The following is a 57,671-nucleotide window of genomic DNA, read 5'->3' as shown; positions in this document are numbered from 1 at the left end:
CCTATGAGGTCACCAACCCGGAAGGCTGCAAAAAGTCGGATGTGATGAACGTGCGGTTGATCTGCGACCAGGGGAACGTGTTCCTTCCCAACGGTTTTTCGCCGAACAACGACGGGATGAATGATATCTTTTTCCCCCGCGGGAAGGGGGTCCGGAGCATCAACTCGTTCCGGGTGTACAGCCGGTCGGGGCAGGAAGTATTCAACCGGGCGGATATCAAAATGAATGACCCGGCGGCGGGCTGGAACGGGATGCAGGGAGGCAGGATTATGGCGCCGGATGTATACATTTGGCTGCTGGACGCGGTTTGCGATACCGGCGAGCGGTTTACTTTAAAAGGAAATGTAACCTTATTACGATGAACATGAAAAAGCTGCAAAGCATGAAGAAATATTGGTTAAGCGGAGTACTCGCACTGATCGGGTTGCCGTTGTGCGCGCAGGACATTCATCTATCCCAGTTCATGGAAACGCCCATTCTCCGAAACCCCGCGCTCATCGGACTTTTCAAGGGCGACGTACGCTTCCAGGCGGTCTACCGAAACCAATGGAACAGCGTCACGATCCCGTACCAGACCGGTACGGTGAGTGGGGAGATGAAATTTCCGGTGGGCAATTACAACGACCACGTGACGGCGGGTATCCAGGCGTCGTTCGACCGGGCGGGCGCGTCCAATTTGCAGTCTGTCCAGTTTTTGCCGGCGCTCAATTACCATAAATCGCTGAGTGAGGACAAGAGCAGTTTTTTGTCGGTGGGATTTATGGGAGGATATGTGCAGCGGCAGTTCAACCCCGCGCACTTGACGTTCAACAACCAATATACGGGCGGGCGATTCGATCCGGCGGCGCCTACGGGCGAGGAAGGCCGGCTGGCGAAGATCGGTTACGGGTATTGGGATGCGGGTGTGGGGATGAGTTACAACGGCGTACTGGGTGAGGCAACGAATTATTTCATCGGGGCGGCATATTACCATTTCAACAAGCCGAAAGTTTCGTTTTTCAACGATGACAAGGTGACGCTGGAGGCGAAGATGAGTTTCAATATGGGGATAACGGTGCCGGTGTCGGAAAGGGTGCGGGTGATCGCGCATTACAATCAGGTGCACCAGGGGGCGTATTCGGAGTTTATCGGCGGGGCGTTTGTGGGGTATGGGTTGATGGATGAGGGGCTGGAATCGGACAGGGGGATGTACGGGGGCTTGTTTTACCGGTGGAACGACGCCATAGTGCCGATGTTTCGCCTCGATATGGGGGCCTGGGAAATTGGGGTGAGTTACGATGTAAATGTGAGCCGGTTAACGACGGCGAGCCGGGCGATGGGAGGCTTCGAAGTGTCTATGGTTTTCAAGAGTTTCTTAAATCGCTGGAATTCAACGCTTAATAGCGTAACCTGCCCGAGTTTCTGACGCGGCAACGGGCGGCGCGGGAAAAAATTGTTAAAAACGTTAAAATTTGTGAAAAAAGCGGGGATAAATTGCACAAGTTGGCAGACCGTTTGTTATCTTTATATAGCAACCAAACCTTCGATATTTGGGAAATATTTAAAAAAATTTATATCTTTGGGTACTATGTTAAAAACCTTTACGCTCATCCTATTTACTTTGTTGTGCGCCTCGACCCTTCCGGCCTGGTCCCAAAGCAAATCATCCCTGCCGTCCGGTTCCGGACCAGAGGGTGAGAATGCAAATAAGGTGGTGAAGGCGTACCCCAATCCCGCTACGACGAAGATATATTTCGAAATTCAGCGTAATAACGACAGGGTTTACGAAATTATTGTATACAATTTCCTGGGCAAGAAGGTGGATCACCTGAAGAATCTTGCCAACCGCACGGCGCTCCCGCTGGACAATTACTACAGCGGCCTTTACATCTTCCAGCTGCGTGAAAAGGACGGTACGCTGGTGGAATCGGGTAAGTTCAACGTCGTCAAATAAAATTAAGCGTAGGAATTTTCAAGATAAAAAAAGGCCGGTAGTGCATGATGCGCTGCCGGCCTTTTTGCATTGCTTCGAAACTATAATTTCACCTTTAAGAGCGCGTGTTTTTACATAAGTAACTCATTCCTAAAACCACCACGGATGACCAATATTTAACGAATATTTGTTAAATTCGTGCATGTCTTCACCGGTCACAAATAAAAGAGTAATTGTAGTGTTTTGGAAAAACAGGGCTGAGCAAACGTTTGAGGTCTTTTCTAATCTGAAGATCTTCTGCCTGAGCTATCCGGAATACAACTACAATACGCTCAATAATTACTTAAGCAAGGGGAAAGTCCCATTTGAAAACAAGGAAGTGCGGGTGGAGCGGAAAAATGTTTTGGGCCAACCGAAACAAGCTGCCTCACCGGTTCCTGCCGGCCGTATGATAGTACCGGTTGCCCGGAAAGTTGCCCTCAGCGAGGCAGATGATACTACCCGTGACTGGGAATACTGGCTGAACCAGTCCCCATCCCAAAGGCTGAAAGCTGTAACCTTCATCATCGCACAATCCCTTGGTAAAAATCCCCGTCTGGACAAAACTGTTGTAAGCAGAAAAACGTTGAAACCATGATTTTGGCGAAAGATTTTGAAGATTTTGTAACCCTGCTCAATAAGCACAAGGTAGACTACATGGTGGTAGGCGGTTATGCCCTCGCATTTCATGGTAAACCCCGCCATACCGGAGATTTGGATATCTGGATCAACGTTTCTCCGACGAATGCCGGAAGAATGCTCAAGGTAATTGCTGATTTCGGCATGGCCGCTCTTGGCTTTGAAAAAGAAGATTTTTTGAAAGAAGGGTACACTAATCAAATTGGCCAACCTCCGCTGCGGATTGACATTCTCAACAGCATCGATGGTGTAGCGTTCTCAGCAGCGAAGAAAAACCGGCAACAGATAAGGCTTGACGACGGTCTGGAATTATCCTTTATAGGGCTGCAAGACCTGCTAAAAAACAAACAGGCTACCGGGCGGAGCCAGGATCTTGCCGATATCAAAGAGATCAAAAAGATCCTGCCTAAAAACCAATCAGGCAAGGGTCGCTCCTTAAAACCGTAAAAATCTACCGGAAGCCGCTACCGCTTTATGGCAGTTTGCATTGTTTTTCAGGACATGATAATGCATACTAACGGTATACTTACTAAGGGTTTACTGAAGGTATACTTAGGGGTTACTGTATATCAAAGGTATATAGCGGAATACTTCCAGGCACCTTTATATACTGATTATCAATGAAGTACCCTTTCCTTTACCCTTCTTTACCCCTGGTTTATATACATTCCCCCTGCTTTTGAGGCTAAAAAAAGACCACGGATGGCTCCGCGGTCTTTTTTAAAAGTATGCTTGTCCGGGTGGCGGTGCCTATTGCACTTCCACGATGAGAAACTTCAGGTAAGTGGTGTTTTCGATGTTCCAGAGGATGGGGTGGTCCTGCGCCTGGGTCTGGAAAGTGACCTGCCGGAGCTTTTTACGCGCATCCTTCGCCGCCATATCGATGGTTTCCAGGAACATGGAGGGGTCCACCAGGTTGGTGCAGCTGGCTGTCACGAGGAAGCCCCCGGGCTTGAGCAGCTTCATACCGCGCAGGTTGATCTCCTTGTAACCGGTAATGGCTTTCTGGATGTTTTCGCGGCTCTTGGTAAAGGCCGGCGGATCGAGGATAACCACGTCGAACTTGCGCTCTTCGCGGGTCCATTGCTTCAGCTGGTCGAAAGCGTTCACCGCCTGGAATTTGCAAATATCCTGCAGCCCGTTCAGCTCCGCGTTCCGGCGGGCCGTATTCACGGCGTGCTCGGAAATGTCCAGCCCCAACACGCTTTTCGCACCATAGTACCCGGCGTGGCAGGAGAAAGTGCCGGTATAACAGAATGCTTCCAGGACATCGGCCCCTTTTACAATATGCTGGATGGCGCGGCGGTTATCCTGCTGGTCGAGGAAATAACCGGTTTTTTGTCCGCCGACAATATCCACATGGAACTTAAGGCCGTTTTCGTTGATGATGATATTGGTATCGAAGGGCTCGCTGAGGAAACCTTTCTTTTGCTCCAGGCCCTCCAGTTCGCGGACGGGTACGTCGTTGCGCTCATAGATGCCTTTGGGCTTGAAGATATCGTTGAGGGCGTCCACGATGGCGGGCTTCCAGCGGTCGATGCCCAGGGCCATGGTCTGGATGACGAAGTAATCGTTGAATTTGTCGATGATGAGGGCCGGCATTTCGTCGGCTTCGCCGAAGATAAGGCGGCAGTTTTCCACGTATCCGAGCTTTTTACGGTATTCCCAGGCTTTGCGGAGGCGGTTATGGAAAAAGCCTTCGTTGATGGTTTCGTTGCGGTCGCGGGTGAGCAGGCGCACGAGGATCTGGGATTGGGGATTGATGTAGCCCCTGCCCACGAAAATGCCGTTGTGCGTGAACACATCCACGATATCCCCGGCATTCACTTCCCCTTCGATGTGGCCCACTTCGTTGCCGAAAACCCAGGGATGCCCTGTGAGTACGCGGTTTGCTATCTTTTTCTTCAGAAATACCTTGGTCATTGCTTGTTATTGGAGCGCAAAGGTACAAAATGCAGGGAATCCTTCGTTTCCCTGCCAAATTGTCCCGCAAACCCGGCTTGGCAAAGTTCTTGACGAGGGGTACATGCAGACAATTTGTACGATTATGACAGAAAAAGATAAAGAAATGCAGGCAAATGGGCAGGAAAATCCGAATATGGACATCAATTCCGATGAAAACCAAAGCGGTTCCACTCATTTGAACGACGCCCTGCCGGAAGCCGACGAAGCGGATAAACTGCGCGGAGAACTCGACGAATTACGCAGAAAATACCTGCTGCTGAACGCAGATTTCGATAATTTCAGGAAAAGAAACGCCAAAGAGCGCATCGAACTGATCAATACTGCCAACAAAGAAGTCATCGTTGCCCTCCTTGATGTGCTCGACGATTCCGAAAGAGCGACCAAACAACTGGAAACTTCCGGCGAATCCGGCGCCGCCGCTGAAGGCGTAATGCTGGTATTCAACAAATTCCAAAACATCCTGCAATCCAAAGGCCTCAAAGCCATGGAATCCCTGCACGAGGAATTTAACCCGGACCTCCATGAAGCCGTTACCGAGATCCCCGCTCCTACCGAAGATCTGAAAGGAAAAGTGATCGACGTATTGCAAAAAGGGTACTATCTCAACGACAAAATCATCCGTCACGCCCGCGTGGTGGTGGGTAAATGACGTTGTGACAGCAAGCATGCCCGTCTATAGAATTTTCATAGCCTGTTCCACCGGAATGGGCTTTTCAAGTGTATAAACATGTCCACCAAAAGAGATTTTTACGAAATATTAGGGGTTTCCAAAACCGCGTCCCAGGATGAAATCAAAAAAGCTTACCGCAAGGTGGCGATGCAGTTCCATCCCGACCGTAACCCCGGCAATAAGGAAGCGGAAGAGAAATTCAAGGAAGCGGCGGAAGCATATGAAGTGCTCAGCGACCCGGACAAACGCGCGCAATACGACCGCTTCGGACATGCCGGCATGGGCAACCGCGGCGGCTACGGCGGCAGCGGCCATATGAATATGGACGATATCTTCTCCAACTTCGGAGATATTTTCGGAGAAGACATCTTCGGCAGCTTCTTCGGTGGCGGCGGCCAGCGAGGCGGCGGTGGCGGAAGGCGGCAGCGGGGCACCCGCGGCAGCAACCTCCGCGTAAAGATCAAACTCAACTTCGAAGAGATCGCCAAAGGCTCCAATAAGAAAATCAAAGTAAAGAAATACGTAACCTGCAATACCTGCACCGGCCTCGGAGCGAAAGACAAAAACGCCTTCCAGTCCTGCACCACCTGCCACGGTTCCGGCCAGGTCCGTAAAGTGACCCAAACCTTCCTCGGGCAGATGCAAACCGTTACCACCTGCCCCACCTGCAACGGCGAAGGACAGATCATCACCAATAAATGCACCTCCTGCAAAGGCGAAGGGCGTCAGTACGGCGAAGAAACCGTATCGATCGATATCCCAGCCGGCGTAATGGAAGGCATGCAGCTTTCCATGAGCGGGAAAGGCAACGCCGGCGAACGCGGCGGCGCCCCCGGAGATTTGCTCATCCTCGTGGAAGAAGAACCGCATCCGGAACTGCAGCGCGACGGTCTCAACGTTGCCTTCGATCTGCACATCTCCTTTCCTGATGCCGCCTTCGGCATCCAGCTCGAAGTACCCACTATTGATGGGAAAGCCAAGATCAAGGTGCCGCCGGGCACGCAAAGCGGGAAAATCTTCCGGCTGAAAGGCAAAGGATTCCCTTCCGTCAACAGCTACGAAAAAGGCGATCAGCTCATCCAGGTGAATGTTTGGACACCCCAGACGCTGACCGCGGAAGAGAAATCCATGCTGGAAAAAATGCAGGATTCCGGCAACTTCAAACCCAACCCCGAAAAATCCGAAAAAGGATTCTTCGAGAAGGTGAAGGATATTTTCAGCTGATCCTTTTCATCGACCATATTAGCAACAGCCGGAACGAACACCGTTCTGGCTGTTGCTTTTTAGCCCCGGGCTGGCGCATCCGGCGGGAAAATCGCATATTTGCACACGATTATGTCCGATAAGTACCAGATGTTCGAAAACCGGCTGGCTAAAGTGTACAAGCATCTCGCCAAGACCGCCAGGCGGCAGGGAATCTCCTGCTTCCGCCTCTACGACCGCGACCTGCCGGAATTCCCCCTCATTATCGAGCTGTATGAAGACAAGGTATCTGTCGCCGAATACCTCAGCTCCCACGGAATGGACGACGACGCATACGATGATTGGCTGGAGCGCAGCGTGCAGCGTGTGGGCAACGTCCTGAACGCGCCCCGGGAAGATATCTTCCTGCGCACACGACAGCGGAAAACTGACCGGCAGAGCCAGTACGAAAAAATCAGTATCGAGAAAGCCGAAATCGTGGCGAAGGAAGACGGGCTCAACTTCAAAGTGAACCTGTCCGATTACCTCGACACCGGCCTTTTCCTCGACCACCGCATTACGCGGCATATGGTACGGGAAGAATCGAAAGACAAGCACGTGCTCAACCTCTTCTGCTATACCGGTTCTTTTTCCGTGTATGCCGCCGCGGGCGGGGCGGCTTCCGTCACTTCCGCGGATCTTTCCAAAACCTATCTCAAATGGGCCGAAGACAATATGGAGCTGAACGGTATCTATGATCCCGCCAAGCACCATTACGTGCATGCCGACGTTTTACAATACCTCGATGATCTGAAGATCAATACGTTCGACCTGGTGATAATGGATCCGCCAACGTTCTCCAACAGCAAGCGGATGAAAGATTTCCTCGACATACAGCGCGACCACGTGACGCTGATCAATAAGGTGCTGATGGCGATGAAGAAAGACGGCGTGCTGTATTTCAGCAATAACCTCCGCCGCTTCGAGCTGGATGAGCCGGCGATTGAAGCATCTTCCATCAAAAACATCACCGCACAAACCATCCCGTTCGATTTCCAGGGGAAGCTGCAACGGCATTGCTTCCGCATCATCAAATAAGATCCTATGCTCACGGCGTTTGTACTCGTTTACCTGCTCATCACCATCCTCATCGGCCGTTGGGCGGCGCGGAAGGTTAAGAGCGCCGGCGACTTCATCGTAGCGGGGCGCAGCCTGCCGTTAGGCATCAGCACTTGTGTGATCTTCGCGACCTGGTTCGGTTCGGAAACGATGCTGGGGGCTACGAGCGAGTTTGCGCAGCATGGTTTGATCGGTGTGATAGAAGATCCGTTCGGGGCGTCGTTGTGCCTGTTGCTGGTGGGATTGTTTTACGCGCGGAAGCTGTACCGCCAGAACGTGCTCACTTTCTGCGACTATTTCAGGGTACGGTTTGGCAGGAAGGCGGAAATCGTGTCCGCATTACTCATGATCCCCTCCTACTTCGGCTGGATCGCAGCGCAGATCGTAGCCATGGGAATCGTGATCAATACCGTGATGGGCATTTCCGTTGAAACTGCCATGATCACCAGCGGGATGATCGTCATGGGCTATACTTACATGGGCGGGATGTGGTCGGTTTCGGTTACTGATTTCATCCAGACCATCATGATCATCGTGGGCATTCTCGTCATTACCTACATCGTGGTGGATGCGGCGGGAGGCATCTCGACAGTTGTGGATCGCGCTCCTGCGGGCACTTTCCGCTTCTTCCCCGACCGCGACTGGAACAGCTGGCTGCACTATATGGCGGCATGGTTCACGATTGGGCTAGGCTCCATTCCGCAGCAGGATGTTTTTCAAAGACTGATGAGTTCCAAAAGTGAGCGGGTAGCGCAATACAGCTCCTACCTCGGCGCACTGATGTACCTGGTGATCGGCTCCCTGCCGCTGCTGATCGTACTCTGCGCCCAACAGCTTTACCCGGATCTCGGCGCCGCCGATACTTCCACCATCCTGCCCGATATGGTAATGCAGCACGGCAACCTCTTCATCCAAATCCTCTTTTTCGGCGCGCTGCTTTCCGCCATCATGAGCACGACCAGTGGCGCCATCCTTGCGCCGGCCACCGTGCTGGGCGAGAATCTCGTTAAACCATTCTTCCGCAGTATCAGCGATAAAAAGTTCCTGCTTATCATCCGGCTTTCTGTAGTGGCGGTATCCGCCATCGCTATTGCCATGGCCTTTGCTTCGCAGGATATTTACCAACTGGTGGCTACTTCTTCCGTACTGAGCCTTGTGTCTTTATTCGTACCGCTCACGGCGGGATTGTACTGGAAACGCGCTAACGAAATGGGCGCCAACCTCTCGATCGTGCTGGGAACGGCAGGATATATTTACGCGGAATGGATGGAAACAACGACGCCGCCGCTGTTTGTGGGATTGTTGTGGAGCATCGCCGGAATGCTCATCGGTGCCTTTTCATGGAGATCAAAACCTTCCGAAGGTCCGGCGGTACCATAACCTTACTTCAGCCACTCCGTATTCTTTTTCAGCTGCTTAATCAGTTTTAAAAACTCCCTGCGATACCCCCGGGATCGGGGCCCAATGCGTGTTTCGCGATGCGTGTGACCATATCGGTATTACCTTTTCCGGCGTATTGGGATTTGCGCAGCAGCATGCCGAACAGCCCCACCGAAGCGGCAAACCTGCAATCATCTGAAGACTCATGGAAGCGGGTGACTTTTATATTCATCGTTTCTTCGAGGCGGTATGTTTGCGGATCACCGTCGGGCCGGTAAGTGAGCGATACCGTGGCGAGGGCTCCCCCAGGATCAGGATGCACAGGTGTGATCTCGTACATCGCCACTACGCAATGCCCCGAGCCCACGATCCCGCCGGTCACTTTCAGGCTATCGAAATTATCATCCTTGAGAATTTTATTTTCATACCCCAGCAAGCGATAAGCCTTCACGCGCCTCGGGTCGAAAGTCACCTGGGCATGCACGTCGCGCGCGATGGTGAACAGCGTGGAACCGAACTCCCGGGCAAAAACTTTATTGGCTTCCTCCAGGTCGTCGATATACGCGAAGTTCCCGTTGCCTTTGCTGGCAAGGGTTTCCAGTTTCGAATCCTTGTAATCCTTCATCCCGAAGCCGAGGCAGGTCAGCAAAACGCCGCCTTCTTTCTGCATGGCGATCAGGTCTTCCATATCCTGGTCGCTGGTTTGGCCTACGTTGAAGTCGCCGTCGGTGGCCATGATCACCCGGTTATTGCCGCCTCGGATGAAGTTTTCCATAGCGATTTTATAAGCCATTTTGATAGCGGCTTCTCCCCCGGTAGCGCCGCCGGCGCTCAGGTAATCGATAGATTGAAGGATCTTTTCCTTTTGATTACCGGGCGTGCAGGGGAGCACCAGTCCAGGCGTACCCGCATAAGCAACGATGGCTACTTTATCCCGCGGCCGGAGATTGTTCACCAGCACCCGGAAGGCAGCCTGGAGCAAAGGAAGTTTATTGGGCGTGCCCATACTGCCGGAGCAGTCGATCAGGAACACGAGATTGCTGGCCGGGAGGCTGTCGGTCTCGATCCGCTTTGCCCGCACCGCTACCTGGAACAGGTTATGCCGCGGCTCCCAGGGGCAGTCGGTGTAATGACTGTACATGGCGAAGAGGGAATCTTGTCGCGGCAAAGGGTAGCTGTAATGGAAATAGTTCAGCATTTCTTCGATGCGGACGGCATCCACGGGCACGGGTTGTTTCAGCCGGGCGAAGCGGCGCATATTGCTATAGGCAGCGCGGTCCACGTCCAGGGCAAAGTCGGACACAGGCTTTTTACCGGCATCCACGAATTTATTTTCGTAGAGGCGGCCATACGTTTCGTCATAAAAGTTGGTGATCGCGACGCCGAGGTTGCTGTAATTGGGATTGGTGCTGTGGGCATAGCGCGCACGGGCTTTTGCCTGGGCAATATCGTTGCTGGCATCGGGAATTTTCTTCAGGGGGCTCAATTCGATGAGCATGCGGTCATGCTGAAGCGGCACAAATTTACGTGCGTATCCGGGATGGTAGAATACCAGGTGGGTGCTGCTGCCGGAAACTTCCAATCTGAATAAACCGTATTGATTCGTCTGTACGGAAACAGTATCCGGCCATGCGGTGACCCTCACGCCTTTGACCGGGTCGTGCCGGAGGCTATCCTGCACCGCACCGGTCACCACTTTTCGCTGTTGCGCCACTCCGCTCATGCTCCAGCTTGCGCAAAGAAACAACATGAGGAGTTTATACATCGAAATATTTTACATACACCGATATATAAATTTACGCAATTCTTTGATCCGGCGGCCGCAACGGCTGAAAATTACTCGGCCAGCTGGTAGATTTCGGGGAGATTACGGCCCAGGCCATCGTAATCGAGGCCGTAACCGAGCAGAAATTTGTTGGGAACGGAAAAACCGAGGTAGTCGATATGGACGGGATGCGTCATGGCTTCCGGCTTGGTGAGCAGCGAAACCACCATGAGTTTTTCGGGCTGCTGGTGCTCCAGCTGGGGAAGGAACTGGCTGAGCGTCTTCCCGGTATCCACGATATCTTCGAGGATCACTACAGTGCGGCCGTAGAGGTCCTCGTCGAGCCCGATGGCGGTAATGACGTTGCCGGTTGACTTGGTGCCTTTGTAGGAAGCAAGTTTGATAAAGGAGATTTCCGCCTCGATGGTCAGGTGTTTGAAGATATCGGCGGCGAACATGAACGATCCGTTGAGGATGGCGATAAAAAGTGGTTTTTTCCCTTCGAGGTCGAGGCTGATCTGTTGCGCCATTTCCCGGATGCGCGCCTGCAGTTTCTCCTCAGCGATATAAGGGACGAACTTTTTATCATGTACCTGGATCATTGTATGTAAGCGGTTTAGCGGTTATTTTTTCACGACCAGTTGCTGGCCGATTTTGATGCCGTTGTCCTGCAGGTTGTTCCATTCCTGGAGTTGCGAGACGGTGCAGCCGTAGCGGCGGGAAATGCCGTACAAAGTTTCCTTTTCGCCAACGGTGTGGTATTGTTCGCGGCCGGAGGTTTGCGCGCCTGCTTTTTTGAGGTCTTCGATCATGCCGGGGGGCAGCGACTGGGAAGTTTTCTCTGGAGCGGGCGGCGGGGTGGCCGGTCTGTTTTCGGCTACAGGCGCCTGCGCGGAGGCTTTCTCGATTTCCTTTTTGATGTCCCGGATGATTTCGCGGGGCTTCAGGTCTTCGTGCTCATCCACAATCGCGACGGAATTGCTGCCGAGGCGGGGCTTCGCGGAAGCATAGCCATCCAGCGCGATGCGTTCCCCTGCCGCGGGTTGTTCGCCTTCCTCGAGTTTGTTGCGGCGGCGTAACCAGCGGAGCTGCACGCCTTCGGCCTGGGAAATGTCGTGCAGGGATTCGCCGGGGGCCACGATATGGAAATCGTTACTGCCGCGCTTGCTTTTGCCCTGGAGGAAGATGACCATGTCCTTTTCCAGGGGCGCGTCTGCCGGGAGGTCATTGTATTTGAGTAAAGAACTGAGGCGGATATCATTCGCGCTCGCAACCTGGATGAGCGCCGTTCCTTTTTTAACATAGATGGCTTTGCGATTGTTGATGCGGAACACGCCTGATTCCGGGTACTTTTTGACGGGTGCCGCGGTGGCTACCACGGGGCGGGTAGTTTTCGGCTGCTGCGCGGGGGCGTAGGAACCGGGGTCTCCGGCAAATACGTCTTTCGCCCGGATATCGCCTTTGCCCATGGCGATGTCGGTGTATTGCTGAAGCTGGTAAGTTTCGATGAGTTGTATGAGTTGCTGCGGATAGGTGCGGCTGGTGGCGTAACCTGCCGTCTTCAACCCGTATGCCCATGCCTTGTAATCGTTCGGGTTAAGGTCGAACAGGAATTTGTAGCGGGGATTGTTGCGGAGGAATTCGGAGTGGTCTTTCCAGGATTCTTGCGGAGATCCGTATTTGCGGAAACACTCGCCCCGTTCGTCGTCGTCATACGCTACGGAAGGGCCCGTCCAGTTATTCTTGCATTTAATACCGAAGTGGTTGTGGCTGTTCTGCACCAGCCAGCTGTTGCCGGACTGCGTTTCCAGGATCCCCTGCGCGAGCTTGATGGCGGCCGGCACGCCGGAACGGCGCATCTCTTCTATCGCGATGATTTTGTACGTGTCGATGTACTGTTGGGTGCTGATGTTCTGTGCGGCGCTTCGTATGGCTCCGCCAAGCAGCAAACAGATTGCCAGGCAGTATGACTTCACTTGCATTATATATTGAATTTAATGGGTCTTGTTATTTTTTGCGGATGAGCTGTACGCCATCGCGCAGGGTAAGCAGCAGGGTTTCTGCGCGCTCGTCGGCCAGTGCCTTTTCCACGAAGCGGATCATGGCTTTGGCATTGTTGCTCTGTTCGGTTTCGGGCAGTACTACTTCACCGTGATACAATACGTTGTCGGCCAGCATAAACCCTCCGGGCCGCAGCTTCTCCCACACCATATCGAAGTACATTCCATAACCGGCCTTGTCCGCATCTATGAAAACCAGGTCGAAAATCTCATCCAGTTGCGGGATGATCTCCGCCGCTTTTCCGATATGCTGGGAGATTTTCTGGGTAAGACCGGCTTCTGCGATATAACGCGCCGCCATGTCTTCCAGCTCTTCATTCACATCGATGGTATGCAGCATACCGTCTTCCGCGAGCCCCTGCGCCAGGCAAATGGCTGAATACCCGGTGTAAGTCCCGATTTCAAGGATACGGCGCGGCCGCATCATGTGGCTGACCATCGACAAAAAAACACCTTGCACGTGCCCGCTCAGCATATGCGGCTGATCCACTTTCAGGTAGGTTTCCCTGTGGAGGCGATACAGCAGATCGGCTTCACGTGTGGTGTACTTCTCTGCAAACGCCTGTATATCCCCGGGTATTACCTCCATGCCGTATTTTTTTGCAAACCTAAGCAATTATCAAGTAAATGCGATATATGTGAAGGACTGAAAATAAATCGAGCCTGATAGTAATACCAGGCTCTTTACCCATGTTAACCATTAATAGACACAACTTTTGACCATATATAATTCGTTCAATGGTCCTCAATAGGCTGTGGCTTTATAAATATATATGCAATTTCAAAATCAATCATGAATATTATTCATGTGTATATAACATAAAAATAATCTAAAAATTGGGCCGGAGTTTGTTGGAAGCGTAGAACACGCGGAAGTATTCCACCACTTCGTCTGCCGTGTCGAACACCTTCAGGAGGTTGAGGTCTTCGGGGTGGATATTGCTTTCTTTTTTCATCATCGTGGTGTCGATCCATTCGAGCAAACCGCTCCAATATTCTTTGCCGACGAGCACCAAGGGGGTTTCCGTCATCTTCTTCGTTTGGATGAGGGTAGCTACTTCGAAGAATTCATCCATCGTGCCGAATCCGCCAGGCATCATCACGAAGCCCTGGGAATATTTCGTGAACATGACTTTGCGCACGAAGAAGTAATCGAAGTTGAGGCTTTTATCGCGGTCGAGATAAGGGTTGGCGTATTGTTCGTGCGGCAGGGTGATGTTGAGGCCTACGCTGGTACCGTCGGCCAGTTGCGCGCCTTTGTTGGCAGCTTCCATAATGCCGGGACCGCCGCCGGAGATGATGCCGAAGCCTTCTTCCGCGAGGCGCTTCGCAATTTCACAAGCCAGTTCATAATACAGGTTGCCGGAACGGGTACGGGCGGAACCGAATATCGAAATACAGGGACCAATCTTGGCGAGGGCTTCAAATCCTTCCACGAATTCGGCCATAATCTTGAAAATCTGCCAGCTGGAATGCGCTTTCGTTTCCGTCCAGTCGCGCATTTTCAAATTCTTTAACGAATCATTCATCTGCTATGCGTTTTGGTATTGTAATCTACATTTTTTACTGCAATGCGGGCAGGGCGTCCGCCTTCTTCCGGGAAAACAACCACAAACCTATATACGTAAACAAACCGTTTACGATCAGCAACTCGTTGCCGAATTTATACCCGCCGAGCCATTCCGCAGAATACTGTTTCAGGAAGAAGCAAAGCAGCGGCGCGATGAGGCACACGATGAGGGAGCCATAATCGAGAATGGGCCGCTTGTTCAGAATCCCGAAGGCGAAAAGCCCCAACATCGGCCCGTAGGTGATCGTGGCGAGGAACAGCACGGAATCGATGATCGCGTCGTTGTTGAATTCCCTGAACAATAAGATCGTGAGTAATAACGCCACCGCGCACCCGATATGGATCATGTTCTTGATCCGCTTGCGGCGCGCGTCGATCCCGTCAGTCGGGTAACCGAGAATATCGATATAAAATGAAGTCGTGAGCGTGGTCAGCACACTATCTGCACTGGAGAACGTGGCCGCCGTCAGCCCCACGATAAAAATCACGGAAGCGAAAGTGCCCAGGTGCTGCAAGGCCAGCAAGGGAAATACCTGGTCGGTAGCCGGCGCGCCTTTCGCCGTCAGCGGCATCGGGATGTTGTTGGCGTGCAGGTATTGGTACAACAGGATCCCCAGGCTGAGGAAAAACACGTTCACCACGAGCTGCATGATGCTGAAGGAATAAATATTCTTCTGCGCTTCCTTCAGGCTGCGGCAGCTGAGGTTTTTCTGCATCATGTTCTGATCGAGCCCGGTCATCGTTACCGCGATCATCATCCCGCCGAAAAATTCTTTAGGAAAGAAATTGCTCGCCTTCCAATCCCAGAAAAACGTGCGGGAATGCGGGCTGCTCACTACGTTGCTCACCAGGTCGCCCAGCCCCCAGTTGAGATCGCGGCAGATTACAAAGATGGTGAGCACCACGGCCAGGAGCAGGAAGGTGGATTGCATCGCGTCGGTCCACACCAGGGTTTTAATCCCACCGCGATAGGTATACACCAGCATCAGCAGGATCATGATCGACACGGATAAAGCGAATGGTATGTTGTAATAGTCGAAGACGAACAGCTGTAACACGCCGGCCACGAGGAACAGGCGCGCCGCAGCGCCTACCAGCCTCGACAGGATGAAGAACATCGCGCCCGTTTTCTGCGTCACCGGCCCGAAGCGTTGCTGCAGGTAAGTGTAAATGGACGTGAGGTTGCGGTTATAATACAGGGGCAGCAGCACCGTGGCAATCACCACGTAGCCGAGGATATACCCAAGGATCGTTTGCAGGTAAGAAAAAGAAGCGACTTCCACTTTGCCCGGAACGGAGATGAAAGTAACACCGGAAAGCGAATCGCTGATCATCCCGATGGCGACGAGATACCACACGGAATTACGGTTGCCGATGAAATACGACTGCTCGTCCACCTTTCGGGTGGTGAAGTAAGAAACCATCAGGAGCAGGATAAAATAGCTGGCAATAAAAAGGACGAAAAGCCCTGGCGATATTGGCGACATCAGGATGCAGATATGTTTTAAACAACTAAAAATAGGGATTTCAGGGTTAAAATCGCACAAAAAAAGGACCGGCTGAAGAGCAGGTCCTTGTTGCTTATCACAAATACGGGAAATCATTCCACGGCGGTCACGTCGCGCGCGAGGCCGAATGAGAGCGTCATGCCGGCTCCTCCGAGCCCGTTGACGATGGTGACGCCGGGCTCCGGGTGCAGTACGAGATCGTGTTCGCCGTTGGTGAGTTTCGGGTATATGCCATGCCAGCGCTCCTGGATATCCAGGGTGGGCGCGTGGAGGAAAGTGTTGATGAACTGAAGGATGAGGCGGGAAATGTGCTCCTTGTCGAAGGGGTCTACCTCCCAGCCGTATTCATGGGAATCGCCGAGTGAAAGCTCCCCTGCTCCGTTTTGTGTTACCATAAGATGGATGCCGTATTTCACGTATTCCGGCAATGTGGCTTCCACGCGCTGCTTCACGGCCGCCAGGCCCGGACAATGCGCGAAAGACGGATAATGCAGCATCGACATGCCCGTAACCAGCGCCGGGCCCAGCTTCCAGCCATCGGGTTGGGGAACGGTGCGGAGCATCTGGAGCTTGCACCGCGTGAGGGGCGCTGAAGCGAAAACTGCGGGATACAGCGTTTCAAAATCATAGCCGCTGCACACGTACACGCGGTCCACTTTCCAATTTTCGTCTTTTGTTTCGATGTGCGGCAGCTGGATACCGTTGACGGGCGTATTGTACCGGAACGTAACGCCATGGGCACTTTCGAGCCATGCAGCCAGGCGGGCGCCGGCTTCGCGGGGGTTAACCGTCATTTCGAGCGGACTGTACAAAGCGGCTTTGAGCCCTTCCGGCCGGAAGGCCCCGCTGCGGGCACGTGCGGCTAGAGGGGTCAGCAGTTCGCATTGGATACCGGTGCTTTGGGCGAATTCTTCCATGACGCCGGCTTCGTCGGCATGATATGCCAGCAGCATGGAACCGTTTTCTTCCAAAGTGAGCCCCGACGCCTTCGCTACGTGTTGCCATATGGAACGGCCGTACAGCGCGCGGTCGTAGATGTGCCCCTGCCTTTGCCCCAGCGTCCAGAAGAGGCCGAAATTGCGGAACGAAGCGCCCAGGGCGCGGGGATTGCGTTCAAAAACCACCACCTTCTTACCTTTCAGGGCAAGATGATATGCGGTGGCCAGGCCAACGATGCCTGCGCCGATTACTGCGGTATCTGCTTGCTGGTACATGCAACAAATATAGCAGTATTTGTAAATAAAAGTTTAGTAATAATTAACTCTTAACGGAGATTTTAAAAGCCGAAGTTCCCACCGACGGAAAATACAGGGCGGTTGCGGTAAGGGGAGTTTTCGTCCTGCAATACATCGTAGAGCAGCATGATCACCAGTGCGGAGTTGCCGCCGATGGGTTGGGCGTAGCCACCGCCGAGCAGGAGGCTGGGCGCGCCGTAACGTTCTTTAAAGGATTGCCGCGGATCTGAGTAAATCTGTTTTTTGTAGCTGATGGAATTATATTCCGGTTGGGCATGTACGAACAACATTTCGAGCGGGTAATACCGGCCCCAGATACCACCACCGAGAATGGTGTAATTATTTTTTACTTCGTAGCTTCCCTCCCGGTATTTCTCCCAGGTGAATTGTGCATTGATGCTGATGCCCGCCGCGGCTTTCGGGCTGAAGCGATAACCAATCATCGGCGACACGTTCACCAGCGAATAGTTCCCGAACGCGAATCCGAAGTTCCCTCCCACCATCAGTTTCGACGGGTCGAAACCGCGTGCCGTATCCACCCGGTAGGGCGATTGGGCCATTACCGCCTGCATGGAAAGCAGGAATACCGCAGCTATCAGGCAAATCCTTTTCATGTGCTCCAATTTTTTGCAAGGCTAATTTATCTGTTTTTTCCCGTCGGCCGTTCAACATGAACGAATTCTTTATCAAAATGACGGGCAGAGCGTATATCGTTTGGCGTGGGAGAAGCTCCGGTTGGGATACAGCCCAACGTATAACAGGCTAAGTTCGTAGGCGCCCTGGCGTTTGTTGGCCGCTGAAAGCGCGCTGGTAGTAACGTCGTAGTTGAACATCAGCCTGAAATTGGATACCTGGTACCCTACCAGCAACGCCGCCGCATCCTTCAGCCGGTAATAGGCGCCGCCGAAAAGTTGCTGGGTACCGTCGCCGGATAGATTATATGCCGCATAAGCGCCCAGCATCGTTTCGCTGACGTTGGCCTGGCGGGAATAATATGCGCCGGGATTAAGGATCACCTTGTCACTCATTTTCAGGCTGGCGTTGAGGAAGCCGATATAGCGGCGGTCGATTTTATTGTTGCCGTCGTAGAAAGACTCGCGGGGCGTGTTAATGTGATGTACCGAAAAGCCGCCGTTCACATATACGAGCTCGTTGGGGAAGAACGCATAATTCATCCCTACCTGCAGGTCGAGGTAACCTACGGATGCGGAAGTAAACGGTTCTCCCGAAAACATCTGCGAATCGAAAAAATTACCATTCCATTGCGAGCCGAACGTGAGCTTGCTCAGATCCACCCGCTTATCGGCATACCCGACGTTGAAGCCCGCAGAAAGCAGGCTGCTCTGGCCGAGGAGCTGGTGGTAAGCCACGGACCCGTATGCCTTGGTGCTCGTCAGGTTGCCGCTGCCCGCTACGTCGCGCATGATCATACCGCCCACGCCCACCCAGCCGTAAGTAAGCCGGTCGCGCAGGAGCTGGAAATCACCGAATGCCGACATGGTCTTGTACGGCACGGGGATCGTGGCCCATTGGTTGCGGTAATTAATACCGATCCGGTAGTTGCCGTCCGGAATAAATCCGGTATTAGCCGGGTTGGTAGACAAGGGTGAATTGAAGAACTGCGAAAAATGCAAATCTTGCGCGGCCGCCGGGAAGGCTGCCGCGAGGCAACAAACGAGGAAAATATAGTGCGCTGCTTTTCTCATAACCCGCTTATCTTAACAATGTTACGTTTCCTGTTTTGGTGATTTTGTTCCCGTCCGTAAACTCAACGTTCAACACAAAGGCATACGCGTCCATTGGCTGCACGGTGCCGTTGAAACGGCCGTCCCATCCCAGACGCTGGTCGTTCGACTGGAACATCAGCTGGCCCCAGCGGTTGAACACCTTCATATCATACCGCACGATACCGAAACCTTTGATCTCCCACTTGTCGTTGATGCCGTCGCCGTTCGGGGAGAAAGCGGTAGGTACATCGTACAGGGGATTCACAATTGCCTGGACCTCCTGGCAAACGGTGTCTTCACATCCATACTCGGTGTAGGCCGTGAGGCAAACTTCGTATATGCCGGACCGGAGGTACTGGTGCGTGGGGTTCGGTTCGTAGGAAATATTTCCATCGCCGAAGTCCCAACGGTAGCGTACCGCGTCCACAGATTGGTTGGTGAAGGTAGTGGGCGTGTTTTCCACTGCCTTGGTAGGCAGGTAAGTATATGCCGCGGTAGGACCGGGCATGATCGTTATCCAGCGCTGCACGGTGTCGCGAAGGTTGCAGGTGTTGGGGTCGTAGGCCCGCAGGGTCACCAGGTAACGGTTGGGCTGCGTAAACGTATGCGTCGGGTAGATATCCCTGGAAATGGGGCTTCCATCCCCGAAATCCCATTCAAACTCCGTACCGCCCGCAGAAATATTATCGAATTGCACGGTGAAGGGAGCGCAGGCGCTGTCTGGCGACGCAAAGGCCGCTACCACATTCGCGGCTACACGCAACTGGATAGCATACTCATCCGGCGCATTGCAATAATTCGTATCCACGAGCCGCAGCCGTACGGTATACAAACCTTCCGACGCATACCTGTGCGTCTGGTTGGCCATACCTGCCCGCACCAGCGGCGAATTGTCCCCGAAATCCCAGACAAAGGAAGTATCTGTAAACGGTTTACCTGCCGGCCAGGTGGACCTGTTCGTAAACTCGTATTCCAACGCGGTACAAGGTGGTTGCCGCTGTTCCGTGAAAGAAACCGTAGCCTCGTCGTTCCGCACACGGATGGGCATGAAAGCCGTATCATAGACATTGCAACTGGCAGGGTCATATTTCACGAGCCGCACATTGTAATCTCCCACATTGGGATAGTCGTGAGTTACGGTGGGGCTCGTCCCCCTTACTTCCGGCGATCCGTCCCCGAAGTTCCATATCCATTCGACGGCTGTTACGTTGGTGGTATCGAGGAAGGTGATATTTGCCGGCGTGCAATAGTTCCGCCTTCTTTCCTGCGTTGTAAAACCAGCGCGGACGCCGTCGAGGTTGAAGGCGATCTTCAGGGCACCGAAGTTGCAGACGTCCGTCATCCCTGTATAATAAGAACCTGCCGTCGTAGGAAACCTTACACGGGGCGGGCGCAACTGGCAGGATGCGCAAATCCCCTGGTAAATCACCCCGTTACGGTCGAAGCGGCTCGTCCCGCCATCTACGTGTTCCAACAACCCTGACCCTCCAAAGTATGTTCCATATAATATGCCCAGCGCGTCCCGCTTCATGACAAAAAAGTAAAAATCACTTCCGTCTGTCCGCGACTGCCGCGCATCCGGCGTTATCGGCAATCCGCGTGTACTGGCGTTGGCATGGAATTGATGGTTCAGCTCACCGCCCCATCCAGACACATACACGTTCTGGCACCGGTCCACCAGGAACGCCACCGGCGATATGCTGGGTGCAGAACTCGCCGTTCCGAATGTTGTGGAATATATGAAAGCCGACAAGTTGGGCCGCAATTTGGCGATGAACTGCCTGGAGTTATCATTGTAAAAAGTAGGCGTCCCCGCCGGTTGCCGGATCGGCCAGTTGCCCTCGGTGGTGCCCATCACGTATACATCACCCAGCCTGTCCAGCTGAATGCCATACACCTGGTCGGCCCGGCCGTTGTCGGAACCAAGGAACGTTGAATTCAAGACGTTACTGCCATCGGCCGACAATTGTGCAATAAAACCGTCGCACTGCCCGCCTCGGTAAGCGTTGTACACGCCACTTCCCCGCATCGGGAAATTGCTGCTTGCGGTTCCACCGGCCACATAAATGGAGTTGCCGCCATTCAGCGCCAATACATAAGCCGCATCCGCCTGGTTGCCGCCGAGGTAGGTAGACCAGATGATATCACTGCAATTGGGATTGATCTTGATGACCACGCCGTCCTGGGCGCCGCCAAATGTACGTTGGAACGCGCCCGCGGTTGTCGGGAAGTCGGCAGACTGGGTACAACCAGCCACGTAAATATTCCCGGCGCCGTCAAGCACAACTTCGCTGCGGGCATCGTCGCCGTAGTTGCGCAGCAGCTGGTAGATGGGGCCGGTTTTCTCCGTCCGCATGTTGGCGCCGTCCAATCCGGTTCCGCCGATGCGCAGGCAGCCGATGATGTCCGTTGCGTTGGCATTGATCTTGGCTACCACAATATCGTGACTGTCTCCGCCGCCGGGCCCGATAGTTTTATCCGAAGGAAAGTCGGAAGAGTTGGTCCGCCCGGAAATAACGAGGTTGCCGGCGCCATCCACGAACAGGGAATGCGGCTGGTCGTCGGCGGCTCCGCCGATATAGGTGCTGTATAATAACCTGCTGCCGGTTGCATTGAATTTCACGATCGCCATATCACAATCCCCGCCCCTGAAGGCACTCTGGATCGCGCCCGTAGTTGTCGGGAATCCGGGCGCACGCGCGATGCCGCCGCCATAGAAGTTACCGGCATCGTCATACGTGGCCGTGTATCCCCAGTTGTCGGCGCGCGAACCGGTCAGCGTGGCAAATACCACTACCGGATCGATCACCAGCGGATAGGCGTTGTCGTATCTCCCGGAAACCTTGAAGCTGAGCGTATTACCTTTCAGCTGGTATTGCACGTTCACTTTCTTACGCTGGTTGTCGATGAACTGGTAGGCAAACGGCATCAGTTCCACGATTTCACCCACGGAAGTCTGGATATGGAGGTTCCCTTTCTTCAAGCTCATCGACTGTGCGCCGGAATATTCCATCCGGATGGCATCGGGGTTGCCGCCGGGGCGGACGATGAAATCGTATTTCATCTGGCCGCTTTCGGAATACACCTGCATATCGGTGTTCGGGTAAAGATTTTCGTAGAGGACGGAAGTGTAGGCCGAAATCCCTGATTTCCAGCGGGAGCGGTCTTTCCCCCTGAAATAGCTGATATTTTCCCGGGAAGGTTTGGAAGCGGTGATGACGGGGTTGGGATTGGCCTGCAGGAAACTCACCTCGTAGGCGTGCCCCCTCACCTGACCGGGAACATATCCGCCGCCGTTACCGCCGCCACCTGGGGAATCGTCTCCGGGAACCGGGGAACTGATGGCCCGGGTCTGGTTCTTCTTCTTATCGATGTGGATGATCGGAGGCTTCCCGCCGCCGGTAATATCTTTCGGAACCCCGTGCTGGTTGTCCAGCACTTGTTTCATATCTCCCGGATGAAGGAAAAGCATCCGGATGGCGTTCTTTTTCAGGTATATGTTGACACCACCCAGATTGGCCCGGAACTCGAAGGGGTCTGCCCACTGCCCTTTGTTTTCCACAAATTCAATCGCGGCGCTGATACTGCCATGGTCATGAGCGGCTTCCTGCGACTGTGCCTTCCCGGTGATCAACACCAGTAATACGATCTGCAGCAGACTGAATATTCCGATAGGGCGAGTAGATTTCAAGACGGTATAACTTTTTTAGATGGTTCCAGTAAATCTGGTATACTTAATAAACGGACGGGAGCAGTAAAATGTTACGGTCCGGGATTTGGTTGGCGACCGGCAGCGGACGGTTCACAATAAGGTATCAGGCGCGGGCTCAACATGCAAAACAAACCATCCCTGCCGGTCATTCCATCATGAACAACGTAAAAGCCGTCAGGATATTTTACTCCAGGCGGATTTTGACCGTTGGGTGGCGAGAAAATCGTGCAGCGGCTGGTTTTCGGGGAGGGCCAGATCGGGGTCGTCAGTCAGGATCTTTTCGGCGACTTCGCGGGCGGCGGCCAGCATGGCGCGGTCCTGGACGATATCGGCCAGTTTGAGATCGAGGAGCCCGCTTTGCCGGGTGCCTTCAATGTCACCAGGCCCTCTCAGCTCCATGTCCTTCTCCGAAATAACGAACCCGTCGTTCGTTTGTACCATCACTTTCACCCGCTCCTGCGAATCCTTGCCGATCTTGTTGCCTGTCATCAGGATGCAGTAACTCTGTTCCGCCCCGCGCCCCACGCGCCCCCGCAGCTGGTGCAGCTGCGACAGCCCGAAGCGCTCCGTGCTTTCGATCACCATCACCGAGGCATTGGGCACGTTCACCCCAACTTCGATTACCGTGGTAGCCACCATGATCTGGGTATCGCCGGTCACAAATCGGTGCATATTGGCTTCCTTTTTGTCTTGCGGCTGCTTGCCATGGACCATGCTGATCCAATATTTCGGTTCAGGGAAAAAGGCCTTCACTTCCTCATACCCTTTCGTGAGGTTCTCGAAATCCAGGCTGGCGGATTCCTCGATCAGCGGGTACACGATGTACGCCTGCCTTCCTTTCCGGATTTCTTCCTTGATAAAACCCATCACCTGGGGCCGTTGATATTCCGTTCTGTGCACGGTAGTGATGGGCTTTCGGCCGGGCGGCATCTCGTCGATCACCGACACGTCGAGGTCGCCGTAAACAGTCATGGCGAGCGTTCTCGGGATAGGCGTGGCCGTCATCACGAGGATATGCGGCGGGGTATCGCTTTTTTCCCATAGCCTTGCCCGTTGCGCCACGCCGAAGCGGTGCTGCTCGTCCACGATGGCCATGCCGAGGCGCTGGAAAACGACTTCCTTTTCCAGCAGGGCATGCGTACCGATTAGGATGTGGATATCGCCTGCCGCGGCGGCGGCGAGAATTTCCTTGCGGGCTTTGCCTTTCACGTTGCCGGTAAGCAGGGCCACGTTGACGGGCAGATCTTTCAATAGTTCGGAAATGCCTTTGAAGTGTTGCTGCGCGAGGATTTCGGTGGGCGCCATGAGGCAGCCCTGGAAGCCGTTGTCGATCGCGATGAGCAGCGAAAGCAATGCCACCATGGTTTTACCGCTGCCCACATCGCCTTGCACGAGGCGGTTCATCTGGCGGCCGGTGGTGGTATCCTTCCGGATTTCTTTCAGCACGCGTTTTTGCGCGCCGGTGAGGGGGAAGGGCAGATGATCGTTGTAGAAAGTATTGAAAACGTCGCCCACGGCGTTGAACACATATCCCTGCGAATTCTTGTGGCGGCGTAGTTTGATGCGGCAGATGCGGATCTGGGCAATGAAAAGTTCCTCGAATTTCAGGCGGCGCTGGGCTTGCTTCGCTTCTTCTTCCGATGCGGGCAGGTGAATTTTGAAATAGGCCTGGGACCGGGGCATCAACCGGTATTGCTGCAGCACCTGCGCGGGAATATTCTCCCGGATTTCCGCCAGGGAGAGCTGTTCCAGCAGGTTGCGGCTCAGTTTGCCGATGGCTTTGGCCGTGAGCCCGCGGGTTTTGAGTTTTTCCGTGGTGTAGTAAACGGGTTCCAGCGTTTGCTTGCCTTCCGCCGTTTCTTCCGTCACCAGTTCCATGTCAGGGTGGGAGATTTGCAGCTTGCCGTTGAACTGCGACATGCGGCCGTACACGAGGTACTGGACGTTTTCGCGGAGTGATTTCTCCATCCATTGCCAGCCCTGGAACCATACCAGCTCCAGCCGGGAGGTTTCGTCCTGGAAAGTGGCCACCAGGCGTTTGGCGCGCTTCTCCCCCACTACTTCCATATGCACGATGCGGCCACGGATCTGGACGAATTCTTCCATGCCGCTCAGGTGCCGGATTTTGTCGATCCGGGTGCGGTCGATATACCGGAAAGGGAAATATTCGAGCAGGTCGCGGAAAGTGTGGAGATTGATTTCCTTGCGCAACAGTTCGCCTTTCTGCGGGCCTACGCCCTTCAGGTATTCGATCGGATTGTTCAATATGGAAGCGATATAACTCACGCTGCGGATTGGAGATACGAAGTACGGCAATTTAGGGAGAAAAGGCAAGCGGCGGGCGTCATGAAAAAGCCCGGAAGCGGTGGCTTCCGGGCTTGAATCTTATGATGAAACCAGGCCGGATTATTCGGCGGTTGCGTCTACTTTACCTTCTACAAATTCTTTCATCCATTCAGTGGTCACGGATTTCGGGCGCTCGAGGGAGAGGCCGAGGGCGCGGTCCCAGCAGAGGGAAGCCAGTACGCCGAGTGCGCGGGAAACGCCGAAGAGGACGGTGTAGAATTCGTATTCTTTCAGGCCGTAGTGCAGGAGCAGCGCGCCGGAGTGCGCGTCCACGTTGGGCCAGGGGTTTTTAACTTTACCGAGGTCGCCCAGGATGCCGGGAACCGTTTCGTATACGCGCCAAACGATCTGTACCAGTTCGTCGCTGGCCAGGTGTTTCTTCGCGAATTCCTCCTGCGCGGTAAAGCGGGGATCGGTTTTGCGGAGAACGGCGTGACCGTAGCCCGGCACTACCTTACCTTCCGCAAGGGTTTTGCGAACGAAAGCGTCGATCTGCTCTTTGGTCGGAACACCGCCGCCGAGCTCTTCTTTCATGTCGAGGATCCATTTGATCACTTCCTGGTTGGCCAGGCCGTGGAGCGGACCGGCAAGACCGTTCATGCCGGCTGCGAACGACAGGTACGCGTCGCTGAGGGCGGAGCCTACGAGGTGCGTAGTATGGGCGCTCACGTTACCACCTTCGTGGTCGGCGTGGATCACCATATATAAACGCATCAGTTCCTTGAAGCCTTCGTCTTCATAACCCAGCATATGGGCGAAGTTGGCCGCCCAGTCGAGCATACCGTTGGGCTGGATGTGCTGGTCGTTTTTATATTTACGGCGGTAGATATATGCCGCAACACGGGGGAGGCGGGCGATGAGGTTCAGGGTATCCTCATACATATAGCTCCAGTAATCTTTTTTGTTCATCCCTTCGGCATACGCTTTGGCAAACACGGATTCGGTCTGCAGCGCCATTACACCTACGGTGAGCATGGTCATGGGGTGCGTATGGATGGGGAGAGCGTTGATGGCGTCAAACACGTGGTTGGGTACGTGCGAACGGCGGCCCAGAACACTGGAGAGATTTTGAACGTCCGCTTCGGTCGGCAGTTCGCCGATCAGCATGAGGTAAAACAACCCTTCCGGCAGGGGCTCTGCGCCTCCGGGGGCTTTGGGGAGATGCTCGCGCAACTCGGGAATGGAATATCCGCGGAAACGGATACCTTCATTTGCATCCAGCAGGGATGTTTCTGTAACCAGCCCTGTAATGCCACGCATGCCTTGATAAGCCTGGGCTACCGTAACATCGCCTACCTTTTTTGTTCCATGATTCTTGAGCAGGTCCTTAACCTCGGCGCCCAGTTCATCTGCCTTTGCCTTGAATTTCTCTTTTATATAACTCATTTTCCCACAATGATTTAGAAAAATTAACGTAATCGATCAATGAACAAAAGTAATGATTAATAAATTAAATCCCGCCCTTTTAAGACAGATTTAACGGAGAAATTCAACTTTTGGCTGAAAATGGTCAACCGCGTTACTTGGGCGCCCTTAAGTAGAGATAAAAGGCCAGTCCGGCGAAAACAAAGTTGGGAATCCATGCCGCCAGCAGGGGGTCTAAATCGGCCTTCGTGGCAAAAACAGTGGAGAACTGCATGAAAAGGATATACGTTGCGCTGATCACAATCCCGATCGCCAGGTGCAAACCGCTTCCTCCCCTCACCTTCTTGCTGGAGATAATGGCGCCGATCAGCACCAGGATCACCACGGCCACGGCGGCCGACGTTCTGCGGTATTCCTCTACATAATATACGCTCAGGCCTTCCGCCCCGCGTAATTCTTCCTTGGCCAGGTATTCCCGCAGTTCGGGGGTGGTCATCCCCTCCTGCCGGTTCCGGATCTCGATCAGCTCAGAAGGATCGAGCGCCAGCTTCAGCGCCGTATCCGGCCGGGTGGCGAAAACTTCCTTCATCCCGTCGATCCGCCGCTCGGACACGCCTTCCAGCTTCCACTTTTTGGTAGCGGTATCGTACGTGACGCGGTCGGCCCGGAGAATGTACTCCAGGTTTTGCCCTTCGATCCGGTTGAGGATGAAATTGGAACCGTTTTTATAATTGGGATCGTAATACCCGAAAGTGATATAAGTGGAGGTATCGATGCGCATGGATTTGTCTTCCAGCGCTTTCTGATCTTTCTGGTCTTTTACGTATTTCGTTTCAAAAGTGGTGCGGATGCGGTTGGCCTTCGGCACAATCCACTGGTTGGCCACCCAAAGGATGGCGCCAAACCCGATGGCCCCTACCCAGTAAGGCCGCAGGAACCGCCGGAAGCTCACGCCGGCGCTGAGGATGGCCACGATCTCCGTGCGGTAGGCCATTTTGGAGGTGAAGAAGATCACCGAAATAAAGATGAACAACGGGAACAGCAGTGCCGCAATGTGCGGGATAAAGCCGATGTAATAGTTCATGAAAACGAAGCCCAGGGAAAGGTTATGTTCCAGGAAGTCGTCGATCTTCTCCGTGATGTCGATCACCACGGAAATGACCAGCAGCACCATGAGCGAGTAAATAAAGGTACCGATGAACTTACGTAATATATACCAGTCGATCTTCTTCATAAAGTTTGTTCGGAACGGCGTGGCCGTCAGGTTGCAAAGCTAACATTCCCGCTGGAATGCGGATGCAATTTATCGTATGACGATGAATTTTAACATACCATTACAGGCGCGTCTGCAACTGCGGCACCATCCGGCGTTTCCATTCCCCGTAAGTGCCGGCCAGGATCTCCTTGCGGGCGGTTTTCACGAGGTCGAGGTAGAACGCCAGGTTGTGGATGCTGGCCAGCGTGAGGGCGAGGAATTCCCCGGCCACGAAAAGGTGGCGCAGGTAGGCCCGTGTGTAGTTTTGGCTGGCGAAACAGGGCGTTTGGGCGTCGATGGGCGAAAAGTCGTCGGCCCATTTTTTATTCTTGATGTTCACGACGCCGTCCCAGGTAAACAACATGCCGTTGCGGCCGTTGCGGGTGGGCATTACGCAGTCGAACATATCGATACCGAGCTCGATGTTATTGAGGATATTCCAGGGCGTGCCTACGCCCATGAGATAGCGGGGTTTTTCGGCGGGGAGGATTTCGGTGACGATGCCGCACATCTCGTACATTTCGTTTTCGGGCTCGCCCACGCTGAGGCCCCCGATGGCGTTGCCGGCGCAATTGCGGCTGGCGATGGCTTCGGCGGAGGCGCGGCGGAGGTCTTTGTAAGTGCTGCCCTGCACGATGGGAAAGAGCGTTTGCGCATGCCCGTACACGGGATCGGTTTCGGCGAGGCGGCGGATGCAGCGGTCGAGCCACCGGTGGGTGAGCTCCATGCTTTTTTTGGCGTAGGCATATTCGCTGGGGTACGGAGGGCATTCGTCGAAGGCCATAATAATATCGGCCCCGATGTTCCGCTGGATATCCATGACGTTTTCGGGGGTGAAGAGGTGGCGGGAGCCGTCTATATGACTTTGGAAGACAACACCTTCCTCTTTGATTTTGCGGTTGGCGGCGAGGGAGAAGACCTGGTATCCGCCGGAGTCGGTGAGGATGGGGCGCTCCCAGCCGTTAAAGCGGTGGAGGCCGCCGGCTTTGCGGAGGACATCCATTCCCGGGCGGAGGTAGAGATGATAGGTGTTGCCGAGGATGATCTGCGCGTTGATATCGCTGCGGAGCTGTTCCTGGGTAACGGCTTTCACGGAGCCGACGGTGCCCACGGGCATGAAGATGGGCGTTTCGATGGCGCCGTGGTCCGTGGTGATGACCCCGGCTCTTGCGCCTGAGGGGTCTGTGGTGATCAGTTTGAAATCCAAATCCTCGCTGTTTTTTTTCAGTGGGCAAAGGTATTGAAATTCCCGGGGACGATTAACAGGCATTTAACTAATATTATTAGCATTTATTTAGAAATTCGAAATAATGATTCGTTTTTAAAAATTAATGCGTATTTTTTTAGATGGTGGTGATCAGCAGGAAGGCACTCACAGACTTTACAAAAAGACATCCAGCTTCGAGCGATGCATTTTTGAATTGGTTCCGGAAAGCGAGTGAATCTGACTGGAGCCATTTTCAAGATGTAAAGCGGACATTCGATTCGGTGGATTATGTTGGGAATGATTCGTATGTTTTCAATATTAAAGGCAATCAATTCAGGTTGATTGCCAGGATTATCTTTCCGGTCAGGACAGCGTTTATCCGCTGGGTCGGCACCCACGCAGCTTACAACAAACTGGATATGAATTTATTATAATCACCAGTAATTGATATTTCAATTTAACAACATATTATTTTTTCATGTTAGCAAAGCCCGCTATGTCCAGAAAGGTAGAAAAGCAAAAATTACCCACTGAAAATGCGTACGAAAAGCTCATGCAGGAGATTGAGCTGCTGATGAAAAAAGGCAGCGAGTCGTTAACCGCAAAAGATATCGATACGCTGCAGGATATGGTGAATATTGTGCAGGAGTACGAAGCCCATTACTTCACTCTCCCAAAGCCGGAAACCCTTGCAGGTATGCTCAATTTGAAAATGTTTGAAATGAACCTCACACAAAAAGAAATGGCGGCTTTCCTGGGGTTATCCCCTTCCAAATTTTCTCTTATCCTCAATAATAAGCGGGAACCTGACGTACAGTTTCTGAAGGCTATTTACCGCAAATTGCAGATCGATCCGAAATTTATCCTCGATAGTCTTTAAGACGACCCTGTTAAATATTTTTTTCCACACCTTTATATAGTCAAATAAAAACTTATATTTTTGCCCCTTATGTCAGATAATCTGGGCTTAATTTTCTTCTATACTTTCGCCGCGATAGCGGGCATACAGGTCTTATACTACCTGATTTTCTTTTCCCGCGTCGCCTTTTACCGGCGGAAGTTCGACCTCGGCGAGCCTCCGGGCGGCGATATGTCGGTCATCATCTGCGCCAAAAACGAAGAAAGGAGCCTTCCCATGAACCTCCCCACCGTTCTCCAGCAGCGTTACCACATCCATAACGCACCATCCTACGAAGTGATCGTCGTGAACGACAATTCGGAAGACGATTCCAAATATTACCTCGCCTCCATCGAAAACGGTTATCCACATTACCGCCACATCGAAATCAAACAGGCCGCCAAATTCATCCCCGGGAAAAAATACCCGCTTTCCATCGGTATTAAAGGCGCCAAATTCGACACGGTTGTGCTGACCGACGCCGATTGCAAACCCGGCAGCATCCATTGGCTCAACCTCATGAGCCAGGGATTCCGCGAAGGAAAGGAAATCGTACTGGGATACGGCCCCTACTACAAAAAACCCGGCTTCCTCAATAAGGTTATCCGCTACGAAACCTGGTTCAGCGCCCTCCAATACCTTTCTTTCGCCCTCTCAGGCATCCCTTACATGGGCGTTGGCCGCAACCTCGCCTATAAAAAGGACCTGTTCTTCCGCCACAAAGGCTTCACCGCCCACCAGCACATCGCTTCGGGCGACGACGACCTGTTCGTGAACCGCGCCGCCACCAGCAAAAACACCGCCGTGGTGATCGATAAACTCGCTTTCGCCTACTCGGAGCCTAAACGCAAATGGAAACACTGGTTCGGACAAAAAACCCGGCATATGTCGACAGGCCGCTACTACCGCGCCGGCCATAAATTCCTGCTGGGCCTATTCTCCCTCACCCACTTCCTCTTCTACCCCGCCCTCGCCGTCGCGCTGTTCTATACGCCCATGCTATATTTCACGCTCGGCATCCTGGGCGCGCGCATCGTCGTGCAAACCGTTATCTCCGGCTTCGCCCTCAAAACCCTCGACGAGCGCGACCTATTCTGGTATGTGTGGCTGATGGACATCCTCATGTTCCTATATTATGTTATCTTCACGCCCGCATTGTTCTTCGCGAAAGGAAGAAACAAGTGGAAATAGCATGGAGCAAGTATTAAAGTATTTCAGTGATTTTACACCCCGGCAACTGGAGCAATTCCGGTTGCTGGAACCTTTATACCGGGAGTGGAACGAGAAGATCAATGTCGTTTCCCGGAAAGATATCGATTCCCTCTACGAAAAACACGTGCTGCACTCCCTCGCCATCGCCGCCGTGGCTGACCTGCCCGACGGCTACCAGGTGGTGGACCTCGGCACGGGGGGCGGCTTCCCCGGCATACCGCTCGCCATCTTCTTCCCGGAAGTGAAATTTCACCTGGTGGATTCCATCGGTAAAAAACTGAAAGTCGTGGAAGCGGTTGCGGAAGGTCTCGGTCTCCAGAACGTCACCGTCCAGCACACCCGCGTCGAGGATATCAAAAACCGGAAGTTCGACCTGGTGGTTTCCCGGGCAGTAGCGCCCCTTATAGATCTCTGGCGCTGGAGCAAACCCCTCGTCAAAAAAGCCGGAAACGGCCCCACCGGCCTCATCTGCCTCAAAGGCGGCGACCTGGCGGCAGAAATCAGCGAAAGCGGCGTCCGCCCCAAAATGTTGCCCATCTATAAAATCTTCCCCGAAGAATTTTTCCAGGAAAAGTACGTGGTGGCGGTACAGTAATCAGAACCCGACGTCTTTGTCGGTATGCGTATTCTCCGTTTCCAATGTGGCATGCACGATATTGAGCGATGCTAGCAAATGCTTGAGGTCGTGCTTCACCCTGTCCACCTCTCCGGCCGATAGCCCCGGTGCGATGGTCACGTGCGCGGTGAGCGCATTTTCCGTGGTGCTGACGGCCCAGATGTGGACATGATGCAGGTCCACCACGCCCGGGATCTCCCGCGCCTGCTCCCGGACCTTTTCTACCGTAATACCCGCCGGAACCCCGTCCATCGACAATCGGAGGCTGTCATTCATCAGTCCCCAGGTGCCGTACACGATCACGGCCATAACGAACAGGCTTACAACGGCGTCGAGCCAATACCACCCGGTGAAGAGCATGAGCAGCCCGGCGATGACGGTGCCCAGCGAAACGAGCGCATCAGCGACCAGGTGGAGGTATGCTCCCTTAATATTCAGGTCTTTATCTTTATCTTTCAGGAACAGCAGCGCAGAAACGGTATTGACGGCGATACCCACGCCGGCCACTACAGCCACCGTTCCACCCTGCAACGGTACCGGGTTTTGCAGCCGGTGGACTGCCTCGTAACCGATGGCGCCCACGGCCACCAGCAGGATCACGGCATTTAAAAGGGAAATGAGGATGGTACTTTTCCGGTAGCCGTACGTATACTTTGAGCCGGGCGGGATGCGCGCCAGCCGGAAGGCCACCATCGACAGCCCCAGGCTGGCCACATCGCTGAGGTTGTGCCCCGCGTCCGACAGCAGCGCCAGCGAGCCCGTGGCGAGACCGGCGGCGGCTTCCACAACCACGAACATCCCGTTCAGGCCGATCCCGATAAGGAAGGCGCGGTTCAGCTGGCCGGCGTGCAGTGTATGGGAGTGATCGTGGTCGTGCATCCATTAAAATTACAAGACCCGGTAAAAAAAGTTCGAAAAACCTACAATATGCAAAGCCCCTGTTCGTCTTTAACCATAAGATGAACGAGTGGCTCTCCATAAAAAAACCAATGGCCCTGGAACAAAACGAACGTATACAGCGTACGGTGGAAAAAGAACGCCAACGGCTCCTGCAATTCATCCGCAAGCGGGTGGACGACAGCGCCGACGCGGAAGATATTCTGCAGGATGTACTTTTCCAGTTCACCCAGTACCTCCGCGGAGGGTCACCCATTGAATCCCTCACCGGCTGGCTATTTGCCGTCGCCCGAAACCGTATAACAGACTGGTTCAGGAAAAAGAAGGAAGACCGCTTCTCCGACCACGCACTCGAGGGCGCGGATGGCGACGGCCCCCTTTACCTATCCGACATCCTGGCGGATTCCGGTTCCAAAACCGACGAACCCATGCTCCGCAAGTTCATGTCGGAAGCTATCACGGAAGCGATCGACGAACTGCCGGAAGATCAACGGTTTGTGTTTTTGCAGCATGAAGTGGAAGGGAAACCGTTCAAAGAAATAGCGGAAATGACAGGCGTGCCCGTGAACACGCTGCTGTCCCGCAAAAGATACGCCGTGCTGTACCTCCGGGAAAGGCTCGCGCAATTGTACAACGAATTGAAAAACGCATAAAGATGAGGCATAATAAACGTTTTATCGGACTGAAAATAGCAGGGTTTGTGGTATTGGGAGCGGCCTGCGTTACCGCCCTCGGATTCGGCGTTATGCTGCTCTGGAACTGGCTCGTACCCGAGCTTTTCCATGGCCCCGTCATAACTTTCTGGCAAGCCCTCGGCCTGTTCATCCTCTCCAAACTGCTTTTCGGCGGTTTCATGAAAGATCATGACAAGAAAAACAGCTGGAAAAGAAGGAAATGGGATCGGATGCAGGCAAAAATGGAACACATGTCTCCCGAAGAGAAGGAAAAACTGAAAAGTCATTTCGATCGCTGCTGGGGCCGGAAATGGCAACGCGAAGAGGAACCGAAGCCACCTGTTGAACGCCAGCCCGAGTAACCATTTACTTTCCTAAAACCTGACATATGCAACGCCATCTCTCCGTAACCGAAGCGGCCCGTATTGGCATCTTCAAAACCAATATCGGCACCCTCAAAGCCCGAAAACGCGTTATCAGCGCAATTTGTAATACCTTTGAAGTAACGTCCTGCAATGTGGACATAGAAGACTGCGACAAAGTGCTCCGCGTCGTGGACATGAAAGTGGACGAACCTTCCATGATCCGGTTCGTCCGGGCGCAAGGCTTCGAATGTGAAGTGCTGGAATGAAACCCTCCCATTATGCAACAATCTGAAATTCAGCAACTCCTCGATAAAAGCTTTACCGATTTCTCGACTTTCGTCGGCGAACTGTCCGACCATCGGTTTATCGTTTCCCCTGAAGGAAAATGGTCCGCCGGGCAGCAGCTAGACCATCTCATCCGCAGCGCCAAACCGGTCAATAAAGCCCTGAACATGCCCCGCTTTTTTCTCCGCTGGTTCGGAAAGCCCGCCAGGGCCTCCCGCAGTTTCGAGGAAATCCGCGACGTTTACCGCCAGGTATTGAAAAACGGCGCCGTGTCCACCCGGCCGTATGTGCCGCCGGTAACCGAGATCGAACAGCGCGAAACGCTGCTCAAACAGTTTAACCAACAGAAGAACAAAATGATCGGGTCGGTCGGCAACTGGCAGGAATCCGAGCTCGACCGTTACCAGCTCCCGCATCCCCTCCTGGGCAAACTCACCACCCGGGAAATCCTGTATTTTACTATCTACCATAATTACCATCATCTCCACACCCTCCAGCTCCGCGAAAAACCCGAGCAACCCTGGCCTACCCAGCTGGAAAGAGTCATTTTCTAAAAAAATTTCAAGCCGCATCAGGGTAAACATCCGTTTGCGTGTTTTACTTTGTGTAGAGCGGGCCGCATGAAGGCGCCGCCGCATCGAATTGGACAGCAACGGCAAGAAATACCTGACTTCGGATTTTTCCTCCGTTTTTCATACCTGGTATGAAAAGCTGCATCGTTATGCCTATACGATGCTGAAGGACGCCGACGAAGCCAGCGATACCGTACAATTCGTTTTTACGCGTTTGTGGGAGCGTTGGGACGAGCTGGAAGAAACGGCGGAACTGGGGCCTTACCTCTACCGTTCCGTCCATAACCATTGCCTCAACCGCATCCGGAAAGTGGGCAACATGCGGACTTTCAATGCATGGCTGAACCGGGGCGCGCCTCCCGCGCACAGCGACGCCGGCAACAAACTGGCCGTGGCGGAATTGAACACCCGCATCGCCGCAGCCCTGGACGCCCTGCCGCCGCAGTGCCGCCTCATCTTCACCATGAGCAGGGAGCAGGATAAAAAATACGCGGAAATCGCCCGGGAATTATCGATTTCCGTGAAAACCGTAGAATCGCAAATGAGCAAAGCGCTGCGCATCCTCCGGGAAAAACTGGCCGATTATATCGCGGCCGGCGGAGCGCTGCTGATGTATATCGAAAAATTGTTATCTTAAATCTGTACTTGAGCCAACATCAACATATCACCGTTACCGACGAGCTGCTCGTGAAATTCCTGGCCGGGGAAGCTGGTCCGGACGAGGCCATGGCTATCGGCGAGTGGCTGGAAACGCCCGCCAATGCGGCGGCGTTCCGGCAGCTGCAGCATGCCTGGGAAGCATCCGGGCCCGGCGGGGCTTACCAATCGCCGGATGTGGCCGGTGCATGGAGCCACTGGCAACAGGCGCAGCAAGCTCCCGCGAAAGCCAGCCGGATGTGGCCGCGATGGGCTGCCGCGGCGGCGGTAGTTTTACTGGCAGGCGGCACCTGGTTCTTTTCGGGAGATGGCGGCGAAATAGACCGCGACCTGCATGTTACCATCGAAAACAAAAAAGATGTGGATGTAAAGTCCCCGCTGCCGGATGGATCTTTCGTACATGTTGCGCCCGGCGGACGGGTCGCTTTCGCAGGCAATGCCGTTACAGGGCGCCATGCCACCATCACAGGGAATGCAATTTTTGAAGTGACGCCCGATCCTGCCCGGCCGTTTACGGTGCAGGCGGGCCCGTTGACCATCCGCGTACTGGGCACCGTGTTCGACGTGCGCCAGTACCCCGACAGTGTTACGGTGGACGTGCGCCAGGGCGTGGTAAGGGCGGTGGGGAGAACAGACAGCGTGTTGCTGCGGTCGGGTATGCGGACGGTTTACCTTTTACAGGCGGATCGTTTCGCAGGTAAGTCGCCCGATTCGCCCGGCGTGCTGCCGTCGAAAACGGTGTTCGAATTCAATGATACCCCACTCGGAGAAGCCGTCGAAAAGCTTTCCGCTGCTTACGGCATCCCGGTGGCGCTCGATAATCCGGCGCTGGCCAGTTGCCGCATCAATACCTCATTTACCGATAAACCGCTGGACTACGTGCTCACCGTGATCACGGAATCCCTCCGGCTGGAGTACCGCAAAGCCAACGACACGGTGTACATTTATGGAAATGCTTGCGATTAAGCGATGGTGGCCCCTGATTTTTCTGCTCTGCACGATTTCGTCGGCCGCGCAGGATGCACTGCGCAAAAAAGTTTCACTGCCTTCCACACTGACGACCGCGGGCGATTTGCGGAAGGAAGTCTCCCGCCAAACGGGGCTCCAGTTCACTTTCAGTTCCCACACGATCCGGCCGGAACAAACCATCCGGCTGCCGAAGCCAACGCTTTCCGCAAAAGAATTGCTGGATGCGATGCAGCATCAGCTGCAAGCCGAGTATAAAGTATATGAAGATCATGTCATCTTCACAAAAAAGAAAAAAACAACCGCTTCGCGGGATGACGGATTTGTCCAAACCGCGACCTCCGGAAATGCAAAACCTGAAGCCGACCGAAGCCGGAAGCATGCAACGCCCACCGTCAAAACATCCACCCAACACAAACCGTTACCGGCTTCCGCAAGCAATAGTCACTTACAAGACAGGCAGTCGATTAAAAACGGGTTAAATGATGCATCGGAAAACCAACTTCTATCCGAAACTGGTTCTGCAAAAGCGGCGCCGGCTACAACACCTGCAACCGACGGATCAATTTCAGGAGAAAGCAACCAAGGTAAGAACGGAGATAATCCCTATTCCCCAAAGCCCGGCGATCCGGAAACCCGCATCCATCAGCCAATAGTATTACCTGATGCAGCCCGGACGGTCAATGATCATCTCCGTTCGCTGGCAGATGACCGCCTCCGCGCCAGGGCTTACCGGTTAACGCTGACATCTCCCGGAAAGCAAGCTGGCATTACCTCCTCCCCCGCACAACAACCGATCCGCGCGCAAAGAGACCGCTTCAGCCGCCATACGCCCATCTTCTCCCGCTACACCACCGCCGGCGTAGAAGTCAATGAAACCTTCCCGGCCAACATCCTCATCAAAGGCGGCATTCCGCTGCTGCACGGGATTGTGGGATGGAGCGCCGCCTCCCGCCACAGCTCCTGGCGCTTCGGCGGTGGCACCCGCTGGTCGCTGAACGAAACCTGGCATCTGCAGGCCAATTTCACCACAGGGAAAGTGAAGGATAAATTGCAGCAAGACTCGCTGGGCATGATCAGCCGGACCGTCAGGATCACCGAAACGCTCCATCGCATCGGTGTGTATGCCGAGCGCAACTTCGGGAAGCGGTGGTCCGCCGTGGCGGGGGTTTCGTGGAACATGCTCAACAGGACCAACACTTACGAAGGGACGCGTATTGGGCCGGGCGAGCGCATCTTCTCTGATTTCGTGCCTAAGGAAGGCTACCGCGCGCTCAAACCTCTATACACCATATCTTCTTCCTTCAACGAAAGCGCCAAAGCCTGGAAAGACCGCTGGATCGGCACACAGGTCGGTGTGTATTACCGGTTCTGATTTTTTTGCATCCCATCAGGGTAAACGATCGGCTGCGTGTGTTACATCGTAACAAATACGGAAACGCCATGTACATTTCGCTGCGCCAGCATTTCAAAAAATGGTTCTACCACGCCCCCGTCCTGTGGCCAATGATCGAAACCCTTCAGGGCCTCGTGTATGTGGCAGACTACTTTTACTACTACCGCATGCCGGGACACAAAAACCGCCTAAGCGTCCGCGAAATCAATATCGAATTCGCCAGCCAATGTAATCTTCGCTGCACTTTCTGTTCGCTCGACCACTTCAAACCGAAACAGGCCATCACCGCGGAAACACTGGAACTTTTTTTCTCGCAGATGCTGGCCGATAACCGGTTCCGTAAAGTGGAAGTCATCAATCTCCACAACGGCGGCGAAATCCTGCTCCATCCGCAGCGGCTGGAAATGTTAGCGATCATCGGGAAATACAAGCAGGAAGCCCGCGCCCTCCGCCTTCCCTTCCCTGAAATCCGCATGCTCACCAACGGCATGCTGCTCCGTGAAAAACTCGCGGAAGATATCCTGCAACTCGGCGTAGTAGATGTGATCGGCCTCAGCTTCGACGGCGGCACGCCCGAATCCTTCGAGGCCATGCGCAAAAACGCCATCTGGAAAGTCTTCCATCAAAACGTAAAAAACCTGCATGCCGTCAACGCCCGGCTGGGCAAGCCCGCGCGGCTGTATGGCATCACCTGCATCCCGGCAGACAAGCCCCTGCACAACAAATGGATGCACCCCGAATTCCGGGAACTATACGATCTGCTCGATTGGTCCGAATTACGCCGGCTGCACAATTGGGCTGGCGAAATCCCGTCCGTAGCCGTCCGTGAAAAACGCCACAAAATCGGTTGCAGTATGCTGATGAAACAAATGGTCCTCCTACCCAATGGCGACATCACCGTTTGCTGCAGCGATCTTAACAGCAAAGGCGTGGTGGGCAACGTCAGGCAACAGGATCTCGTTTCCATCCTGCATTCAGAGAACCGGAAACGCTACCTCAGCTTGCTGTTGCGCCGCCGAAAATCGCAGCTGGACCTCTGCCGCGAATGTGAAACCTTCTGACATACCGGGATAAAAAAGGCCGCAAGGAGTCATCCCTGCGGCCTTCGTTCGTTTGTTCAGTTAAAATGCTACGGTGCCACGGCTTTGTTATTTGCCCGCTCGATGTCCGCCAGCCGCTGGCTGGGATCGATCTCCAGGGAACGGAGCTGATCGAAGGGAACGTCGAGCACCAGGCGGTAACTGGGCTGCGTCCATTTCCAGCTGTCGTGTACGATGCGTTTTACCTTTTCATTTTCGTTGGGCTTGATGCCGAACATAATGGTTTGCGGGATGTAGTGCATTTCCTTGCGGCCGTCTTTCGTTTCCACCATTAAATCTACCGGCATCGGGAAGTCTCCTTTGTTCTGCAATACCACCACGGTTTTGCCGTTGGCGGGATAAATGCTGTCCAGCGCATAATCGATGTGGCGGACGCTGTTGATCATGTATTGCAGGTACCAGTCGAGCTGGAGGCCGCTTTCTTTCTCCATTACGCGGATGAAATCCTTTGCGTTGGGGTGTTTGAAGCGCCAGTCGCGGTAATAGCGGAGCAGCCCCGCGTCGCGGTTGGCCGCGCCGATCACATAGCCCAGTTGTTCGAGGAACACGGCGCCTTTGGAATAAGAGCTGATGCTGTACCCGAAGTTCGTGTTATAGTGGTCGGCGTGGGTGGTCAGCGGTTCTTCGAAACCTCTGCTCACCAGGGCGAAGTAGTTGTTGTAACTGCCTTGCAGATGCCATTCGTTTTTCAGGGAATCCACGGTATTGCCGATGGTATTGTCTTCCGCGAACGTGGTGAAACCTTCGTCCATCCAGGGGTACAGGCTTTCGTTGGTGGCGAGCATGCCCTGGTACCAGGAGTGCATCCATTCGTGGATGGCGACGCCATAGAGGCCATCCATTTTACCGTTGCCCATGATGAGCGTGGCCATGGGGTATTCCATGCCGCCGTCGCCGCCCTGGATGAAGGAATATTGTTCGTAGGGATATTCCCCGAAGTGTTTTTTGATGTACGCGTAGGCTTTGGGGATCATCTCCGCCAGTTTGGGCCAGGTTTCGCGGGTAGTTTCGTTTTCGATGTAGAAGAAATGGGCGGTAAAATTATCGACTTTCCGGCTGATGTGTTTGTAATCCGGATCGGCGGCCCACACGAAATCATGAACGTTCGGCGCCACGAAGTGCCAGGTGAGGGTATTCCCTGCCGGGCGCGTCACTTTGGAACCTTGCTTTTCGTAACCGTAGCCGATCTGGTTGGGGTTTTGAAGATAACCGGTGCCTGCCAGAACATATTTTTTATCGATGGTGATCTTCACATCGTAATCGCCCCAAACGCCATAGAATTCGCGGGCGATGTACGGGGTGGGATGCCATCCTTCATCATCGTATTCGCAGATTTTGGGATACCACTGCGCCATGGAATAATCCACGCCTTCTTTATTCACGCGGCCACTGCGGCGGATCTGCACCGGTACCTGCGATTCGAATTCCATGTCGAAGTTCACGGTGCTGTTCGGCAGGATGGGCTTGTCCAGCTCCACAACCAGGATGGTCTCTTCCGTTTTCCAGGATTGCTGGCGTCCGTTCATTTTGAGGGAAAGGATCTTCTGGTATCCGATTTCGTCAGGGGAGAGTTTGGATATGCGGTCGGTGACGCGGGCGTCCCAATCGCGGCGCTCATTGCCGGCGGCGTCTTTCCCAACTACTTTCTTGCCCAGCGCCTGGCTACGCTGGTCCATCATACTGCCCGGCTGGAATGCGTTCCAGTACAGGTGATAAAACACGCGAAAAAGGGTGTCGGGGGAATTGTTCGTGTACGCCAGCTGTTGTTTTCCGGTAAAGCGATGGGTGTTAACGTTTACGTCTACCTCCATCTTGTATTTTACGCGCTGCTGCCAACGGTCTGTTTGTGCATTGGCGGCGGCGGTGCCCAGCAAAAACAGGAAAACCGGGCCGAATAATCTTTTCATGTTGCCTGGATTGGTAAAGGGACGAAAATAGGGAAAATTCGGGGTTGGAAAGACAGAATTGGGATGTACGGAAGCCGTCACGCATCGAACTCCTTGAAGCGCCAGAAGATGAATATGCCCATAACATCCGCCTGCGTTCCGGCCTTTTCGCCGGAGAAGAAGAAATAAACCGGCTTTTCCGCCTTCCCTTCAGTGGTGATATTCACCTTGATGAAGGATTCGGGTCCTTTTCCGGAGGGGTCGCTCATCCAATCGGCGATATCATCCAGCACCCAGCATGTGGAAACATCCACCACTACTTTCGTCCGTTCGCCTCCGTAAAGCATGTCCGCCACTTTCACCGCGCCGCCGATCCTCGATCCGCGGTCGGTTTTCATGAGCAACAGGGCGCCATAGCTGCGCTGCACGAAGTGCGCGCCGCCGTTCGGAACGGCGTCCCAGCGAGAAGATCCTTCCAGTTCTTTCCGGATGTCGGCGTCCGACGGGAAGTTTTTGGCCATCGCCTCCTGCACCTCCTTGATTTTGTAGAAGTTCTCGATATCCTTGAGCAGTTTCGCCTTCGCTTTCTCGGATTTTTCCGCGGCTTCCACGGCCTGGGCGTTTTTGTACACTTCGTCTTTCTTCAGCCCTTTTTTGTCGTACACTTTCTGCGTGGTGCCGCCGCCCGCGATGCCGTCGGGATGGATGCCCATGGACTCCTGCAGGTCGTACACGGCGTTGGCGAAGTCTTCGGAAGACGAATCCGTAGCACCGGGCTGGAACAGTTCCGGCTTCCAGCCGATGGATTTTTCGTAACGGGGGTTGGTACGCTTGGCTTTGTCGTGGTCGATTTTGCGGCTTACCGCTTTAAGGGCTTTTTCGAAATCGATCTGCCCTGTTTTTTCCTCCTTGCCGGTTTCGAGGAGGCGCTTCAGTTCTTCGGGCTTTTTGCCGGATTTCTTCAATGCTTCGAGCATGCCTTTGAAGTCTACTTCGGTCATGGGCGTATCGCCTTTCTTGAAGACTTTATTCAGATCGGCGAGCATTTCGTCCTTGTATTCCGCTTCCCATTCTTTGCGGGCTTTGGCGATGGCGGGGTCGTTGGGGTTGATTTTATCGAGCCCTGCGCCGATGGCCCCCATGCCGCCGCCCGCGCCTTTGGTGATGCGCTGGCAACCGGCGGCTTCGGCGAGGTAGGGTTTGAGGGGCGTGCCTTCGAGGAGGTCGATCATGAAATTATGCAGCTTCTCGCCCACGATGGCATCCATCAGCGACTGGGCGGCCGGTTTGGCGATGTTGTTCTCGAAATAGTCGGTGCGCGCCAGGAGGCTGAGCCCGGCGGAAATGCCCAGTTGCGCCACCAATCCCCAGAGGCAACCGAGTGCCGGGGGCGTTCCGCAGGAAACGACCTGCACGCCCACCCGTACTGCAATTTCCACTTTGTCGAGTATGTCGCGCCACTGCTGGATGGTTTCCACGGCTTCGGTGAATTTCTTGATCTCCTCGTCGTGCTTTTCCACTTCCCTGTCCAGCATTTCCTTGAAGCCCATGATCTCGCAGCACTGCGGGCGCAATTCCTTCAGCATCTCTTCTCCCTTCTCTTCCAACCCTTTTTCGTATTTACCGACAACCACATTGAGGATGCCGTTCATGCACTTCACGAAACCCTGGAATGCCAGGCCGATCATCTCCTGGAAAATCTTCACCGCCAACCGGATAATGGATTTGGTGGCGACCTTCTTCCAGCCGTCGAAAACACCGGCGCTGGATTTCATGGCTTCGGCCTTTTGGCGGTGTTTGCGGAATTTATCGCGCACCCTTTCAAAGAACGCTTCAACTTTATCGAACGTTTTGGCGAATTTAAAGCGCAGCGCGCCGAAGATCCTGCCGCGAAGGCCACTCCAGAAACGGATGTCTTTTACCTGCTTCAGCTTCTTTTGCTCCGCCGCAGGCGAACTGATTTTCAGTTCTTTATCCACTTTCCCGCGTTTGAAGATGCCTTTAGCCTGTTCTTTCAGGAATTTTTTCGGCTTTTCGGTCCCGGCGTGGCCTGTCGCCCATTTCCTGCGTTTATCTTCCCATACTTTGTGCGCCGCGTCCCAATCCGTTTTGCTTTCATCCTTTTTCTGAATGCGTTTGGTCCCGAGCACGGGATTCATGTCGGGTTTCTTTTTGCGGAGATCTTTCAGCAGGGGATCGAGTTGCTTGAGTTGCGTTTCCACATGCTCCGGATACTTTGGCGGCGCGTAGGGATCGTTGATGAGGAAATAAACGGCGATGCCGTGCCCGAGGTTATAAATCCAGGCGCGTTGCTTGGTGTCTTTTTTCAACACGGCGTCTTTGCCGTGTTTGGCGTATTCCGTATCGAATTTCTTGTAATTGATGGCATCGGGGATGAGCGGTTCCAGGTCGAGCGGCGTGCCCTTGATGCTGGCGGGCGCCTTGCTTTTGGGTTTCTTCGGCGCACCGGGAGCCGGGGCGGCGTTCGTGTCTTTATGCACTTGTTGTACAAATCCCTGGAAGCCCTGGATGTAATTGCTTTGCTGGTTGTAGGCGCTCGAAATCATGTCTTTCGAACCAGGGAAATCGAAATAGAACAAGGGTTTGATTTCGCCGATCCAGAAGTTGGGCGGGAAATTGACGGACCAGTCCCAGGTATCGGTGGAAGTGTCATATTTCGGTCCGCGCTTGATGGCGTTGGCGCGTTGCTTCATTTGTCCGAACCGGTCTCCCGATTGCATGAAGCCTTTATAGGAGTATTTCACGTTGCCGGATCCGTCGTCGCCGCCTTTTTTGACTTCCGCCTGCACAGCGGACACGATATGTTTATCGGCTTTGTACAGATCGGCATACCCGGCCGAATTGATTTCGACATGTTTCCGCGTGGCGCCCGGCACGCCGGCTTCTGTGATGAGGTTTTTGTCTTTATTGCGCATCCCTTCCTGGATGTTTTTATGCGCCCAGTTGCCGATCTTCACTTCTTCCGCCCTTTGTATTGAAGGCTGGATGGGAGCGCTACCGGTTTGCTGCACTACATGGGTAAGCTCGTGGGCCAGCAGCCGTTTGCCGGGATCGGAGCGTCCGTCGAATTTGTTCTGGTTGAAGTAGATGTCGGATCCATGGGTGAAGGCCTGGGCGTTGATGCTGGCCGCCATTAGCGAAGCCTGCTGGCCCTGGTGGATGCGCACATGCCCGAAGTCCTGCGCGAAGCGCCCTTCCATTCCCGAGCGCACGTCGGCCGGAAGGGGCTGCCCGCCGCCTTTGGATGCATGCAGCGCCGATTCGAAGCGCGCGCCCGCAGGTGCTGCTCCGCCAGTCGCGGCTTTAGGGCTCACGGTGCCGCCTTCGCTTTCATCGGGCTGCAATTCCGAATCCAGGGCGTCGGCATCGGTTTCATCTTCTGATTCCTCTTTCGACGCGTCTTCTATCTTGCATTCCTCGCACGACCGCTGTACCACATCCCCCGAAACATTTCCGCCGAACGGCGAGCGCTGTACCAGTTCTTCCTTTTCGCGGTTTTCACATTTCCGCTGCACGGGCGTCTTTTCCTCTTCCGCTTCGCAATGCGCGCATTTCCGCTGCACGAATGTACCGCCGCCCGCATACGGCGAGCGCTGCACCAGGTCTTCCGCTTCGCAGGACGCGCAGGCTCTTTGCAGGGGCATGGACGGGGCGGGCATGAATTCCCTTTGCACGAAATCCCCTGCGCTGGCGGGAGGATCGGGCGGCACTGAGGCGTCCGGCGATCGCATTACGACGTCGGCCACCGCGTCGGCCTCCTTTTCGTGGGGGTCGTCGGGCGGGCTCACCTCAAGCTTGGCCTGCACGGGTGTGCCGCCAAAGAACGGGCGCTCTTCGTGGCTGCCGGATGCAGCGGCCAGCTGCAGCTGATGGCTGGATGGGTGAACGTTACCTTTATGCGGCGCGGGTGTTGGATGCATGCGGTTACGGGATGGTCACTCCCTGGGTTTTAACCGGTTGATCGAGCATCCAGTTGCCTTTGTTCATCTCGTTGAGGAATGTTTTGGTGCGGTACACCGTGGGCCGGAGGATTTTCTTCGCATGCGTGGCCAGCCAATGCTGCCGCGTTTGGGTATAAGCGGAAATCCACGCCTTCTCATCCCCTCCGCGCAAAGGCGTCCGCTCCGCGAAGCGCACCCGCAGGAACGCGGGAACGATCCCGGAATGGATAAAGCTATCGTAAATCACGAGCAGGCTCAACGGCAAGGCAAACTGCTCCGCCTGGAAGAAATGCAGCGCCGGCTCGAAATACAGGATCTCAAACGTTTCATCCTGCGCCTGCCGCATGAGCGGATCTTGCTGCGCGCTCACTTTCAGCAACCTTTTAAATTCGGCGTCGTTCACCAGGGACACGGTCCCGATTTTGGGCAGGTACGACCGGAAAGCATCCGCGAACTGTCCGTTCAGGTTAATGTAACGTGAAATGAGGTTGCGGAGGTTTCCCTGTTCGGTGGTCTGGCTGCGGCCGTATGTGATTTGCCGCGAGCCGTTCCGCCCGTCGGGAAAAATAGCGATCGCATCGTACTCGCCTTCGGCGGAACCCGTCTCGAACACGTTTACGATGGAAATGATCTTTTGTTTGATAGCTGGAGTAATCATGATGAAATTATTGATGGGTTATTTTCCTTCTTTTTCCAGTTCCCGCTTCACGCCGCGCAGGATATCCGTCTGCGAAACCAGGGGGCTGCCCCGGTCCAGGGCCGAAAGGCAGACGTACTGCACCACATTCAGTATATGCGACCCCGTTAGCTCATACTGTTCCGCCACGGCCTTCAGGTCTACGTCTTTCTGCAGCTTCGCGGCCGCGGGGAATGCCTTTTTCCATAATTGCAGCCGGTCTTCCGCACGGGGAGGCGGAAAGTAAACGATGGAATTGAACCGGCGGATGAACGCGTCATCCATATTATTCTTGAAATTCGACGCGAGGATCGTCAGGCCGGCGTGGCTTTCGATCCGCTGCAACAGGTACGAAACTTCCTGGTTGGCGTATTTGTCGTGCGCATCCCGGACGCCCGTCCGCTTGCCGAACAGTGCATCTGCTTCGTCGAAAAATAAAATCCAGTTTTTGTTGTTGGCTTTGTCGAAGAGGGAAGAAAGATTTTTTTCCGTTTCGCCGATGTATTTGGATACCACCGACGATAAATCCACCCGGTACACATCGCGCCCCGTGTATTTGCCGAGGAGCGTGGCGGTGAGGGTTTTGCCGGTTCCCGGCGGACCGTAAAACAGCGCCCTGTAGCCGGGTTTCAATTTCCGGCCCATGTCCCATTCCTGCATCAGCGCGCCCTGGTGCGTGATCCAGCTTTCCAGCTCGCGGATTTGCGCGCGCACGCCTTCGGGCAATACGAGATCGTCCCACTCCAGTTGCGTATCGATATACTCCGCCGGGAATTGCATGCTCAGCCGGGGCCTTGCGATGCGCCCGGTCAAGAACACTTCCGCGTATTCCGCGTCCGCCATGAGGCGGCCGCTGAGTGCGGGCTCCCCGGACCGGACGGTTTCCAGCGACAATATTTTATTCCTGAACAGGTAACTGCCTTCCCCGAAAAGCGGCAGCAGCCGCAGCCGCAGCCCTGCATCGTTGCCGGCGAGGAGGAACATGACCGTTTCCCCGGTCGGCAAAGTACCGCGGTGGTTGGTCCCTTTCACGCCGCCGAATTCCGGAAACTCGCCGCCCTGCGGGAGGTAAGCCTGCACGATATTATCAAAGAAACCGGCTACTACATTGGGCGCCAGGGCGCAGAGGAGCAGCAACAATTCTTCGGTGGTCAGTTCCGCGTGGCGGACGTACCGGGCAAACGAACTGTCGTCGTGTTCCGGAGGAACGGGCGTTTCGGGCCGGGTATACGGGGTTTGCCGGAAATGGGCGTCGAGGCGCGCGATGGTGAAGGCTTTCAGGTATGCGAGGGAATGTACGAGGAAGAGGTCCTGCACGCCGTTGCCGGAAGCTCGCGGGGGTTTTATGTTGGATGTTTTAAGCATATGCAGTTTCTCCGTCTTCTAAGATGGATGGATAATCGCTGGGCTCACGGCGTGGAACAGGGAAATCTCCCAGCTCAACTTTACATACTTCCAGCGCGGGGTCGTCATAAATTACCGTTACGTTGGAAGATGGCAGCCGCAACATGATGGCCACCTGCTCGCGGAACAGGTTGAAATGCCGCAGGCGGGCCGCTTCCGCAGGATTGTTCATGATGCCGCCCCCTACATCCCGGAAGCCTCTTCGGCCGGCGGTGGCGTAGTTGGTGCCGTTGGTGGTAAAATATTCTTCGGCGTTGCCGATCATATGCCCGAATTCGTGGGTCACATCCTGCGTGTCCGCCGTGCCCCAGTCTGTCATGCTCGACGTACCGCCCGAACCTGATCGCCCGCCGGTAGATCCGCCCGCTCCCTGCGGGTTGATCGAATAATGTGCGTCGGCTGCTCTTCTTTGCCATTGGATATCCACATGGATGGGCATTTTACACGCCGCCAGCCTTCCGCCGCGCGGCTGTATCCGCAGGTACATCCTGCTGCCCCACCGGCTTTCGATCGCCCTGGCCCAGGCCGCCTGCACGGCGGGCGTGGCCGTGGTGTGCAGCCGCATGATGAGGTTCGCCCTTCCGCGCAGTGCGTCCAGCACGATATTGAACCGCGACGTCCAGTTGAAAGTACCGTTCCAGGCTGTGTAGGGCGCCGGTGCGCCGGAGATAGTCTCCGACCGCGCTTCCGATACTTCCCGCGACTGCCGCAGCTGGAATGGCCACTGGTACCGCTGGATCGCTTTCCGCGCCAGCGGGCCTTTCTGCTGCACTACGTGCGTCAATTCGTGGGCCAGCAGTTGTTTGCCGGAATGGCTATGGGGCGCAAACTGCCCGTTGTTGAAGAAAATATCGTTGCCGGTCGTGAAAGCCCTCGCGCTCAGGTGGCTGCTGAGCTGCCCAGCGTCGCTGCCGGTATGCACGCGCACATTCCCGAAATCCTGCCCAAAGCGCGATTCCATAAAACCGCGCGTATCTGCCGGGAGGGATTGCCCGCCCCCGCGCATCCCGTTGATGGCGCTTTCCGTTCCCGCGCCTACCACCGGCGCCGGCGCTTCGCCGGAACGATGCGCTTCTTCTTCCGCCTCACAGGCCGCGCATTTCCGTTGCACCGGCGGCGCCACCACGGGCGTGATCCTGTCTGCCATCGGCAAGCGCTGCACTTTTTCGTCATCCTGCTCGCAGGCGGCGCATTTCCGTTGCACCATCATCCCGCCGCTGCCGCCAAACGCGCCTTGCGGTGCGGGCATGCGCATCACCTGGTCGGCCATGGCGTCAGCTTCTTTCTCATGCGCGTCTCCCGGCTCGTTGACGGCGAGCTTGGCCTGGAAGAATGGCATCCCGCGCGGTGCGGCGGTATGAGCAGCCGCCGGGGTTCCAGTTTTTTCCTTTTTCATCCGGATGCATTTTAAAAGTTATCAGAAGCCGCACGTACAAAACGACGCGCGGCTTCATGAGTCCTCCTGTGACAAAAGGGAGCTGGCGGAGGCGCCGGCTTTCCCTCCTATTTCTTTCTGCGCAGCAACAGGAACAGAATGATGATCACCAGCAACAGCAGCAGCCATATCAGCCAGGAAGGCAAACCGAGCATCGATCCCGGTTTCTTGCCTGCGTCTTCCAGCTTGCCGCTGTAGATTTCAATACCAGATATTTCCAGCTTTGTCGCTTCGTCGATTTTACCTCCGAAAGTGATCGTGTAGGATCCGTCCTGGTTGTCGACCACGCTTTGAATCGTGATATTGGGATTGGATACGGAGAAGGCGCTGCCTTGCGCGGGGCCCACATAGCTCCCGTACGTCGTAATCGGCCTGAACGTCATTACCAGCGTACCATTCACGATGGAGGTCACCACGTTCGACGCGGCCATGTCCACCTCACCGAAAGCCACATATACGGCTTCCGTGAACGTGCGTTCCAGCTTGCCCATCACAGCGGTATCGGCGGTAATGTAATAAACGAGTTGGTACACGCCGGCAACGTTCAGGCTATCTACCGTGCCTTCATACTTGCCGTTGGCCGTATGGTTCAGCGTTATAATATTGCTGATGCCTTTGAATTGATTGCGGAAAGTCGAATCTTTCAACAGTTCTTCCCATTTTTCCACGCCGGGGTTGGTGGAATCCGCCGCGTCTTGCTTCACTTTCAGTTCGTTGAGTGCCAGCACATGGCCGGCATCTGCTCCGGGTTGCACTACCGCTACTTTCACCACGGCGCCGGTCAGCGGGAGCTGCATACGCTTGAGATCCACCGACAACTTCAGTTGCTGCTTCACGCGGGGCTGTTTGGGGGAGAAGCTGCTGGCGATATCCACATAGTGATCGTCCGCCAATACGTTGAGCCCCAGGCGGAGGGATTTCGGCACATTGGCGGCAGCATGCGTGGCCGCGACGCCGATCACCGGCTCGAAATAAGCCACTTCCCAATCACCGTGCGATTTCATCGTGTCATTCACACCAAAATCGAAGACAATGAGGAAGTTGCGCGTGGAGTTGCCCACATAGCTCAGGCGCCCTCTGCCTGCAACATTCACCCCGTTCTTCCGCACTTCAATCAATTGGCGTAAATAAGGCAGCTGGGTGGAAGAGAAGTTCATATTGCCGGTGAATTCCAGCACGAGCTTCGAAACGTCCTTGTTTAACGGGAATTTCGCCAGCTCGGTCCGACCGGCGCTGGATACCATTTTAACGGAGGTGGTCACCAGTTGCGGACTGAACTCCGACAGCATGTTGATAAACTGCTGGGTGAAACCGCTGCCCACGCTGAGCGCGCCATCATCGTCGCCGCCGGGTTGCGGCGTATAGTCAAACCCATTCAGCGTTGTATTGTATTTACCGCGATTGTTATTGGCGAGGTTCATGAGGGTAGTATGGTAATCTGAAGACGGACTGCCGATACCGATCGTGGCGATCTTGATGCCGCCAGGTCCCGCCGGGAAAGCGGGTTGTCCCTGCACACCGGAACCATTCAGCAGCACATCGGGTGGAATATTCTGTAACCCATCGGTAAATAAAAGGATGCCACGCGCGCTGCCGGGCGTCGACAATTTAGCGACCGCGTCGATCATCCCTTTACCCATGGCCGTCATATTTCCGGTGCCCACGGATCCCAGCTCGGAAGCTACGATCCCCGGCAACGCGGCGTCTACCGGTTTCAGCACGGCGCAGCAGGCCGAAGCCGGCGAAGCATCCGTATGGAAGTAAGTGATGCCGAGGCGGCTGCCCGGGATGGCGTGCTCCTTATACATGTTGGTGAAGTTGGCGACAGCGTCTTGCAGGGCTTTCCAGCGCGTGGGCGACGTCGGTTCCACGCCCGTTTTTTCGGTCATACTGCCGGAGCGGTCGAGTACCAGCACGAGGTCGAGCGGGTTGGCGGCTTCGAAAATGATCCTGATTTGCGCGGAATTGACGTTGACGTCCGGATCGGCCACGCCATCGTCCTGCACGCGGATATTCACTTCAAAAGCCCCCGGCACGGCGGGCGTCCCTTCTATCGACATGAGGCCGGCAGCGGGAGTGGATTGCCCTTCTTCCGCGGGGAACTTTGCCTTCCATCCGTCTTTCTTAAAACCAAATTCGCCCGGATCGGGAGGATCTAAAGTCGGTCCGCTCTGGATGGTCCATTTTACCGTGCCCACGGCACCGCCCACGCCGATAGTGATGGAATTGGGCGGAATGGCCACGCCTACACGCTGGACAGGTATCGTCACGGTTTGCGAGGTCCCGATATTTACGGTAAACTGGCTGAATGCCAGGTTGGGGAGAATCAGCATCAGCAGGAAACCGAGGAGGTTCCCCGCCAACTTCCAAACAATGTTAGTGGGAGTCTTCATGATATGTGTGTTTTTAAAAATTTCTATATCCAGTTCACGGCGATCAGTTGCTCCATCCACGACATGCGTACCAGCGAGCAGCTCCAGGGCAGCCGGCCGATGAGCACGTCCTGCGCGCGTTTTTCCATTTCGAGCTGCATACCGTTATCAGCGATGCGCAACATGGCTGGGCGCTGCAGGAACCCTTCGCGGAGGCCGTCGCGGCTGGTGCCTTTCAGTGCGGACCAGTGGCCGAGCACCGCGTCCAACAGTTCGTTGCAGGATGCGAGCAGCTCTTCTGCAGGCGGCGCGATAGCTTCCAGGGGCTCTTCCGGCAAGAGGCCCGCCAATATTTTCTGAAATATCAGCCGGTATTCGGGCAGGTTTTCGTCACCATCGGACAGGTATCCCAGCAATCGCACGGCGGTTTGTTGACCGAGGGGCGCCCATTCGCCGTTCTTCCGCAATCCGGCCGAGATGAACAACTCCGACAGGAATGGATGCAGCAGCACCAGTCCCGCCGATTCCACGTACAAGCCATCTTCTTCCGCTGTCAACTGTTTATTATCGCCGGAATGCACGCGATCTTTCCTTTTACCCGAAATATTGACAGCAGCCGGAACGGTATTTTCTTTTTGGGAAGAAGTCGTTTCTTCATGATGCGGCAATGTTTCCAGTTTCGATGCGAGATAGCCAGCCAAGATTGCATCGCCGGATTTTTGCGCTTCGCCATGCACTAAAGCCAGCAGGTGAACGGGCGTGGCCTTTGGCGGGAAGATGACTTCCCAGTACGCCGGTTCTCCTGCGAAAAGGCTGTGCAGGCGCAGCATCCAGTATCGTTGCCGGAATGCGGGGAAGAAGGCAGGGAACTGCTGTGCGGGGGATTGCAACATCTCCCATTCGCGCCTCAGTGCTACCTCATTCCATCCTTTTGCTACCGCCATCCGGATTAATAATTCGTCGTCCAGCGACATAACGCATCGGATGCCGGCGGCACGGCCCATCCATTCCATGATTTCATCTTTGCCTGCCTGCACCAACCTCTCCTCCACTATTTTCAGGATTCGCTGCAGATCCGCAGTCGTCAGGCCCGCTTGAAAATCTTTCCCGAAACAATCTTCTCCATGATGTTCGAACCACCAGGGCAGGCGCCCTTCCGCCAGGAAAAACAGGTACGCGGCCAGGGAGGCCTCCGCTGTATCCATCAGCGCCGCAGGGATTTCCCGGCGTTTCTTTTTTGCGCCTGATCCGGTCGCCGGATCTTCCTGGCGGGATGTTGTATTTCTTACAGCATACCCATTAGCCGGGTCAGGTTGGTTATCGGAGGATGGAATAATGCTTCCCCGCGCAGCAGCTTCCTGCCGCTTTGCCCGCAACTCCGGCACAAGGCGCTCGCGCAGTCGTCCACCGGCTTCTTTCGAAAAACTTTCCCTGCCTGCGAACACGCCCAGGTCGATTTCCAACCGGTCGATGACGAGGTGCTCGTCCTGCCTGCCGGCTTCGAGAAAACACGCTTCCAGCACGGGTAACAGCAGGTCGTGATGGAAATCCGCGGTTGTACGGTCCCATTCCCAGGCCGGATGCCCGGTTTGGGCCGTCAGCTCGAACAACTGCCGGTGGATCATATGACGGAGCTTACTCATTTTCCGCTGCGGCAATGATATCGTTTAAAGTAAGTACAAGCGCATTCCTTGCGCCCTGCAACTGCGCGGCGTCGGTTTCGTCGGTCAGCCAGTCGCTCTGCCAGCTGTGCCATAATCCTTCGAAGCGCGTGAGCCCGGGGGAACCCGCGGGCGCTGCCGGCAATTCCCGGTCCACCCAGAAAATCCTCGGCAGGATGTGCGCCGGGCAGGCCGTGCGCACCTGCTTCTCGGCGAAACGGCGGAACTCGGGATCCCTGTATTTGGCGGGCATTACTTCCTGCAACGGTCCGCCACTGAAATCGCTCGCGTACCCGGAAGGGAACACCACGCTGATCTGGAACGAGTAAGGATCGTCCATTCCCGGGACCACCAACGCAGGGTCCGCATCCGCATAAGGCGTGAGCAATAAATGTTCTGTGATATACATTCCCTCCCCACTGAAAAACCGGTTCAGCATCAGCCAGATGCGCCGGATTTCCACCTTCGCGGCTTCCCGCGTGGGAAAAGTACCCGGCGAGGAAGCGATCCCTGTACCGGCCGACTGCATCAGTTGCACCCTGAACGCATTCCCTTCGGGCACGATCCGGAAATTTTCCATCTTCATACCCTTCTTCAACAGCAACGCTATACCCGCGTCCACGGCCGCCAGCGCTTCGGGATCGGTAGCGCCGGTGTAACCAGCGTCGCTCACCAGCAACACATCCCCAGTAAAAGAACCGCCTTCATACAACCTGAATTTCTTCTGGATCGGCGGCGGCTCGTCGAATATTTCAAAGTAATCCGTGAGCATCGACTGCAGTGCGCGCTTTTCCTGCACCGGGATTTCCAGCAGATGGTTCAGCCTTCTTTCCAGCGGCGTAATGGCGAAACGTTGCCAGTGGCTGCGGATGAAAGCTGTTATCTGCGTAAGCCCCAGGTTCACCGCCGCCGCGTCGGCGTACGTTGCCACAGAGCGCCCGTACGGCGGTGCATCCGGATGCTCGCGGAGCTCCAGGTAGAATTCCACGCCGTCGAAACCGGTAATAAACCCTTCCGGATAACGCCCGAGGCTCATGGCGGCGGCCGCCTGTAACATGGATTTCATGGCCGTTTCACGGGCCTGGGCATGATCCGGCAGCTCTTCGCTCAAATACCCTCTCAACATCGGCTGCCCGCCGGGGTTCAGGATCGTCCAGTTGTACTCGCCGTTCGCCAGCGTAATTTCCACCAGCCAGCTTTCCATCCATGCCGGGTTGCCGAAGGATTGCGCACGATGACGGCTCAACGCCGGCAACGCGTAATAAAACGCTGACTTCTCCCGGATAAGCTGCAACGAAGCCTTTTCCATCTGCGCCTGCTGATACGTCAGTAAATCGGGCAGCAACACAGGCGTGGACGCATCAGGCTGCAACGCTTCGTGGAAAGCATATCCCGCCGTGTCGTTCATATTTTCGCCGAACGTGGACAGCAAATGGTTCAACACTCTGTTCCTGCGCTGCTGGAACTGCAAAGGCGTTTCGGCCGAAGTGCCGAGTGCATTCTCATACCCCTCACCCAACAGCAACTTCGCCTGCGGCAACTGCGGCAGGGCCTGGTTGAAAATGGTGCGGTCTATATCGGGATTGGCGGAGAAAAACGAATTGAGATTGCCGAGCTGGCTGGTCAAACCGGCCGTCAGCTGTTCAAAGAATAACATATACCCCTGCAATTGCAACGCCTGCGCCCTTCTGGCGATTGTCGCCGATTCCGGTAATCCCGCGGAGCCCACGCCGTACACAAGCGGCAGGTCTTCCTGGATGGGATAGTAATCCGAAACGGGAATGCTTTCCGCCGCGGGCAGCGCGAGATCGTCGCCGGTGCCGAGGCTCCCGTTCAGCCATTCGTCTTTTAATTGCGCAACGCGCAGCAACACCTGCGCCCAGTCGTACGGAACAGGAATACCGTTCCGGAATAAGGTGATCCGTGATTTCGAATAGCTCAGATGCGGGATGTGTTGCTGACTGTTGGAAAGGCAAAGGGTATCGCGGGCGCTGTCGGTAACGATGCGGTTGTCGATGTACAGCGATAGCCCGAGGGTTCTCACTGATACGATGCGGCGGCTGTTCACATCTTCGCGGAAGTTCACATCTTCGTTGCCCGCGTTGCGGTGGCGGAGGATAATGCGCAGGATGTCGGAAGTAAAAATCCGTTCAGGAAGATTGGTGGCCACGAGGGTTTCATCTGGCAGGAATCCCCCGTGCAGCGGCGGCCCTTCAAACAATTTGTCCACCGCTACGTCATCCCCCATTTCCGACATTCCCCGGATTACTGCCACCGGTGTGATATGCTGGTCGATATTAAATAGAATGGACGCGAGCAGTTCTTCCGGCGCCACGCCGGCATTGATTTCTATGCCTGCCGAAATGGCGACTTCCTGCAACCGCACGGGTTGAAAAATGGCGAACCGTTCACAAAGATTGCGATAACCGCGCATATACATTTCCACACTGCGCACCGCCGCTGCGGCTGAGATCACCCATCGGTTATATTCCTTGAGCAGCGAAGTATCCAACGGGGAGTTATCGCCGAGGGTAGCGATATGCGCCTGGAGCGCCTGCAGTACTTTGGGGGTTTGCTGCAGGGGGTCCTGCAGGGACGTATTTATCTGCGCCACCACTACCAGCTCCGTAATGGAGGCCGCAGGCGGCTGATATTGCACGGAGATGCGCGCGAGGTAAGAAGTGGAATTTTCGATCAGCGCCCAGTTGTTGCCGCCTCCCAGGTCCTGGAAGGTGACGGTTTGCAGTTGCACGTCGGTACTGAAAGCCCGTGCCGCGGACTCGTCCCAGAACGGGAGCGCGATGTCTGCGGAAATGTTTACCAGCAACGGTGGATCCGGCGGCGTACTGACGTCTACGTTCAGCTGTACGTTGAAGGTATTGTTATTGAGCTGTTTGTCTTCGAATTCAAGCAGCACTTTCAACTGCCCGCCATACGTCGCATCCATGGGGAAAACCCACGCATTCCGCACGAGGGGATGGTCGATGAGGGATTTCCGGAAATCGCTGGCCGTAAGCGGCGCCATCGGCAGCACCACGCCTGGTGTCGGACTTTCCTGCGGCATGCCGCCGGCATCGCTGGCCAGGAGGTCGCGCATGGGAATTCCTGCCTTGAGGCCCACTTCCGTGAGCGCGTAGCAACAGGCTTCCAGCAGCGTGATGCCTGGATCGCTGAGGTTGTGGTTCGTCCAGCTGGCGCCTGCGGCGGCCTGCAGCACGGTAAGCCCTTCCGCCCGCAGGAGGTTGAAGTCCTGCCCTTTCATGGGCGGCGGACCGGCGGGTATTTGGATGATCGGTTCCATGGGTTATTTTTTTCCTTCGAGCGCCGCGAGCCTTTTTTCAAGATCCTGTACGCGGTTGGCCAATTCCTGCACGGCATTTACCATCACATACAGCAAGGGGCTGGAATTGTACATGAGCACTTCTTCTTCCATCCCGGTTTTTTCGTCGATGACTTTCCCGGTGGAAGTCATGAAGGGGAAGATTTCACGGATTTCCTGGCCGATCACGCCGAATTCTTCCTGATCGGAGGAGGTATTGTATTTGCCGTTGTAGCGGTAACGGACGGGGCGTACTTTCATCAGTTTTTCCAGTCCGTCTTCAAAATCCCTGATATCCTGCTTCGCCCTGTAGTCGGAAAGCAATTGCCAGGAAGCGCCGCCAGCTGTCTTGCACGCATTGCCTGCCACCTGCAGCCAATGCGAATTGACCGTGCCGTCGGTGGTGCTACCTGCGATGGGGGCGTTGGTATTGATGAGCACGACGCCTGTTGGCCCGTGAATCGTCATGCGATTGGCAAGGCGCCCCTGGGTAAAGGACATCGGCTGGCCTGCGGCGGTATTGATGGATACGTCGCCGGCCGGGTTTTGACGGAGCGCGTAATTGTTTAACTGGGCTACATGGGTGGCGTGGCCGAACACTGCGGAATCGGTAAAGCCCGCACCACCATTGGCCGCCGCGGCGTTACCGAAACGCGCCATATCGATAGCGGTGGGCGCCACTGTGTTGAAGCGCACATCCAGCCGGGCGAGCGGAGTGTTGTTGCCGATATTGATCCCTACGTTGCCGAGGCTATACCCGACGTTAGTGCTGTTGCCTATCGGCTGGAAAGCGCCACTGTCGCCGCTTACCGCTCCCCAGGCAGCGCCGTCGTGCACCTGCACCTGGCCGCCGTTGAAACGGAGCGTTCCGGCTTTGCCCTGCGCCGTATCAGCCAGGTTGATGCCGCCGGGAACATTGAGGTTATGGGTAACGGCGTCCACCGTCACCTGGTCGTCGACTTTGCTGACGAATGAATCGATCAGGTCTTCGAAATCTTTGCCCGTAGGACGTTCGCCGTCCCGGAATTCCTGTCTCAAATGGGCTTTGCTGCGTTCTGCCATGTTGCAAGTTTTTTAGGATTAAGAAAAAATGATGAAATCGAGTCCGATGACCATTTGACCGATACCATCCTGCAACCCGGTGCAGGTAATGGCCCCGTCGGGCAACGCCGTGATGCGGTGGTTGCCGTTGGAAACCAGTATGGCATCGGGGCGCGTAGCCGAGGCTACATCCACCGGCTCCCCGATCACGAAATCGACGCCGATGGCTTTGCCTGTGAATAAACTGTCGGAAGATGCGATGGCCGGCTCGGGGCTTGTACCCACGATAAAGTCCGTCCCGATCTTCATTTCGCCGATCCCGCCGCCCAGTTCGGTATTGTGGCGGTGGTACAGTGCGAAGTCGACGATGTAATTCACATAATCCCGTCCCTCGATAAAAGATTGAATTTCCGAGGCATGCAGTTTACCGCCGAACACGATGTCCTGTCCTTCCTGGTAGGCCCAGGGGCTGAGGAATCTTTTCAGGTCTTCTTCCAGCACCTGGCCGTAATATCCGGGATCGAACCCGGGGTTGAAGCTGACCTGGCAATCGATCAGCAGGGTTTCGTAAGTGGGGTTATCGATTTGCAGTTTAACGAACGGCGAGGTGAACGCTCCCGTGAGGAAATCCCCCATTTCCCGCAACTGGTGCAGGTTGGCTTTCGGTTGGAGCGGGTCTCCGGTCGGGCGTTTCCGCCAGTCGGGCACCACTACCATCCGCACCTGGCCGGGCTGCATCCAGCTATCGCGCGTATTGTGCGGAATGCATTTCACTTTATAAATGCCGGGGAAATATTCCAGCAGCATCCGCTCGAAATCTTCGGTAGACACCGCGCGGTTTTTATGCCGCAACCTTTCGCTGACGCGGCGGTAGAATGAAGTATCCGATTCGGGCCGTTGCCCTTCAAATGAAGCAAATGGCTGCGTCACTTTCTTCAGCGAAGGTATTTTCTTCACCAGTTTGCTGATGGTACCGGCAGGCAATGGCGCGGCCAGATGCGTTTCATATCCTTCGCTGCCCGTATCCGGCAACAGCAACGTAGCCGTGGCGGCCTGGGTAAAAATTTCCTTCACGGACGCCGCTCCGCCGGGATTATCGGTTACATGCAGCCGCAGCCAGCGCATGCCCGCGGGCATCCGGCTGTGAGCAATACTCGCGTCTGCCCCGAGGTTCAGCCGCACGATCCCCGGGCGCTGCAACCCGTTGGTGCTTTCTTCGAGCACATCCGTTCCGAGGATGGGCCGCCACTCGCTGCCGGAAAGATAACTCCAGTGCAGATCGGTGCTGCGCAGGAGCGTTCCGCTTTCCAGGCTGCCTTCTTCGATCTGGAAGAGCATCGACACGGTTTGCGGCGCTTCCGCGCCTTCGAGACCAATGTACAAAGCCCCTCCGCCCGGATGTTCCGCGAGCAAAGCCGAGGGCATGTTGGCCGGGGGCTCGGCAGGACCGAACACATCCTGTAAAAAGAACTGGTCGATGCCGTTGGGCGCGTCCGGCCGGAAAGTATCCCGGGCCGTATAATCCATCGTCACGCTCTTGAGCACCGGCGTATAAGGCGGCTTGGGTAACGTAGGCGGCGTGCCCACCGTAGTTTTGGAGATCGCGATCACCCGTTTCGTG

General features: G+C 54.9%; 47 protein-coding genes (2 of these 47 only partly in view). 21 read left to right on the top strand and 26 right to left on the bottom strand.

Features of this window, described 5'->3' with window-relative positions:
* From WJU16_RS17765 to WJU16_RS17745, 5 genes are all read left to right on the top strand, one after another.
* Positions 1-362: the final stretch of a PKD domain-containing protein gene (locus WJU16_RS17765; RefSeq protein ID WP_341834797.1), read on the top strand. 2,476 nt of this gene lie to the left of the window's left edge; the window shows 362 of its 2,838 coding nt (coding positions 2,477-2,838); the start codon falls outside the window, past its left edge; its stop codon occupies positions 360-362.
* Positions 363-364: 2 nt separating this feature from the next.
* Positions 365-1,405, top strand: coding sequence for a PorP/SprF family type IX secretion system membrane protein (locus WJU16_RS17760; protein ID WP_341834796.1), 1,041 nt, complete (start codon positions 365-367; stop codon positions 1,403-1,405).
* 162 nt (positions 1,406-1,567) lie between these two features.
* Entirely contained in the window at positions 1,568-1,933 is a 366-nt protein-coding gene (locus WJU16_RS17755; RefSeq protein WP_341834795.1) for a T9SS type A sorting domain-containing protein, read from the top strand.
* 181 nt (positions 1,934-2,114) lie between these two features.
* The gene (locus tag WJU16_RS17750; RefSeq protein ID WP_341834794.1) at positions 2,115-2,549 is read left to right on the top strand and encodes a hypothetical protein; all 435 of its coding nucleotides are present in this window, start codon (positions 2,115-2,117) and stop codon (positions 2,547-2,549) included.
* The gene (locus WJU16_RS17745) at positions 2,546-3,037 is read left to right on the top strand and encodes a hypothetical protein (RefSeq protein ID WP_341834793.1); all 492 of its coding nucleotides are present in this window, start codon (positions 2,546-2,548) and stop codon (positions 3,035-3,037) included. Before WJU16_RS17750 ends, WJU16_RS17745 begins: the two co-directional genes overlap by 4 nt.
* A gap of 303 nt (positions 3,038-3,340) precedes the next feature.
* Here the strand turns inward: WJU16_RS17745 and WJU16_RS17740 are convergent, their stop codons facing one another.
* Complete coding sequence (locus tag WJU16_RS17740; RefSeq protein WP_341834792.1) at positions 3,341-4,513, bottom strand: class I SAM-dependent rRNA methyltransferase; 1,173 nt, start codon at positions 4,511-4,513, stop codon at positions 3,341-3,343.
* 124 nt (positions 4,514-4,637) lie between these two features.
* Between WJU16_RS17740 and WJU16_RS17735 the strand changes: the two genes are divergently transcribed.
* The 4 genes from WJU16_RS17735 to WJU16_RS17720 all read left to right on the top strand — a co-directional run bounded on the left by WJU16_RS17735 (position 4,638) and on the right by WJU16_RS17720 (position 8,906).
* Complete coding sequence (locus tag WJU16_RS17735; protein ID WP_341834791.1) at positions 4,638-5,204, top strand: nucleotide exchange factor GrpE; 567 nt, start codon at positions 4,638-4,640, stop codon at positions 5,202-5,204.
* A 78-nt stretch (positions 5,205-5,282) separates the two neighbouring features.
* Positions 5,283-6,449, top strand: a complete 1,167-nt coding sequence (dnaJ, locus tag WJU16_RS17730; RefSeq protein ID WP_341834790.1) for a molecular chaperone DnaJ — start codon at positions 5,283-5,285, stop codon at positions 6,447-6,449.
* A gap of 99 nt (positions 6,450-6,548) precedes the next feature.
* Entirely contained in the window at positions 6,549-7,505 is a 957-nt protein-coding gene (locus tag WJU16_RS17725) for a class I SAM-dependent methyltransferase (RefSeq protein WP_341834789.1), read from the top strand.
* Positions 7,506-7,511: 6 nt separating this feature from the next.
* Positions 7,512-8,906 (top strand): sodium:solute symporter family protein, encoded by a 1,395-nt coding sequence (locus WJU16_RS17720; RefSeq protein WP_341834788.1) that lies wholly within the window; start codon positions 7,512-7,514, stop codon positions 8,904-8,906.
* Between the two features lie 46 nt (positions 8,907-8,952).
* Here the strand turns inward: WJU16_RS17720 and WJU16_RS17715 are convergent, their stop codons facing one another.
* The 14 genes from WJU16_RS17715 to tgt all read right to left on the bottom strand — a co-directional run bounded on the left by WJU16_RS17715 (position 8,953) and on the right by tgt (position 28,656).
* Entirely contained in the window at positions 8,953-10,671 is a 1,719-nt protein-coding gene (locus WJU16_RS17715; protein WP_341834787.1) for a VWA domain-containing protein, read from the bottom strand.
* Positions 10,672-10,742: 71 nt separating this feature from the next.
* Complete coding sequence (hpt, locus tag WJU16_RS17710) at positions 10,743-11,273, bottom strand: hypoxanthine phosphoribosyltransferase (RefSeq protein ID WP_341834786.1); 531 nt, start codon at positions 11,271-11,273, stop codon at positions 10,743-10,745.
* 21 nt (positions 11,274-11,294) lie between these two features.
* Positions 11,295-12,653, bottom strand: a complete 1,359-nt coding sequence (locus WJU16_RS17705) for a glucosaminidase domain-containing protein (protein ID WP_341834785.1) — start codon at positions 12,651-12,653, stop codon at positions 11,295-11,297.
* Positions 12,654-12,678: 25 nt separating this feature from the next.
* Positions 12,679-13,320, bottom strand: coding sequence for an O-methyltransferase (locus tag WJU16_RS17700; protein ID WP_341834784.1), 642 nt, complete (start codon positions 13,318-13,320; stop codon positions 12,679-12,681).
* 241 nt (positions 13,321-13,561) lie between these two features.
* Positions 13,562-14,260: a TIGR00730 family Rossman fold protein gene (locus tag WJU16_RS17695; RefSeq protein ID WP_341834783.1), complete on the bottom strand. Its 699-nt coding sequence runs from the start codon at positions 14,258-14,260 to the stop codon at positions 13,562-13,564.
* 34 nt (positions 14,261-14,294) lie between these two features.
* Complete coding sequence (locus WJU16_RS17690; RefSeq protein ID WP_341834782.1) at positions 14,295-15,788, bottom strand: sodium:solute symporter; 1,494 nt, start codon at positions 15,786-15,788, stop codon at positions 14,295-14,297.
* 113 nt (positions 15,789-15,901) lie between these two features.
* The gene (locus WJU16_RS17685) at positions 15,902-17,023 is read right to left on the bottom strand and encodes a TIGR03364 family FAD-dependent oxidoreductase (protein ID WP_341834781.1); all 1,122 of its coding nucleotides are present in this window, start codon (positions 17,021-17,023) and stop codon (positions 15,902-15,904) included.
* 62 nt (positions 17,024-17,085) lie between these two features.
* On the bottom strand, positions 17,086-17,658 hold the full coding sequence (locus WJU16_RS17680) for a hypothetical protein (RefSeq protein WP_341834780.1): 573 nt from the start codon (positions 17,656-17,658) through the stop codon (positions 17,086-17,088).
* Between the two features lie 72 nt (positions 17,659-17,730).
* On the bottom strand, positions 17,731-18,750 hold the full coding sequence (locus WJU16_RS17675) for a PorP/SprF family type IX secretion system membrane protein (RefSeq protein WP_341834779.1): 1,020 nt from the start codon (positions 18,748-18,750) through the stop codon (positions 17,731-17,733).
* A 7-nt stretch (positions 18,751-18,757) separates the two neighbouring features.
* A complete protein-coding gene (locus tag WJU16_RS17670; protein WP_341834778.1) occupies positions 18,758-22,462 on the bottom strand; it encodes a PKD domain-containing protein in 3,705 nt (1,234 codons plus the stop codon).
* A 195-nt stretch (positions 22,463-22,657) separates the two neighbouring features.
* Complete coding sequence (gene recG / locus WJU16_RS17665) at positions 22,658-24,769, bottom strand: ATP-dependent DNA helicase RecG (protein WP_341834777.1); 2,112 nt, start codon at positions 24,767-24,769, stop codon at positions 22,658-22,660.
* Between the two features lie 120 nt (positions 24,770-24,889).
* Positions 24,890-26,215, bottom strand: a complete 1,326-nt coding sequence (locus tag WJU16_RS17660; protein ID WP_341834776.1) for a citrate (Si)-synthase, eukaryotic — start codon at positions 26,213-26,215, stop codon at positions 24,890-24,892.
* A gap of 133 nt (positions 26,216-26,348) precedes the next feature.
* A complete protein-coding gene (locus tag WJU16_RS17655) occupies positions 26,349-27,428 on the bottom strand; it encodes an LptF/LptG family permease (RefSeq protein ID WP_341834775.1) in 1,080 nt (359 codons plus the stop codon).
* 100 nt (positions 27,429-27,528) lie between these two features.
* A complete protein-coding gene (gene tgt / locus WJU16_RS17650) occupies positions 27,529-28,656 on the bottom strand; it encodes a tRNA guanosine(34) transglycosylase Tgt (protein ID WP_341834774.1) in 1,128 nt (375 codons plus the stop codon).
* Between the two features lie 140 nt (positions 28,657-28,796).
* On the opposite strand from tgt, the gene WJU16_RS17645 reads away from it, so the two are divergent.
* From WJU16_RS17645 to rsmG, 4 genes are all read left to right on the top strand, one after another.
* Positions 28,797-29,090, top strand: a complete 294-nt coding sequence (locus tag WJU16_RS17645; RefSeq protein WP_341834773.1) for a type II toxin-antitoxin system HigB family toxin — start codon at positions 28,797-28,799, stop codon at positions 29,088-29,090.
* A gap of 44 nt (positions 29,091-29,134) precedes the next feature.
* On the top strand, positions 29,135-29,536 hold the full coding sequence (locus tag WJU16_RS17640; RefSeq protein WP_341834772.1) for a helix-turn-helix transcriptional regulator: 402 nt from the start codon (positions 29,135-29,137) through the stop codon (positions 29,534-29,536).
* A 69-nt stretch (positions 29,537-29,605) separates the two neighbouring features.
* Positions 29,606-30,745 carry a glycosyltransferase gene (locus tag WJU16_RS17635; protein ID WP_341834771.1) on the top strand — a complete coding sequence of 380 codons (1,140 nt, stop codon included), beginning with the start codon at positions 29,606-29,608 and terminating at the stop codon, positions 30,743-30,745.
* A 1-nt stretch (position 30,746) separates the two neighbouring features.
* A complete protein-coding gene (gene rsmG, locus WJU16_RS17630) occupies positions 30,747-31,361 on the top strand; it encodes a 16S rRNA (guanine(527)-N(7))-methyltransferase RsmG (RefSeq protein ID WP_341834770.1) in 615 nt (204 codons plus the stop codon).
* Here the strand turns inward: rsmG and WJU16_RS17625 are convergent, their stop codons facing one another.
* Complete coding sequence (locus tag WJU16_RS17625; RefSeq protein ID WP_341834769.1) at positions 31,362-32,261, bottom strand: cation diffusion facilitator family transporter; 900 nt, start codon at positions 32,259-32,261, stop codon at positions 31,362-31,364.
* A gap of 110 nt (positions 32,262-32,371) precedes the next feature.
* Here WJU16_RS17625 and WJU16_RS17620 point away from each other — a divergent pair, with 110 nt between their 5' ends.
* From WJU16_RS17620 to WJU16_RS17585, 8 genes are all read left to right on the top strand, one after another.
* Positions 32,372-32,932: an RNA polymerase sigma factor gene (locus WJU16_RS17620; RefSeq protein ID WP_341834768.1), complete on the top strand. Its 561-nt coding sequence runs from the start codon at positions 32,372-32,374 to the stop codon at positions 32,930-32,932.
* A 2-nt stretch (positions 32,933-32,934) separates the two neighbouring features.
* Positions 32,935-33,315, top strand: a complete 381-nt coding sequence (locus tag WJU16_RS17615) for a hypothetical protein (RefSeq protein ID WP_341834767.1) — start codon at positions 32,935-32,937, stop codon at positions 33,313-33,315.
* A 26-nt stretch (positions 33,316-33,341) separates the two neighbouring features.
* Positions 33,342-33,584 carry a hypothetical protein gene (locus WJU16_RS17610; protein WP_341834766.1) on the top strand — a complete coding sequence of 81 codons (243 nt, stop codon included), beginning with the start codon at positions 33,342-33,344 and terminating at the stop codon, positions 33,582-33,584.
* Positions 33,585-33,596: 12 nt separating this feature from the next.
* Positions 33,597-34,157, top strand: a complete 561-nt coding sequence (locus WJU16_RS17605) for a DinB family protein (RefSeq protein ID WP_341834765.1) — start codon at positions 33,597-33,599, stop codon at positions 34,155-34,157.
* A gap of 88 nt (positions 34,158-34,245) precedes the next feature.
* Positions 34,246-34,812 carry an RNA polymerase sigma-70 factor gene (locus tag WJU16_RS17600; RefSeq protein WP_341834764.1) on the top strand — a complete coding sequence of 189 codons (567 nt, stop codon included), beginning with the start codon at positions 34,246-34,248 and terminating at the stop codon, positions 34,810-34,812.
* 8 nt (positions 34,813-34,820) lie between these two features.
* Positions 34,821-35,798, top strand: a complete 978-nt coding sequence (locus WJU16_RS17595; RefSeq protein ID WP_341834763.1) for a FecR domain-containing protein — start codon at positions 34,821-34,823, stop codon at positions 35,796-35,798.
* A complete protein-coding gene (locus tag WJU16_RS17590; protein ID WP_341834762.1) occupies positions 35,785-37,173 on the top strand; it encodes a hypothetical protein in 1,389 nt (462 codons plus the stop codon). Before WJU16_RS17595 ends, WJU16_RS17590 begins: the two co-directional genes overlap by 14 nt.
* 68 nt (positions 37,174-37,241) lie before the next feature.
* Complete coding sequence (locus WJU16_RS17585; RefSeq protein ID WP_341834761.1) at positions 37,242-38,255, top strand: radical SAM/SPASM domain-containing protein; 1,014 nt, start codon at positions 37,242-37,244, stop codon at positions 38,253-38,255.
* A 68-nt stretch (positions 38,256-38,323) separates the two neighbouring features.
* On the opposite strand, the gene WJU16_RS17580 is transcribed toward WJU16_RS17585, so the two are convergent.
* From WJU16_RS17580 to WJU16_RS17535, 10 genes are all read right to left on the bottom strand, one after another.
* Positions 38,324-40,201 (bottom strand): M1 family metallopeptidase, encoded by a 1,878-nt coding sequence (locus WJU16_RS17580; RefSeq protein WP_341834760.1) that lies wholly within the window; start codon positions 40,199-40,201, stop codon positions 38,324-38,326.
* 77 nt (positions 40,202-40,278) lie between these two features.
* Positions 40,279-44,121 (bottom strand): DUF4157 domain-containing protein, encoded by a 3,843-nt coding sequence (locus tag WJU16_RS17575; protein WP_341834759.1) that lies wholly within the window; start codon positions 44,119-44,121, stop codon positions 40,279-40,281.
* A 4-nt stretch (positions 44,122-44,125) separates the two neighbouring features.
* Positions 44,126-44,800 carry a chitosanase gene (locus WJU16_RS17570; RefSeq protein WP_341834758.1) on the bottom strand — a complete coding sequence of 225 codons (675 nt, stop codon included), beginning with the start codon at positions 44,798-44,800 and terminating at the stop codon, positions 44,126-44,128.
* A gap of 18 nt (positions 44,801-44,818) precedes the next feature.
* Positions 44,819-46,183 carry an ATP-binding protein gene (locus tag WJU16_RS17565; protein WP_341834757.1) on the bottom strand — a complete coding sequence of 455 codons (1,365 nt, stop codon included), beginning with the start codon at positions 46,181-46,183 and terminating at the stop codon, positions 44,819-44,821.
* Positions 46,176-47,618: a DUF4157 domain-containing protein gene (locus WJU16_RS17560; protein ID WP_341834756.1), complete on the bottom strand. Its 1,443-nt coding sequence runs from the start codon at positions 47,616-47,618 to the stop codon at positions 46,176-46,178. Before WJU16_RS17560 ends, WJU16_RS17565 begins: the two co-directional genes overlap by 8 nt.
* A 107-nt stretch (positions 47,619-47,725) precedes the next feature.
* Positions 47,726-50,050: a VWA domain-containing protein gene (locus WJU16_RS17555; RefSeq protein ID WP_341834755.1), complete on the bottom strand. Its 2,325-nt coding sequence runs from the start codon at positions 50,048-50,050 to the stop codon at positions 47,726-47,728.
* A gap of 23 nt (positions 50,051-50,073) precedes the next feature.
* Positions 50,074-51,672 carry a contractile injection system tape measure protein gene (locus WJU16_RS17550; protein WP_341834754.1) on the bottom strand — a complete coding sequence of 533 codons (1,599 nt, stop codon included), beginning with the start codon at positions 51,670-51,672 and terminating at the stop codon, positions 50,074-50,076.
* On the bottom strand, positions 51,665-54,991 hold the full coding sequence (locus tag WJU16_RS17545) for a hypothetical protein (RefSeq protein ID WP_341834753.1): 3,327 nt from the start codon (positions 54,989-54,991) through the stop codon (positions 51,665-51,667). The genes WJU16_RS17550 and WJU16_RS17545 overlap by 8 nt, the downstream gene beginning before the upstream one ends.
* Positions 54,992-54,994: 3 nt before the next feature.
* Entirely contained in the window at positions 54,995-56,071 is a 1,077-nt protein-coding gene (locus WJU16_RS17540; protein ID WP_341834752.1) for a tail fiber domain-containing protein, read from the bottom strand.
* An 18-nt stretch (positions 56,072-56,089) separates the two neighbouring features.
* Positions 56,090-57,671, bottom strand: the end of a protein-coding gene (locus WJU16_RS17535; protein ID WP_341834751.1) for a baseplate J/gp47 family protein. It continues 1,688 nt past the right edge of the window; the window shows 1,582 of its 3,270 coding nt (coding positions 1,689-3,270); its start codon lies beyond the right edge, outside the window; it ends in the stop codon at positions 56,090-56,092.

This window comes from Chitinophaga pollutisoli (assembly GCF_038396755.1).
Classification (GTDB): Bacteria; Bacteroidota; Bacteroidia; order Chitinophagales; family Chitinophagaceae; genus Chitinophaga; species Chitinophaga pollutisoli.
The sequence above is the reverse complement of the archived record's forward strand: the minus strand, read 5'-3'. Positions and strand labels throughout refer to the sequence as shown.

What these genes read in the sequence shown, in the direction of transcription:
- WJU16_RS17720 (WP_341834788.1), top strand. Translation starts at nt 7,512, where the DNA reads ATGCTCACGGCGTTTGTACTCGTTTACCTGCTCATCACCATCCTCATC.
- WJU16_RS17685 (WP_341834781.1), bottom strand. Translation starts at nt 17,023, where the DNA reads ATGTACCAGCAAGCAGATACCGCAGTAATCGGCGCAGGCATCGTTGGC.
- WJU16_RS17625 (WP_341834769.1), bottom strand. Translation starts at nt 32,261, where the DNA reads ATGCACGACCACGATCACTCCCATACACTGCACGCCGGCCAGCTGAAC.
- WJU16_RS17555 (WP_341834755.1), bottom strand. Translation starts at nt 50,050, where the DNA reads ATGAAGACTCCCACTAACATTGTTTGGAAGTTGGCGGGGAACCTCCTC.
- rsmG (WP_341834770.1), top strand. Translation starts at nt 30,747, where the DNA reads ATGGAGCAAGTATTAAAGTATTTCAGTGATTTTACACCCCGGCAACTG.
- WJU16_RS17550 (WP_341834754.1), bottom strand. Translation starts at nt 51,672, where the DNA reads ATGAGTAAGCTCCGTCATATGATCCACCGGCAGTTGTTCGAGCTGACG.
- WJU16_RS17740 (WP_341834792.1), bottom strand. Translation starts at nt 4,513, where the DNA reads ATGACCAAGGTATTTCTGAAGAAAAAGATAGCAAACCGCGTACTCACA.
- WJU16_RS17585 (WP_341834761.1), top strand. Translation starts at nt 37,242, where the DNA reads ATGTACATTTCGCTGCGCCAGCATTTCAAAAAATGGTTCTACCACGCC.
- WJU16_RS17695 (WP_341834783.1), bottom strand. Translation starts at nt 14,260, where the DNA reads ATGAATGATTCGTTAAAGAATTTGAAAATGCGCGACTGGACGGAAACG.
- WJU16_RS17675 (WP_341834779.1), bottom strand. Translation starts at nt 18,750, where the DNA reads ATGAGAAAAGCAGCGCACTATATTTTCCTCGTTTGTTGCCTCGCGGCA.
- WJU16_RS17545 (WP_341834753.1), bottom strand. Translation starts at nt 54,991, where the DNA reads ATGGAACCGATCATCCAAATACCCGCCGGTCCGCCGCCCATGAAAGGG.
- WJU16_RS17760 (WP_341834796.1), top strand. Translation starts at nt 365, where the DNA reads ATGAAAAAGCTGCAAAGCATGAAGAAATATTGGTTAAGCGGAGTACTC.
- WJU16_RS17750 (WP_341834794.1), top strand. Translation starts at nt 2,115, where the DNA reads ATGTCTTCACCGGTCACAAATAAAAGAGTAATTGTAGTGTTTTGGAAA.
- WJU16_RS17615 (WP_341834767.1), top strand. Translation starts at nt 32,935, where the DNA reads ATGAGGCATAATAAACGTTTTATCGGACTGAAAATAGCAGGGTTTGTG.
- WJU16_RS17645 (WP_341834773.1), top strand. Translation starts at nt 28,797, where the DNA reads ATGGTGGTGATCAGCAGGAAGGCACTCACAGACTTTACAAAAAGACAT.
- WJU16_RS17640 (WP_341834772.1), top strand. Translation starts at nt 29,135, where the DNA reads ATGTTAGCAAAGCCCGCTATGTCCAGAAAGGTAGAAAAGCAAAAATTA.
- hpt (WP_341834786.1), bottom strand. Translation starts at nt 11,273, where the DNA reads ATGATCCAGGTACATGATAAAAAGTTCGTCCCTTATATCGCTGAGGAG.
- WJU16_RS17580 (WP_341834760.1), bottom strand. Translation starts at nt 40,201, where the DNA reads ATGAAAAGATTATTCGGCCCGGTTTTCCTGTTTTTGCTGGGCACCGCC.
- WJU16_RS17635 (WP_341834771.1), top strand. Translation starts at nt 29,606, where the DNA reads ATGTCAGATAATCTGGGCTTAATTTTCTTCTATACTTTCGCCGCGATA.
- WJU16_RS17540 (WP_341834752.1), bottom strand. Translation starts at nt 56,071, where the DNA reads ATGGCAGAACGCAGCAAAGCCCATTTGAGACAGGAATTCCGGGACGGC.
- WJU16_RS17560 (WP_341834756.1), bottom strand. Translation starts at nt 47,618, where the DNA reads ATGAAAAAGGAAAAAACTGGAACCCCGGCGGCTGCTCATACCGCCGCA.
- WJU16_RS17565 (WP_341834757.1), bottom strand. Translation starts at nt 46,183, where the DNA reads ATGCTTAAAACATCCAACATAAAACCCCCGCGAGCTTCCGGCAACGGC.
- WJU16_RS17575 (WP_341834759.1), bottom strand. Translation starts at nt 44,121, where the DNA reads ATGCATCCAACACCCGCGCCGCATAAAGGTAACGTTCACCCATCCAGC.
- WJU16_RS17705 (WP_341834785.1), bottom strand. Translation starts at nt 12,653, where the DNA reads ATGCAAGTGAAGTCATACTGCCTGGCAATCTGTTTGCTGCTTGGCGGA.
- WJU16_RS17570 (WP_341834758.1), bottom strand. Translation starts at nt 44,800, where the DNA reads ATGATTACTCCAGCTATCAAACAAAAGATCATTTCCATCGTAAACGTG.
- WJU16_RS17605 (WP_341834765.1), top strand. Translation starts at nt 33,597, where the DNA reads ATGCAACAATCTGAAATTCAGCAACTCCTCGATAAAAGCTTTACCGAT.
- WJU16_RS17660 (WP_341834776.1), bottom strand. Translation starts at nt 26,215, where the DNA reads ATGAGTTATATAAAAGAGAAATTCAAGGCAAAGGCAGATGAACTGGGC.
- WJU16_RS17620 (WP_341834768.1), top strand. Translation starts at nt 32,372, where the DNA reads ATGGCCCTGGAACAAAACGAACGTATACAGCGTACGGTGGAAAAAGAA.
- WJU16_RS17680 (WP_341834780.1), bottom strand. Translation starts at nt 17,658, where the DNA reads ATGAAAAGGATTTGCCTGATAGCTGCGGTATTCCTGCTTTCCATGCAG.
- WJU16_RS17755 (WP_341834795.1), top strand. Translation starts at nt 1,568, where the DNA reads ATGTTAAAAACCTTTACGCTCATCCTATTTACTTTGTTGTGCGCCTCG.
- WJU16_RS17590 (WP_341834762.1), top strand. Translation starts at nt 35,785, where the DNA reads ATGCTTGCGATTAAGCGATGGTGGCCCCTGATTTTTCTGCTCTGCACG.
- WJU16_RS17610 (WP_341834766.1), top strand. Translation starts at nt 33,342, where the DNA reads ATGCAACGCCATCTCTCCGTAACCGAAGCGGCCCGTATTGGCATCTTC.
- WJU16_RS17745 (WP_341834793.1), top strand. Translation starts at nt 2,546, where the DNA reads ATGATTTTGGCGAAAGATTTTGAAGATTTTGTAACCCTGCTCAATAAG.
- WJU16_RS17700 (WP_341834784.1), bottom strand. Translation starts at nt 13,320, where the DNA reads ATGGAGGTAATACCCGGGGATATACAGGCGTTTGCAGAGAAGTACACC.
- WJU16_RS17690 (WP_341834782.1), bottom strand. Translation starts at nt 15,788, where the DNA reads ATGTCGCCAATATCGCCAGGGCTTTTCGTCCTTTTTATTGCCAGCTAT.
- dnaJ (WP_341834790.1), top strand. Translation starts at nt 5,283, where the DNA reads ATGTCCACCAAAAGAGATTTTTACGAAATATTAGGGGTTTCCAAAACC.
- WJU16_RS17715 (WP_341834787.1), bottom strand. Translation starts at nt 10,671, where the DNA reads ATGTATAAACTCCTCATGTTGTTTCTTTGCGCAAGCTGGAGCATGAGC.
- WJU16_RS17735 (WP_341834791.1), top strand. Translation starts at nt 4,638, where the DNA reads ATGACAGAAAAAGATAAAGAAATGCAGGCAAATGGGCAGGAAAATCCG.
- WJU16_RS17655 (WP_341834775.1), bottom strand. Translation starts at nt 27,428, where the DNA reads ATGAAGAAGATCGACTGGTATATATTACGTAAGTTCATCGGTACCTTT.